Raw genomic sequence first — 57,671 nt, forward strand, 5'->3', positions numbered from 1 at the left:
GAGCAATAGGTGCCGCGCTTACTTTAGGATTACGAGGCGGAGGTGTGCTGGTTTCGTTACTGGTATTACCGTTATATATACCTGTGCTGATTTTCGGTGCGGGTGCAGTTGAAGCTAATATGGCAGGTGTAGGATATGATGCGCATTTGTCATTAATAGGTGCGTTTCTTCTTATGTCACTAGTTTTTGCGCCTTGGGCCGCGGCATCTTCCTTGCGGGTTTCATTAGAATAAAGCAGATTCCGAAAAAACTATTGGTAATAAATCCACTGCATTCATTTCATAAATTTTGTTTTCTGAAACTTTCAATACTCTGAATTTGCTAATAAGAAAGCAATTCTTGATTTTGTATTTTTAGTATAGAATTGGCGACTACAAAATTTAGGGTTCGGTTCTGGACTCAAACTTAATTTGAAGAATTATAAAATTTAATATGTCGATTAATTGGTTCAAATATTCTTCTCCTGCAAGTTTTTATTCATTAGCGGGAAAAATGACCCCAATATTTGCTTTTGCTGCGGTGATATTGCTGGTGGCAGGTCTTTATATTGGTTTTTTTGTAGCACCTACTGATTTTCAACAAGGTGAAGCCTATCGGATTATTTTTATTCATGTTCCCGCTGCATGGATGTCGATGTTTCTGTATGTCGTAATGGCTTTTTGGGCAGGTATTGGTTTGGCTTTCAATACACGACTTTCCTCCATGTTCGCTACAGCCATTGCGCCAACAGGTGCCATGTTTACCTTTATTGCATTATGGACGGGAGCGTTATGGGGAAAACCAATGTGGGGGACATGGTGGGTATGGGATGCACGATTGACTTCTGAACTGATTTTGTTGTTTCTTTATATTGGTTTCATGTCCTTACAGGCAGCTATTGATGACCCACGGCGTGCAGATAAAGCAGGTGCAATTATTGCATTGGTTGGGGTAGTCAATATTCCAATCATTTACTTTTCAGTACAATGGTGGAATACCTTGCATCAAGGTGCATCAGTGAGTGTAAATCAAGCGCCTTCGATGGCTACCACGATGTTAGTGGGTATGCTAGTCATGGTACTTGCAAGTTGGATGTATTCCATTGCAGTAATACTAAAGCGTACACGTGTCATTATTCTTGAGCGTGAAAGCCATACAGCATGGGTGGCAGAGTTACAAAAGAAAGGAACTGTATAATGAACTGGTCAGATTTATCAGAGTTTTTTTCAATGGGTGGATATGGCTTCTATGTTTGGGGCTCGTATGTCGTGACATTGGTTTGTATTGTGGGAGAAATTTTGTTGATTTCGAATCGCCACCGAACTTTAGAGAGACAACATGGTCTCATTTTTGATATAAATAGAAAAAGAGACAACAAATGAAACCACGTCATAAGAAACTTGTAATTATTGCCTCAGCAGTTACTGCGTTGGGTGTAGCTTCAATTCTGGTGCTGAATGCTTTTCAAAGTAATCTGGTTTTTTTCTTTAGTCCATCACAGGTTATAGCGAAAGAGGCACCAATAGGAAAGAGCTTCCGGATTGGCGGACTAGTTGCAGAAGGGAGTGTGCAACGTGATGATAGGAGTACAACAGTTCGCTTTGCAGTGACTGACACAGCACAAACCATTCCTGTTGTATATACAGGTATTCTTCCAGATTTGTTTAGAGAAGGTAAAGGTGTCGTTGCACAGGGAAAAATATCAGCAAATGGTATTTTTGAAGCTGATGAGGTATTGGCAAAACATGATGAAAATTACATGCCGCCTGAAGCAGCAGAAGCTTTAGAACAAGCAGCCAAAGCGCAAAAAGCCTCTTTGGTGCAATAGTAGTTTCATAGCATCATCTCAATGCATATACGCGATGTAAATCTATAATCATTAACTTATATATAAAATTATGATTCCAGAAATTGGTAACTTTTCCCTAATTCTTGCTTTACTCTTAGCCATCACACAAGGAACGCTGCCTATTATTGGCGCTGCGCGAGGTATTCCGTCATGGATCGCGTTGGCCAAGCCGGTGGTTCAAGGGCAATTTATTTTTGTTTTAATTGCGTTTTTATGTCTGGGGTATTCGTTTGTCAGTAGCGATTTCTCAGTAATGAATGTGGCAAAAAACTCTAATTCAGAATTACCTCTTCATTTTCGAGTGGCTGCTACATGGGGTTCTCATGAGGGTTCTTTATTGTTATGGGTTTTGATGCTGGCAAGCTGGTCTGTGGCTGTGAGTGTTTTTAGTAAGCAATTACCAGATGATATCGTGGCAAGAGTTTTGGGTGTTCTTGGGCTTGTAAGTGTGGGCTTCTTACTATTTATGCTATTTACTTCAAACCCATTTGATCGATTATTACCTGCAGCACTAGAGGGTAGTGATTTAAATCCATTACTGCAGGATGCCGGTATGGTGATACATCCTCCGATGCTATATATGGGTTATGTGGGTTTTTCAGTTGCTTTTGCTTTTGCCATTGCGGCTTTGCTCAGTGGAAAACTGGATGCAACTTGGGCGCGTTGGTCACGCCCTTGGACAATAGTTGCCTGGGTATTTTTGACCATTGGGATTATGCTGGGCAGCTGGTGGGCTTATTATGAACTGGGTTGGGGTGGTTGGTGGTTCTGGGATCCGGTAGAAAATGCATCATTCATGCCATGGTTAGTCGGCACGGCATTAGTCCACTCACTAGCTGTCACTGAGAAACGAGGTAGCTTCAAAAGTTGGACAGTATTACTGGCAATAAGCACATTCGCATTAAGCCTACTTGGAACATTTTTAGTTCGATCAGGTGTACTGACCTCTGTGCATGCTTTTGCAACAGATCCGGCACGTGGTGTATTTATTCTCGCATTCTTAGTTATAGTGATGAGTTGCTCTTTATTATTATTTGCCTGGCGGGCGCCTAAAGTTGGTTTGGGTGGAAAATTTGAGCTAGTGTCGAGAGAGTCATTATTACTTGCAAACAATATACTTCTATTGGTGGCGGCAGGTAGTATTTTGTTAGGCACATTATACCCATTGATTATTGACGCACTGGGTCTTGGAAAGCTGTCGGTAGGTCCCCCTTATTTCGAAGCAGTGTTTGTTCCTGTTATGACACCGGCAATCTTTCTGATTGGCATCGGACCTATTTCTCGCTGGAAGCAGATGAGCTTGCCTACACTGGTAGTTCGCTTACGTTGGGCTTTTGCTGTGAGCGTCATCTCTGCTCTCATGACTCCATATTTAATGGGAGAATGGAAACCGTTAGTGAGCTTTGGTTTATTATTGGCATTTTGGATTGTTGCATGTGCATTTGTTAATTTGAAGCATCGCTTAAGTAATAGTGGGCAAGGCAGTATATTCGCTAGATTAGCTAGGCAATCCAGAAGCTATTACGGAATGCATTGTGCACATATCGGTGTAGCTGTATTTATTATTGGTGTAACACTGGTAAATAGCTATGAAACTGAAAAAGATGTTCGTATGGACATTGGTAGCAAGGTAACCGTTGGAGGTTATACATTCCAGTTTAATGGGACAAGTGATGTCGTTGGCCCTAACTATAAAGCAGTTCGTGGTGATATTGATGTAATTCAAGATGATAAGATTATTCGTGCTATGCATCCTGAGAAACGTACTTACAATGCGTCTGGTATGGCAATGACCGAAGCAGCAATTGATACCGGTTTATTCCGAGATCTTTATGTGGCTTTGGGTGAGCCGTTAGCTAATAATGCCTGGGTAGTTCGTGCTTATCATAAACCATTCGTCGACTGGATTTGGTTGGGATGCTTTTTGATGGCGATCGGAGGTATTCTTTCTGTAACTGATCGTCGTTATCGTTTGAAAATTAGCAAGGCAAGCAATGTTGTGGTTAATAATGTAGAAACAGAGAGTTCACAATCAGAGGTTCCTCCAGTAGCAGTTACTCCTGCGATAAGTAATCCTGTGTTATCCACAGAGACCAGAAAAGTATGATGCGATATTTAATTCCATTATTTGCTTTTATGGTACTCGCAGCATTTTTGCTGGTTGGCCTTACATTGAATCCACGCCAAGTTCCATCGCCACTTATCGATAAACCCGCTCCTGTATTCCAGCTTAACCATTTACATGAGCCCGATAAGGTGATGGCATCAGGCGACAATCTTGGTAAAGTTTGGTTGTTGAATGTATGGGCATCGTGGTGTGTTGCATGTCGTGATGAACATCCATTGCTAGTTCAGTTGGCTAACTCGGGTATCGTGCCAATATATGGACTTAATTATAAAGACGAGCGTACTACTGCGATGCAATGGTTGAAACGATATGGTGATCCTTATACGATCAGTATCGTTGATTCGGATGGAAAGGTTGGAATTAATTATGGCGTTTATGGTGTTCCTGAGACATATGTTATTGATAAGAAGGGAATCATTAGGCATAAACAAATCGGACCAGTAACTGTGGAATCATTAGAAAAAACAATCATTCCTCTTATTATTGAATTGCAAAAACAAGCCTAGAGAATTTAATAAATATGTTTAAAGATCATAATCAGCATGATTTGGCTTTATGTCAATTAAAGAGAGTAAACGGGATTGTCATTTTTCTTTTTTTGATATTGATTATTCCTTCATTGGCGTGGGCTAAAGAAGCGATACCCGTTGCAGAAGATCCTGAGGTTGAGAAGAGAATGCTGGCATTAACAATGGATTTACGTTGTTTGGTTTGTCAGAACGAGTCAATCGCTGATTCCCGCGCTGAGTTTTCTAATGATATAAGACGCGAAATTCGTGAGCAAATTAAGGCGAATAAAAATGATCAGGAAATTATTCAGTTTTTAGTTGATCGGTATGGTGATTTTGTTCTTTATAATCCGCCCATGAAGCCTACGACAATATTGTTATGGTTTGGTCCTGTTGCTCTGTTTATTATCGGATTTGGATCACTGATAATTTATTTACGGCGTCGGCGCAGACAAATAGAGGATGTGCCATTATCTGAGGCACAGCTCAAAAAAGCTGAGGCATTACTGAACGAGAATAAAGGTAAGAACGTATGACGTCATTCTGGGTTATCTCTGGTGTTTTTATTGTAACAGCCTTGTTATTTGTAGTGCCTACACTATTGCGAAATAGAAATATACAACAAGAAAATTCAGAACATGATGCAGTGAATATCACTGTTTATCGTGATCAATTGGCTGAGCTCGATAATGACTTGCAAAATGATATTTTGACTCGCGAGCAATATAACAAAAGTAAACAAGAACTTCAGCAACGTATGTTACAAGACGTTCCTGAAGGAGAGAAAGTGATTATCAAGAAAAACAAGAAAATTTATAGTATTGCAACCTCAGTTGTTATTACATTAACGTTGCCACTTGCAGCAGTTTTTCTGTATTTGGTAATTGGAGATACAAGAGGCCTGTTACCGCAAGCACAACTTGCCAATGCGACACAAATGAATCGTGATGGCGGTAATAATTCTCCGGCTGGACATGATTTCTCATCTGTTTTGGACAATCTTGTCGCACGATTAAATAAAAATCCTGAAGACATCGAAGGGTGGGTAATGTTAGGTCGTACGTATGCGATCATGGAACGTTATACTGATGCGAGTAATACCTATGCTAAATTGGCAGAATTAGTTCCCAATAATCCTCAGATACTAAGCGATTATGCTGATGTACTGGCAATGAAGAATCAAGGAAATTTGGCAGGAAAACCTACTGAATTGATTTATCAAGCTTTGAGTATTGATCCACAATATCCAAAAGCGCTAGCTCTGGCGGGAACAGCTGAATTTGAACAAGAGAAATTTGAACAAGCAGCAATTCATTGGGAGAAGTTACTGGAAGTAATTCCCGCTGACTCTCAATTAGCTAAGTCAGTAAAAGATAGTATTGACGAAGCTAAATCACTGGCAGCAGGTGGTGATAAAAAAGTTTTGTTAGCACAACAAACCACTGTTTCTGAACCACAATCACAACAGAATCCCAGCGTTCAATCCCAACCTGAGAAGAGCGCAAATGTAGTTGCATCAAATTCGATTTCAATTTCTGGACAAGTGACTATTAGTAAAGAGCTAGCGTCAAAAGCTTCTCCTAATGACACATTATTCATTTACGCCCGTGCTAAAACAGGACCGAAAATGCCCTTGGCTATTTTACGTCTGAAAGCAAGTGATCTTCCCGCTACCTTTACATTAACAGATGATATGGCGATGATGCCTACTATGAAAATATCGAGCTTTCCGGAAGTGGTGATTGAAGCCAGAGTCTCGAAATCCGGGCAAGCTGTTACCGCTAGCGGGGATCTGCTAGGATTTAGCGAACCAGTCAAACTTGGCAACAATAATATATCGATCGTGATTAATAAACAGGCGCCATAAACAGAATGTTAGCGATTAATCATCCTGTTGAAGATTTTGTTTTACCCTCAACTGATAATAAAGAGTTCTCGTTGTCAGCCAATATGGGTAAGAATCTGATTATTTATTTTTATCCTAAAGACGATACGCCAGGATGTACCTTGGAAGGTCAGGATTTTCGTGATCACTGGCATGAATTTATTGAGAAAAATTGCATCGTTTGGGGCGTTTCAAGGGACAGTGTTAAATCGCACCAGGATTTTAAGGAAAAAATGCAGTTTCCTTTTGAATTATTGAGTGATGAAGATGAGAAAGTCTGTAACCTGTTTGATGTCATGAAAATGAAAAACATGTACGGTAAGCAAGTTCGTGGCATTGAACGCAGTACGTTTGTTATAGATACTAAAGGCGTATTAAAAAAAGAATGGCGTGGTGTCAAAGTAGAAGGTCATGTTCAAGAAGTTCTAGACTTTGTTTCCACTATGTAGCAGCAAAAAAGCTGATGACAAGAGAATTGTTCGTAGTGGCGAGAACAATGTTTGTTCAGTTCTCTGTTTTTGTACTTATCTGATAATTTATTTTCTTCTACAGTACTGTAATCTGTTTTCAGATATGATAATTGAGATTCCCCTCACGTATCAGACATTGATATTTTCAACATTTAACCCATATTTCCCATTAGAGGAATTTCTAATAGAAAATATGGGTTAAATTCTTCGCTATACTCAGGATGATAAAAATGAGTATCCCAATAGCCTATCGTGTCAATCCTGCATAAAGTATTGGTAGTTTTTCAGGTAGCCGTTCCACATGATCGACTACCAGATAATTGCGTTCGCCGAAAATGCGTGACACATATTGATCCGCACGCGGGTCGAGGCTCATGCAGTAGGTGAGGATACCGGATCGGCCGGCTTCTTCCACCGCTTTTTTGGTGTCGTGGCGCAGGTATTGCGGATCGCGTACGTCGACGTCGGCGGGTTCACCATCGGTGATGACGAGCAGCAGTTTTTTCGCGGATTTCTGCAGTCTCAAATAATGACTGGCGTGGCGCATTGCGGCACCCATGCGGGTGGAAAGCTGTCCGGTCATGCCGGCTAGGCGGGCTTTGGGGATTTCGTTGTAGGGTTGGTCGAAATCCTTGAAGCGATAATATTCTACGTCATGCCGTCCATCCGAGCAGAAACCGTGGATTGCAAACGGATCGCCGATTTTGTTGATGGCGTTCGCAAGCAATACGGTGGCCTGGCGGGTCAGATCCAGCACGGAGTAGTCATGTCCGGTGACTTTTTCGTTGGTGGATTCGGATAAATCCAGCAACACCAGCACCGAGATATCACGAACTTTGCGTACCGAGCGCATCATGATGCGTGGGTCGGGTTGCATGCCCATGCGGATATCAATCATCGAACGGATGGCGGCGTTGATGTCGATCTCATCGCCATCTTCCAGCTTGCGGATGCGGCGGGTACCTTGTGGTTGCATGGCATCGAGCAAAAATTTCATACGTGCGATTTCACGTTTGTATTGTTGGGCGATATCGTCAATACATTGCATGTCGCCCAGCTTGGCGCGTTTTTCCTGCACCGTTGCCCAATCAGGGCGTTCCAATTGAATCTGGTAGTCCCATTCGGAATAGTGATAGGGTGCTGAAACCGGTTCTTTGCCTTCCAGTTCATTGTAGGAAACACCGGTATCTTCATAGGGGAAGAATTCAGTACCCATGACCCAGATTTCCTGGGCATCATCTCCGGCTGATTCCACTTCGACTTCGTTGGCGAATTCCATCACATTGACGTATTTGCGCACTTGTTTCGGCGCATCATAGCCAGCTGATAATGATTTATTTAAATCAAATTCCTCGAATTCCCAGAAATAACGGTTGTCATCGCGATAAGGTGCGGTGAGGTGATCCGTCAGCATGGCGAAAGGAATGTTTTTTTCTCTAAAACTATGCGTCAGTTGAACACCGATATCCCATGAGATCTGATAGCTGTCCAGTTTGTTCTGTGCGGCTGCAAAAAGACGACGACCTTCGGTAATCCAGCGATCTGTATCCTGATGATAATCCGGGTCGAGTAAAGCGCGTGCTAGGCGATTAAGGTAATCTCCCATCGTGACGGCCATGTCCGGTGTGGCGGTATGCAACGCTGCCCAGGTTTTGCGTAAACCGGGAAAGCGGCGAATGGCCAGTTCTTCGATACGTGCATCTTCAAGCACGGAGATTACCGCCATTTGCATCGGATTTAACCCTTCCGCAGAAATGGGCTGCTTGGTTTCCACCAGATGCGCGGCGGCATGCGCGGCGGCGGCTCGATAGATTTCTGTGGCGGTGACATCGCCATGACTGTCATAGGCATCGGGTAAGTAGATGAAATAATTTTCAATATAGGGTTTGTAGCCTTCACGCGTTTCAAAATCACCGGAAGTGGGCTTCATGAAAAAGTCACGTCCCCAAAGTGCCCGGAGATACATATTGATGCGGCGCTGCACATCCACAAACAGCGTGCCTTTACGTTCTTTTTGCAGAACTGCGAGTGATTCCTTGGATTCCAATCCAAAATACTTTATTTGCTCTTCGTAATCCGTGCGATGCGCATGCGCTCCCCACATGGCCCAGCGACGCAGGCCACCCAGCGTCAATTGCCCGAACAGGATGTCCAGTTTGTTGAGCATGGGGCGCATACCGCGAGGTGCTTGTGCAATCAATGTATTCAGGAATTGCAGATAATTCTGGAATAACTGCGCATCACCCAGGCGTTTGGCGGCTGTGGGGGAGGTGGCCAATACCAATTCAATCACCGCGCCTGAAGTTCTTGAAGCGAGTGAAAGCACGGAAGTCGCCAGATCGCTGATGACATCCTCACCAATTTCTTTGGTAACCAGTGGGATTTCATCAATCCAGCAATCCACCAGGCTGCGTCCACGGCCCAGTCCACGCAGTGCTGAGACGCCTTTCAGATAATTATCCAGTCCACGCGCTGAAAAAGTTTTCACTACCTCAGGCCAGGCATGACTGAGTAATTCAATCGATTCCGGTTCCAGGTCTTCCAGTAATTCTTTGTAGTCATCCAGATTAATACTCATCGTGACACACTCTTATAAAAGATTATTGAGCAACTGTATGCAATGGACCAGCCAAGTGTTAATTAAAGAAAGTTGACACAGCGGCATCCAATGCATCGCGCATATCAGGGTCATCGGTAATGGGGCGCACCAGGGCAACGCGGCAGGCGGCATGGGCATCTACCTTTTTGACGATGAGGCTGCCGGCGTAAATCAGCATACGTGTTGAGATGCCTTCGTCCAATCCATGGCCTTTCAGATTACGTGCACGTTCGGCTATCGACACCAGTTTTTCTGCAATTTCAGTGGATACGCCCGTTTCATGCGCGATAATTTCACTTTCAATGTCATGGCTGGGATAATTAAAATCCAGCGCGCCAAAACGTTGTTTGGTCGATTGCTTGAGGTCTTTCATCAAACTTTGATACCCTGGATTGTAGGAAATGACAATCTGAAAATCCGCATGCGCATGAATGAGTTCGCCTTTTTTCTCCAGCGGCAAGACACGCCGATTATCGGTTAATGGGTGGATCACCACGGTGGTATCCTGACGTGCTTCAACGACTTCATCCAGATAGCAGATAGCGCCGTACCGTGCGGCGACAGCCAGCGGGCCATCTTGCCAGCGTGTGCCATTGGCATCCAGCAAAAAGCGCCCCACCAAGTCGGATGCAGTCATATCTTCGTTGCAGGCGACGGTAATCAGCGGTTTTTTTAATTTCCACGCCATGTGTTCGACAAAACGGGTTTTGCCGCACCCGGTAGGACCTTTCAGCATCATAGGCATGCGCACTGAATAGGCCGCTTCAAATAATTCCACTTCATCAGCTACGGGATGGTAATAGGGCTCTGCGGTCACGCGGTATTGATCAATGATTTTGCTCATGATGAACTCCTGTTATAGCGATCTGATAAGTATTTTATTTTGATCAAAAAAAACCCCCGATCCTGTTGCAGGTAAAGGGGGTTCCAGGGTACGAAACCCGTTGTGTCTTACACAGTCTTGCCGCGGTATATCACCATGGCGGTACCTTGTGACTGGTTGAAATTGTTGTAACCAATCAAACGGACGTGATTATTTGGATTGGCTTTATGACAAGCGGCGGCTTCTGCCAGCACGCGGTCTACATCAGTTTCACCAAACATAGGCAGCTTCCACATATACCAGTAGGAGTCCATGACATACTCAGGTTCCGTATGTTCAATGGCCGGATTCCAGCCTTTGCTGATTAAATACTGCACTTGCTTTTTGATATCCTTGTCAGCCATCGCAGGCAGGTAGGAAAATGTCTCAAATTTACGGCTTGCTGGATCACTGACACGTGATTTGTAATCGATTACTTCACTCATTATTTATTCCTCATTTTTAGAGAGATGAAGAAGAAAAGCAATGTTAGTCATCCGCTCTTCTTCTTTAATTATATATTGCTTACTTGTGGGCTACGTCGAGCTTATCAACAGTATCAAACTCGAACTTGATCTCTTTCCATGTTTCCATGGCGATTTTTAGTTCGGGGCTGCTTTTCGCTGCCTTGGTCAGAATCGCTTTGCCTTCCTTCTCGATTTCAACACCTTGGTTACGTGCTTCTACGCAGGCTTCCAATGCAACACGGTTAGCAGCAGCGCCGGCAGCATTACCCCATGGATGACCCAGCGTACCACCACCAAACTGCAGGCAGGCATCATCACCGAAAATTGCGACCAGCGCCGGCATATGCCAAACGTGAATACCACCCGAAGCGACCGGGAATACACCTGGCATGGAACCCCAGTCTTGATCGAAGAACAGGCCGCGGCTGCGGTCTTCTTTGATGAATTTGTCGCGCATGGTATCGATCCAGCCGAGGGTTGCTGCACGGTCACCTTCCAGTTTGCCGACCACGGTACCGGAGTGCAGGTGATCGCCACCTGATAAACGGAGCACTTTGGTTAAAACACGGAAATGAATACCATGGTGCGGGTTACGATCGAGCACGGCGTGCATAGCACGGTGGATATGCAACAAAATTCCGTTGTTGCGGCACCAGTTAGCCAGGCCCGTATTGGCAGTTAGACCACCTGTCAAGTAGTCATGCATAATGATCGGTGCGTTCAATTCTTTAGCAAACTCTGCGCGTTTATACATTTCTTCTGGAGTCGGTGCGGTTACGTTCAGGTAGTGGCCTTTACGTTCACCTGTTTCGCGTTCTGCCTTGTGTACGGCTTCCATAACGAATTCGAAACGATCGCGCCAACGCATGAAAGGCTGGCTGTTAACGTTCTCATCGTCCTTGGTCAGATCCAGACCACCGCGCAGACATTCATATACGGCACGACCATAGTTTTTGGCGGACAAACCCAGTTTAGGTTTAATGGTGCAACCTAACAGCGCGCGGCCATATTTGTTCAAACGATCGCGTTCCACTTGAATACCGGCAGGTGGCCCGCCACAGGTTTTGACGTAAGCAATCGGGAAGCGAACATCTTCCAGACGCAGTGCACGTAACGCTTTAAAACCAAACACGTTACCTACCAACGAGGTCAATACGTTAACGACAGAACCTTCTTCAAAAAGATCGATTGGGTATGCTACGAAAGCATAGAAACAGGTGTCATCCCCAGGTACGTCTTCAATCTTATACGCACGTCCTTTGTAGTAATCCAGATCGGTAAGCAGATCAGTCCACACTGTGGTCCAAGTACCGGTGGAAGATTCTGCAGCCACCGCAGCAGCGACTTCTTCACGAGGTACGCCGGGTTGTGGCGTAATTTTGAAACATGCCAAAAGATCGGTATCCAGTGGCGTGTAATCAGGGGTCCAGTAAGTTTGTCGATATTCTTTTACACCAGCGTTATATATTTTTACGGCCATAGTTTCTTCTCCAGTTAAATTCCACTCGACTCCAGCCAGCAATAACAGACAGAAAAGAGAGGATATTGCGTTACAAACATCAAACATGACTACTCAAATCTATGAAATGTACTATAGCGTTATTTATCTATAAGAACAAATCAGTAATTTTGATATTTATGATAAGGTTATACTTATGAAAATTTTACTGAGATGATACATGCTACATCTTACTTTGCGACAGTTAAAAGTGTTTGAATCGGTTGCGCGGCATTTAAGCTACTCGCGTGCCGCTGATGAGCTTCATTTAACTCAACCTGCTGTTTCCATGCAAATTAAGCAATTGGAAGACAACGTTAGTTTACCGCTATTTGAGCAATTGGGTAAACGAATTTATCTGACCGAGGCGGGGCGTGAGTTATACCAATATAGTCGTGCAATCTCCCAGCAATTGTCGGACATGGAAGTTGCCCTGGACGAATTGAAAGGCATGGAGCGCGGTAAATTAAACATTTCAGTGGTGACAACGGCCAATTATTTTGCACCGCATTTGTTGGCGAAGTTTTGTCAAAGATACAGTGGTGTCACCGTCAGTTTGAATGTTTCCAATCGTGAAGCGGTATTGAAACAATTGGCGGATAATCTGATTGATCTTGCGATCATGGGGCAGCCGCCGGAGGATCTCGATATTGATAGCGAATCGTTTATGGAGAATCCACTGGTGGTAATAGCGCCACCCGATCATCCGTTGTGTCAAGAGCATCAAATACCTGTCAAGCGACTGGAAAAAGAGATTTTCCTGGTGCGCGAATCGGGTTCCGGAACGCGCGGTGCCATGGAACGTTTTTTCACCGAGCATAACATCAAGATCAATAAAGGCATGGAAACGGATACGACTGAAGCCATTAAACAAGCCGTACAAGCCGGAATGGGGCTGGGGATTATGTCGCAACATACTGCTGAATTGGAACTGGAAATGAATCGTTTGAAAATCCTGGATGTACAGGATTTCCCTATTATTCGATATTGGCATGTAGTCAATAGGAAGAACAAACGGTTGTCGAGCGTTGCCAATGCCTTCAGGGAATTCTTGTTAAAAGAAGCTGCCACATTGATGGTTGAATCAAAAAAATAAATGTGATTGTGGTCATAGTAATTTGGTATAGTTGAGTAGGAATAGTCTTACGGGTGTTGTTTGGTAAAAGCAGCATAAATAATTCAACAAGATTAAGAAAGAAATGGCAGAGGATATGGGTGATATCGTTATCGATTATGCGCATTCTATCAACGTTGAAGGTACAATTAGCAAATAATGTATTTGTAACAATACAATATCGAGAGAGGGAGAACAATGTCAGGGCAGGGATCTGGTGGAAATGTACTTGCAGCGATTTGTAGTTTTTTTTTCCCGGGTTTGGGGCAGTTGGTGCAAGGGCGGATATTAGCGGCAATTTTATTTTTTGCCATCGCCGGGATAGGTTATTTTTTCGCGGTACTAATCATTCCTGCAGTCATTGGCGGAATTTTTCATCTGTGGTCGATCATTGACGCAGCAAGGTTTGCTGGCGCTGATTAGATGGGCCTTAATTCATACATAGTTGTCATTTATTTTGCTGACCAGCGATGTATTCCTGCCATGACTGTACTGCCGCTTTAAATGTAGCCAGTGGGATTTTCTCAAGTTTACCGCCTTCTTCCGCAAAATCCTCTTCAATTTCGACATAATCCGGGAATAGTCGCAGGCAGTATGCATTACCAATCCGCTCCCATTCAGGAAGTTGTCCGGAGTGAACAGCATGTATTTTCTGTAGCAGTTCACTCGCATCTTCCGGGCTTCTTTGTATGTCGATCGTCAAATAGGCAATGATCAGGCGATGCGTGGGTTCAGCGGGATGATGCCCTGACCAGGTAAAAGGATAATTATTCATTCGAAAATTGGAAATGCTGTATTGATTTTGCCTTGTTTGGCGGGTGCGAAGCCGATGGTGAAAAATTTTCCATCTTTGCTGCAGTATTGGAGGTTTTCGTCTTGCTCTGCTGCAGATTTGTTTTCAGGTTTGTTTTTACCGCATTGCGTCCAATCAGGAGAACCGGATGGGCACTTTGTGCCTAAACTTGCCGTTGCGTGACTGATGGAGTTTAGCACTTGTGAAAGGGTGCAATTGTCCGGAAACATGGATGAGAATTTGTTTTTATCCGGATGATCTTTATATGACCAACGACTGGTATAAACGCCAGCTGCATTGGGTTTGCTTTGGATGGTCAGGTGTGCGACGGTCGAAGGATTGTTGCCGCCCGGTCGTGAATGAAAACCTTTAGGTCGATTGTGACTCCATTCACCACAAAAAATATGCTGTTGATTAACCTGTAGTCCATTGTTCAATGTTGCCCAATGCGGCAGTGACGCGCAATCAATCTGAGCGAATACTGGCGCTGGTATGAGCATAAGCATGTATAAAAGTACTTTCGATGCATACCGGATTTGCAAATAGTCCATGTTTTTCCCTTTTTGCCAATTGCCAATGTATTAGAAGATAAAAAAATGTAACAGGCAGTTATCAGATAAAATTCAATATTTGCTCAATAGCTGCATCATATTCTTATTTAATTATTTTTACATGTCATCTAAACATACTGCACAAAAAGTTGGTTTTATTTCACTGGGTTGTCCAAAAGCGCTGGTAGATTCCGAGCAAATTCTGACACAGTTACGCGCTGAAGGTTATGAAATATCGCCTTCGTACGAAGACGCCGATCTGGTTGTTGTTAATACATGCGGATTTATCGATAGCGCGGTGGAAGAGTCGCTGGATGCTATCGGCGAAGCGTTGGCAGAAAACGGCAAAGTCATTGTCACAGGCTGTTTGGGCGCCAAAGAGGATGGCGATGTCGTTAAAAAAGCCCACCCGCAAGTGTTGGCGGTTACCGGACCGCATGCGCTGCCGGAAGTAATGTCCGCGATCCACACGCATTTGCCGCAGCCGCATGATCCCTATACCAGCCTGATACCGCCCCAGGGAATCCGTTTGACGCCCAAGCACTATGCTTATGTGAAAATTTCCGAAGGCTGCAATCATCGCTGCACATTTTGCATCATTCCTTCAATGCGCGGTGATCTGGTAAGTCGGCCGATTCATCAAGTGATGCAGGAAGCGGAACATCTCGTGAATGCCGGTGTTAAGGAGCTTTTGATTATTTCGCAAGATACCAGCGCGTATGGTGTTGACGTGAAATATCGCACCGGTTTCTGGCAAGGTAGGCCGGTTAAAACCCGGCTGACTGAACTTGCGCAGGCGCTGGGCACATTAGGGGTGTGGGTACGTTTGCATTATGTTTATCCTTATCCGCACGTGGATGAGGTGATTCCATTGATGGCGGAAGGCAAAATATTGCCTTATTTGGATGTGCCGTTTCAGCACGCTAATGCACGCATCCTGAAAGCCATGAAGCGTCCGGCAAATGCTGAGAATAATCTGGCGCGCATCCAGCAATGGCGCAAAGTTTGCCCCGATATTGCCTTGCGCAGTACCTTTATCGTGGGTTTTCCGGGTGAGACTGAGGCGGAGTTTGAGGAATTATTAGCGTTCTTGCGGGAAGCGCAATTGGATCGTGTGGGATGTTTCGCTTATTCGCCGGTAGCGGGTGCAACGGCTAATCAGTTATCCGATCCTGTGCCGGAGGATATCAAGGAAGATCGTCGTGCGCGTTTCATGCAACTGCAGGAAGAAATCAGTCGTCAACGTTTGGCAACGAAAATAGGCCGAAGGATGACCGTGATGATTGACGAATTGACTGAAGATGGCGTTGTTGCCAGAAGTAGTGCGGATGCGCCGGAAATTGATGGTCTGGTATACGTGGATCAAGTGAATCATGGTCAGCCGGGTGATTTCATTGAGGTTGAAATTACAGATTCGGATACGCACGATCTTTTCGCCACGATGATTAATACGTAGCGTAAATTCACTGTTCGCGCAATCTTTCCTATATTGCCATGCAGCGCCGTTGGGATATTTTCTGCAGAGTCGTTGATAATTTTGGTGATATTGGCGTCTGCTGGCGTCTGGCCAAACAATTAGCGCATGAGCATCACCAAAGCGTGCGGCTATGGGTTGATGATCTGGCTAGTTTTGCCTGTATAACGCCGACTGTCGATCCAAATGCCCGATACCAAGTAGTACACGGTGTTGAGATTGGTCACTGGCAAGCGGTATTTGTCGCCGTTGAGCCTGCTGAAGTGGTGATTGAAGCGTTTGCCTGTGAGCTGCCGGATGTTTATGTGGCGGCATTGTTGCAGAAAATAAAGCAGTCTGTCTGGATCAATCTGGAATATCTCAGTGCCGAGCCGTGGGTCGCTCAATACCACGCGCTGCCGTCACCGCATCCACGTCTTTCTTTAACCAAGACATTCTTTTTCCCCGGTTTTGTGCAAGGTACCGGCGGGTTACTGCGCGAAAGAGATTTGATCGCGCAAAGGGAAGCTTTTAGCACGGCAGCAGAACATGCATTTTTGCAGCGACAAGGTTTGCTCGAGCGCAAATCTGATGAAATACGTATTTCACTGTTTTGCTACGACACTGCGCCAGTCGAGAAACTGATCCAACTATTGTCAGAATCGGTAGTGCCGGTTTTATTAATTGTGCCGCAGGGAAAGGTGGCTGAGAGCATCATGGCATTATTGGGACGCAAAGCGGCATTGATAACGCATGGGCAATTAACTGTGCAGGTCATCCCGTTTATGGAACAGACTGATTATGATCGGCTACTCTGGAGTTGTGATGTTAATTTTGTGCGTGGTGAAGACTCTTTCGTGCGCGCCCAGTGGGGAGCGAATACTTTTATCTGGAATATTTACCCGCAGGCGGAAGGTGTGCATTGGAGAAAACTGGATGCATTTCTTGAGTTATATACCACCGGTATGTCGATCGAAATGGCTGCGGCTGCGTGCGAAATGTGGCATTGTTGGAATGGCAGGGGGGAAATAAATAGCGTAGTCTGGATGAACTTCTTGTTCTTCCGCAAGTCTCTTGCGTACCATAATAAAAACTGGGTTAAGCAATTACTGAAACAGAATGATTTGACATCCAGTCTGGTGCAGTTTGCTGAAAATCGGCTATAATCCGCTGCTTATAAATTTGGTGTTGGGTTTTATTCAACCACATCAGTCTTTGCTTTTAACTAAAATTCTGGAATTGAACTATGAAAACCGCAATGGAACTACGCTCAGGTAACGTCGTAATGGTTGGTAATGATCCCATGGTCGTGCAACGGGCGGAATTTACCAAATCTGGCCGTAATGCATCTGTGGTCAAAATGAAACTTAAAAGCTTATTTTCCAACACGACAACGGAAAGTGTTTATAAAGCCGATGAAAAATTCGACTTGGTTGTATTGGATCGCAAAGACTGCACGTACAGCTATTTTGCCGATCCATTGTATGTTTTTATGGATGCCGACTATAATCAAATTGAAGTAGAAGCTGATAATATGCCGGACGTCCTGAATTATTTGATTGATGGTATGGAAGATGTTTGCCAGGTGACTTTTTATGACGGCAAAGCCATTTCCGTTGAATTGCCCAACACGATTGTGCGCGAAGTTGAATACACAGAACCTGCGGTAAGAGGGGATACCACGGGAAAAATCATGAAACCGGCGCGTCTTGTCGGGACAGGATTTGAAATCCCGGTAGCTGGTTTTGTGGAAATTGGCGACAAGATTGAGATCGATCCGCATAATAATGAATTCAGAAAACGAGTTTGATGCATGTTCGGGTCTAAAAAAGCGGCGTTAGCCGCTTTTTTTATTGGATCATGAGTAAGCGCAAGCACTTCTGCGCATTATGTGGCTGTATTTAGCTTTTCCCGAATGAATCATCCAGTGCGGCTGATAATTGAGTGAATTTGAATTCAAAGCCATATGTCTGCAGCAACTGGGTGGGTACGACGTGATAGCTGTTGAGCGCCAGCGCAGCGGCTTCCCCTAATGCCAGTTTCAAAATAAAAGCCGGGGTTGGAAGAAATGCGGGCCGATGGAGTGCTTTGCCGAGTGCGGCCGCAAAGTCTCTGTATCGTACCGGATTGGGTGAAACGACATTCACCGCACCGTGATAACGCGTATCCACAGCAGCGGCTACGTATGCTGAAACCAGGTCGTCAATATGAATCCACGGCAACCATTGGCGTCCATCGCCGACAGGTCCGCCTAATCCCAGTTTGAATATGGGCGAGAGTTTTGCCAGCATGCCGCCATCGCCCAATACAATGCCGGTACGGATGCTCACTCGACGCACCCCTTTGCTTCCAATAGTCGCGGCTTCTTTTTCCCAGTCACGACAGATGGTTTGCATGAAATTTCCATGTTCAGGCACTGCATAGGATTCATCATAAATTTCATCGCCCTGGCCGGGATAAATGCCGATCGCTGAAGGGCAGATAAAACATTCCAGACTGGAAGACGCTGCTGCCACCAGTTTGCGGGTGCTTACAATGCGCGAATCATAGATCTCGCGTTTGCGTTGATTCGTCCACCGGCCATTACCCAGATTTTCACCCATCAAGTGAATGATTACCTGGATATTTTTCAGCGCCTCGGTGGGCACTTCCGCTGTGGCATAGTCCCAATCATATGCTGGTACTCCCAGCTTTTGGCTAGCATGTACAGCATTCCGGCTCAATACCTTGATCGTATGACGATCTTGTTTTAGACGCTGCACAAGGTGCCGACCAACGAACCCTGTCGCGCCAGTTATGAGTATGTTCATTTTTTCTATGATTCATTGCAAAGCTGATCGGTTAATATTCAACAACACTCCGCATTTTGTGCAGACAGGCCGTTATCAGTGTGCACTTTTCAGTCAAAATAGTAAATAAATTTAGGTTATGGCCGCATTCCAGTGGGTTTGCAGCGATGAGCGTATTTCTCACTTAAAGTGGTAAACTCTCGGCATTATTGTGGGATTGGTCAAAGCCGGATTTGCACATATTTTCGATTGTCACCTCGAGAAAGAAGATTCACAATGACTAAAACTCGTCGAGTTCATGCTCGCTGGAATTGATTACGTGTTGGAGGAATTTTTCTATGCTGATTTTAAGATTATTTATTATTCTTTTTCTTACTTTAATTCATATCAGTCCGGCACTTGCTGATGTTTCCAAAGGAACATGGGCAGCGGCTGCACCGGCGCCTGCGCCGCGCACAGAGGTAGCCGCAGCGGCTATTGACGGTAAAATTTATGTGGTGGGAGGTTTTAATAAACCCAGTTTGAACAATGCCTTGAAATTTGCCATTAGTAGCGAAGTACAAGTATACGATACTGCTGCAGATTCCTGGTCGCTCACCACGCCGCTGCCACAAGGCCGGCATCATGCGGGAATTGCTGCAATTGACGGATTGTTGTATATCGTGGGCGGGTTTACAAGATCTTATTTGTCGGTCTGGCATGCGGTTGCCACAGTGTATCAATATAATCCCGTGACTCAGGCATGGCGTGAACTTGCGCCGATGCCAACCGCACGCGGAGCACTCGGCGTCGCAGTGCATCAGAATCGCTTATATGCAATAGGTGGGTATGATGGCAAACACAATTCCGGTGCCGTGGAAATTTTTGATCCGCAAACGAATACCTGGTCATCCGGCGCCTCTATGCCGACTCCACGGGACCATCTGTCAGTCGTAATGACTGGAAACCGGATCTATGCCATCGGCGGCCGGCCTAAGCTGAATTATCACCGCAATATGGGAACTGTTGAAGAATATGATCCGGGTACTGATCAATGGCGATCCCGTGCGCATCTGCCGACGCCCCGCAGCGGCATTACTGGAGGCGTCATCAACGATTGGATTTATGTCGTCGGCGGTGAAGCGAAAGAGGGCACGTTTGCCACCAATGAAGCCTATCATCCTGCGACTGATCAGTGGCGCACCATGGCTCCGATGCCTACCGCGCGCCATGGACTGGGGTCAGCTGTTGTTGCCGGACGGTTGTATGTAATCAGCGGCGGCCCAGCGCCGGGCGGCTCTTTTAGTCAAATCAATGAAGTCTTTACACCACCCGCGATGGAGTAGTTCTAAGAAACCCTGGCTGATCGATAAGTCTGCGACAGCAACCATTCTGTTTCAGTGCTTGATCAAAGGGAGTTGATAATGAAGAAAGAAAAGCAAAAAATCACTGTCTATTATGATGGCGCGTGCCCCAGTTGCATCAAGGACCGGAAAAACTACGAGAAGCTGGCAGGGAAAAATGGAGAAGATGTGTGCTGGTTCGATATCAGCGGACAGGATGCCTATCTGCGCGACATCGGTATTGATCCTCACAAGGCCCTATCCGAATTACATGTTCGCGATGAACGCCAACAGATAGTTTCCGAACTCGATGCTTATATCTTATTGATGTCGCGGGTATACCTACTAAAACCGCTGGCCTGGTTGATCGGTCTGCCGGTGATTCGGCCATTGCTGGCGTCGCTCTACCACCGCATGGTCAATCGGCGTTTGAAAAGAAGCGGGCGCCTGTAAATCAATATTTATGACGGTTATTGCCCTGGCATTGTCAGCACCGAAGTGTATATCCAGAAACATTGTGGTATTGTGAAAGTAACGAGTGTCCCATTGATCCTTTCCCTACGCGCAAGGAGATCAACATGAAAAATCCCATAAAGCAATTCATCTTGTTGTTCTGCACACTGATTTTTGTCGGCAGTATCAATGTGGCATCCGCTGATACTGCTGGTGATGCTGAAATATTGTTTAACTGGGCTGAGAATAATTACTCACAGTATTTTCCCAGTCACCAGGTAACACAAAGTAGCGCGCCATGGTTGTTTCGGTTTTATCCGGAAACAAATACTTATGCGGGTGTTAACACAACGGATAACGGTGTTTATGTATTGGGCGGTACTTGGGGGAATGTCAATCCGACGTATATTGATAGTTTGCCTAATTTATTGCTGACAGCAATCAATGCCGCGATTGTTGTCCTTGGTCACCCCGAGCATGTCACTGCAGCAAAGCCGTTGCTCGCAGGACTGCCGGTGCAATACGGCGGTACCCCGAAGCCGGCAGACACGGTATTGTTCGTTGTTTCCGCGCAGGATGGCCCTATGCCGCAGACACGTCTCGATGCAGAAGCAGTGGCTTTACTGCCTCGCGCGATGGATGCCATCCTCGTGACGAGAACGGCTGATGTTGATGCGGAGTTACTCCAACTCGTGATCGTTGAAATACGGGAGGTGTTGGAACAAGCGGGTGATCCACGTTGGAGCGCTATGCCGTTGATCAAAGAGACGGATCCAAACATTCGCCTGACACTGCGCGGGCTTCAACCGTTACCTACCGGACGTGCGCTCGTCGTGCTCGGTCAGTCGAGCGCTGTGGACCTCACCACGCCGTTGCTGGCGGGATTGCCGTCCAGGCTCGGACCACCGTCAATTGTGGGTGATGGACTGCTATTCGTTGTCTCAGCTCAGGATGGACCGATGCCTCAGACTCGCCAACAGATCGAGGCGATTGTCGGGAGTCCGCACGCAGCTGACGCTATCTTCCTTGTCAACGCCAAGGCTCAGCCTGATCGGGAGTTGCAGGAGCTGGTGATCGTCGAAATGCGCGATCTATTGGGTGCGATGAGTGAGCCACACTGGGATTCGATGCCGGTGCTCCGGGATACCGATCCAAATGTGGGGCTGACGCTACGTGGCCTATTGCTTCCGGCACCGTAAGTTAGCAACCCAAAAATCTTAGGTGATGGCAGCTACCTTGAATAGAAACGCAAAAACATTGGTGTCAGCATCATTTTCCAGATAATTGATTAGAAGGCTTCGATTAACTGGCAATGACTTGTATATCAGGCTCGATGGTTTTCAGCATATTTTCAATACCTCTCAGGGTGCCTGATATGGAACTGGGGCAAGTGCCGCAGGCGCCTTGGTAGTGGATACGTAAGATGTTGCCTTCGAGTCCTAAAATATGTAAATCGCCGCCATCATGTTGCAAATAGGGACGAACTTCTTCATCCAGCAGGACATTGATCCTTTCCAACCGTAGCTGATCTTCCGGACTTAAGTCGGAAAGTGCATTGTTAGCGGCAGCAACTGTCTCAGCGGATTGCGCTGAGGCGGCGGGCGCTGCACGGATGGGGTCGGCAATTTCACGTGCAAGGTCTTGCCAGTTGGCATCGCCATCCTGGGTGACGGTGATCCAATGGTCAATGTAAAACACATTGGTGACATGGTCGATATCAAAGAGTGCAGACGCCAGCGGGTCATCTTTGGCGGCTTCGGCATTGTCGTACGATCGCGCAATTCCCCAGGTCAAAGGTTCCTTGAGGATGAACTTCAAAGCGTTTTTATTCGGTGTTCCTTCAATATCAGCAATTTTTGGCATTTTAGTTTTAATACTGAATTATGAAATAGTTATCAGGAAAATGGTTATTTACATATAAAACTGAATGGATAAATAGATATGCGCAAATCCACTGTTGGGTGTTACTTTTCGTAAACTAGGAATTATCTGGTACTACTGTCTGTACCGGATCATTATTGGCTTCAGTCGATGCGCTGGCGATAGAGTTGAGCGCGGCATGCAGGGTATGCCACGGCAAAATCGCACATTTAACGCGTGTTGGCAGATCACGTATGCCGGAGAAAACCGTCAAGCGCCCAAGGTGATGCGGATGATTGACATCCAATTTTCCGGTGGCCAATTCACGAAACTCATGAATCAGTGTTTCCGCATCCAAACGAGATTTACCTTTGACAGCGGCTGTCATCATGGATGCCGATGCCTTGCAGATCGCGCAGGACTCGCCCTGAAATGCGATGTTATCGATCTGATCGTTTTGAAGTTGTAATGTGATGTCCAGGCGATCGCCGCATAGCGGGTTATGACCTACTGCATGATGACTGGCGCAATCCAGTTTGCCATAATTACGCGGTTTTCGATTATGGTCGAGTATGACTTCCTGATAGAGTGAATTGGTGTGCATTATAAAAAAACCTTTTGGACAGTTTTAATGCCGGCGACCAAGGCGTCCACTTCTGTTTTTTTATTGTAAAAGGCAAATGAGGCCCGGGAAGTGGCCGGGACATTAAAACGCTGCATGACAGGTTGTGCACAATGGTGCCCGGTGCGAACTGCAATGCCATCCTGGTTCAGGATGGTGCCGATATCATGCGGATGGATGCCGTCGATGGTGAACGAGATGACAGCCGTTTTTTCTGCCGCCGTACCAATGATTCTGACACCCGGGATCGCATTCAAACATTCTGTTGCGTAATCAAGCAGGGTGGATTCATACGCAGCAATATTCTCGATACCGATCGCCGTCAAATAATCAACGGCAGCGCCAAAACCAATGGCTGCGGCGATAGGCGGCGTACCGGCCTCAAATTTGTGTGGGATGGTATTGTAGATCGTTTTTTCAAAAGTAACGGAAGCAATCATGTCGCCACCGCCTTTGAAGGGTTGCATGGCTTCAAGTAAAGCAGCTTTGCCATAGAGTATGCCTACTCCGGTTGGGCCGCAGAGTTTATGCGCAGAAAAGGTATAGAAATCGCAATCCAGTGCTTGCACATCAATCGCAATATGCGGCGCTGCCTGTGCGCCATCAATCAGAACAGGAACGCCATGTTGGTGAGCAAAATCAATCATGCGTTTGATGGGATTGATGGTACCCAACGCATTCGATACATGAATTAAACCAACAAATTTAGTACGTTCATTGAACAATTTCTCATATTCATCCACTTCCAGTTCGCCCTTGTCATTGATCGGGACAACGCGAATTTTTGCACCTTTCTCAGTAGCCAGCATTTGCCACGGTACGATATTGGAATGATGTTCCAAAGTGGTTAGAATAATTTCATCGCCAGCTTTGATAAATTTACGTCCATAACCGTGCATGACCAAATTGATGGAATCGGTTGTGCCGCTGGTAAAAATGACTTCTCTATCTTCGCGCGCATTGATGAATTGCTGCAGTGTGCAACGCGCACGGTGATACTCCAGCGTAGCAACTTCGGATAAATAATGGACAGCACGATTGATATTGGCGTGCTGCGTGGTCTGATAGCGTACCAGACGATCAATGACTTGTTGCGGCATTTGACTGGATGCAGCATTGTCAAGAAAAACAAGCGGCTTGTTGTCTATTTTGAGTTTAAGAATCGGGAAATCAGCGCGAATCTTTTCCCAATCAAAACCGGAAGATATTTCAGATTTCAGAGAAACATTAACTGGATTCATGATTAGTTACTCTGGGTTTGATTAAGAACAGTCTGTTCCAATTGTTGCCTGAGCGAAGTAACAGGGATACGGCTGATGATTTCTGCACCAAATGCGTAAGTTAATAAATTGCGCGCAGCTACTTCTGATAAGCCACGGCTTTCCAGATAGAAAATCTCTTCTTGATCCAACTGCCCGACTGTTGCGCCGTGTGCGCATTTAACGTCATCGGCAAAAATTTCCAATTGCGGTTTAGTATTCACTTGTGCTGTTTTGCTGAGTAACAGGTTGCGGCTGGATTGCGACGAGTTGGTATGTTGCGCATGTGGGCGCACCATGATTTTTCCATTAAACACAGCATGTGCTGCGTCATCGACGATGCATTTATGCTGCTGGCGGCTGGTGCCGTTAGGTTTAAGATGGTCGATGCAGGTGTGCGTGTCGGCCAGTTGACGATCCGCAATCAGCGTTAATCCGTCAATAGTACATTCTGCCGCTTCATCCGTTAATCGAACATCCAGGTTGTAGCGGGAAATCTGCGATCCCAGTGAAATGCTGACAGATTGATAATTACTGGCATGAGCCAGTGACACTGCACAGTTTGCCAAATGAAAAGCTTGCGTGCTTTCTCGTTGAATGCGAATGTGCTTGGCGTGTGCATTAGCAGCCAGATTGATTTCTGTTACTGAGTTGGTGATGTAGGTTCCTTGCTGAAGCGCTACATAATCTTCAATCAGTGTTACATTGCTTCCGGTTTCGCCAATCAATAAACAGCGTGGATAGCTGGTGACTTCATTTTGTGTGGCGATGAATAACAGGTGAACAGGTTCAGCAATGGCGGTATGCTTCGGGATCAATATCAATGCGCCATCCCGTAGAAATGCTGTGTTCAACGCGGTAAATACATTGTTGTCAAATTTGGCGTATTGTCCCAAGTGGGACTCCAGAATTGATGCATGCGTGGATAAGAATGCCGGCAAGTTACCAATTACAAGTGCTGCGGAGTCGATAATGGTTGATAATTGCGATGAATAATGACCATCAACAAACACCAGACGGTTTTTTACTTCTTTCACGCATAGATGCGCAATATCCTGCACCTGTAGGTTGCTGTCAGGTTGTGACGGCTGATAGGGCAGATCAGCTAACGATGAAATGTCCGTAAAGCGCCACTCTTCATCACGTTTAGTGGGTAGTCTCTGCGTACTGACACGATCAATGGCTCGAGCGCGTAATTGACTCAACCAGGACAGCGATTCGGTTGGTTTTGTCGACCACGATTTCAGCAAGCACTCAAGATAATTGGTATGGGTTGTTTCACTCATACGATGACCCCGGCAACGGATTGTTTATTTGCGCTGATCCAGTCATAACCCCGTGTTTCCAGCTCCAATGCCAATTCCTTGCCACCCGTCATGACGATGCGACCTGCCTGCATGACATGTACAAAATCGGGCACGATATAATCCAGCAAGCGTTGATAATGCGTCACCAGAATCATTGCGTTATTTGGGTTGGCGATCTGATTGACGCCATTGGCTACAATTTTAAGTGCGTCAATGTCCAATCCTGAATCTGTTTCATCCAGAATACTGAGTTTAGGTTCCAGTAATGCCATCTGCAAAATTTCATTACGTTTTTTCTCGCCGCCGGAAAAGCCTTCATTGACACTGCGATCCAGGAAATCAGGTTTCATGTCCAGTAATTTCATTTTTTCACGCACAAAATCATCAAATTCAAGTGGATCCAGCTCTGCTTTACCGCGCTGCCCTTGTACGGTATTGTAGGCGAGGCGAAGAAATTGCGTGTTAGCGACACCAGGAATTTCAATAGGATATTGGAAAGCTAAAAATAGCCCAGCGCGAGCGCGTTCTTCGGGGGGCAGTTCCAATAGGTTTTTACCTTCAAATTGAATCGATCCTCCGGTGACTTCATACGCTGAATGACCGGCAAGTACCTTTGCAAAAGTGCTTTTTCCAGATCCATTGAGACCCATAATGGCGTGTATTTCTCCACGCTTAACTGTGAGATCAATGCCTTTCAGAATTTCTGTACCGTTGATACTGGCGCGCAGCCCTTGAACAGAAAGAATGGTAGTACTATTTTTATTAATCATCCGACACTTCCTTCCAATTTGAAGCTCAGAAGTTTTGTGGCTTCAACAGCAAATTCCATCGGTAATTGTTGAAATACATCTTTACAAAACCCATTAATAATCATTGAAACTGCTTCCTCTGCATCAATACCGCGTTGAGAGAAATAAAAAAGCTGATCTTCACCGATCTTGGAAGTGGATGCTTCATGTTCAACTTTTGCACTGTTGTTATGCACCTGAATATATGGAAAGGTATGTGCGCCGCATTGATCGCCGATCAGCATGGAATCACATTGTGAATAGTTGCGTGCATTCTCTGCAGTCGGAGCAATGCGCACAAGACCACGATAGCTGCTGTTCGAGTGTCCCGATGAAATACCTTTGCTGACGATGGTGCTGCGCGTGTTTTTTCCAAGATGAATCATTTTGGTACCGGTATCCGCCTGTTGATAATTGTTTGTGACGGCCACAGAATAAAACTCACCGACCGAGTTATCGCCACGCAAAATACACGATGGATATTTCCAGGTGATGGCCGAACCGGTTTCCACTTGTGTCCAGGAAATTCGGGAATTAATGCCTTTTGCTAATCCCCGTTTAGTGACAAAATTGAATATGCCGCCAACACCATTTTCATCGCCAGCATACCAATTCTGAACGGTTGAGTATTTAATGTCAGCGTTATCCAATGCGATTAATTCAACCACTGCCGCATGCAATTGATTCGTGTCAAATCTAGGCGCGGTACAACCTTCGAGATAGGAAACCGATGCGCCTTCTTCGGCAATGATCAATGTGCGCTCAAACTGCCCGGATCCTTCCGTATTGATACGGAAATAAGTGGATAAATCCATTGGGCATTTAACGCCTTTGGGAATGAAACAAAAAGAACCATCGGTAAACACTGCAGAATTCAATGCTGCAAAGTAGTTATCACCGACTGGAACAACAGATCCTAAGTATTTCTGGATAAGCTCAGGGTGCGTTTGTACCGCTTCCGAAATAGAGCAGAAAATAATACCTACTTCAGCGAGTTTTTCCTTATAGGTGGTTGCTACTGAAACACTATCAAAGATGACGTCAACAGCCACACCGGCAAGTGCTGCACGTTCGTGCATAGGTACGCCAAGCTTCTCGAATGTGCGTAATAATTCAGGATCAACTTCATCCATGCTGGCCAATTTTTTCTTTGGTTTTGGCGCTGAGTAATAACTGATGGCCTGAAAATCAATTTTTGGATAATGTACATTCTGCCATTCAGGTTCAGTCATTGTCAGCCATTTCTGATAGGCTTTCAGGCGAAATGACAAAAGCCACTCGGGCTCATTTTTTTTGGTCGAGATTAATCGGATAATATCTTCATTGAGTCCTTTAGGTGCGATGTCAGACTCAATTTCAGTCACGAAGCCATGTTTATACGGTTGATTAACCAGACTTTGCAATACTGCGCTCATTTGGTTTATTCCTTTATTTTAGTATCTTTAATTTGGAACAGATATCTTATAATCTTAATTGTCCGACAATCGGATTATTTCATTTGTAAACAGAGAGTATGCCGCAAAAGAACCTGCGATTGATTAGATCTTAGCAGATTCTTTTACGCTGAAACTATCACCACAGCCGCATGTATTATCAATATTAGGATTGATAAACTTGAAAACGCTGTTGAGGCCTTCCTTGGCGAAATCAATTTGCGATCCATCCACGTAAGGCAGGCTGTTTATATCTACAACAATTTTAGTTTTATGGGACTCAAATAATTGATCATCAGGAAGAATCTCATCAGCATAATCAAATACATAAGAAAATCCTGAGCAGCCTGATTTCTTGATTCCGATCCGGAATGCACTTCCTTTACCTCGTTTTGCGAGTTGCTGTTGGATATGCTTTGCGGCATTTTCAGTTAACGTAATTGGCATGACATTAATCCACCGCGATATTTTTCATACGTATAAAATTATCAAGATCCCTGACCATTATTCTATATGAGTTTTTAATTAATCTATGCAGCAGTCGATTCGCGCATATCAAGAAGCGGCACAACTGATTCATTTTGTTGATTGATTTGATTATCAACCAATTCCTTCAGTGTTACCGCACCGAGATATTCAAAAATCAGATCATTTAATTTTGCCCACAAGTCATGTGTCATACACTTGCCGTCGTTATGGCAATTCTCTTTACCGCCACATTGTGTTGCATCGATTGGTTCGTCGACGGCGAGGATAATGTCTGCTATCGATACTTTATCCAAATCTTTCGCAAGACAATAACCACCGCCAGGACCACGCACGCTATCAACAAGTTCAGATTGGCGCAGTTTTGCAAATAATTGTTCTAAATAAGATAAAGAAATTTTTTGCCGCTGGCTGATATCCGCTAACGTTACCGGATGACTACTTTGTTGCAAAGCAAGGTCAAGTAGTGCTGTTACTGCAAATCTACCTTTTGTTGTTAATCGCATTATTGGCTCCTATTAAAAATCGAGTAGGGTTGGTTGTAAAAAAGGATTGGAATACCCGATTAATTCAGTCAACTATACAATACCCGATTGATTTGGTCAACTAATATAATAAACTGTGCTGTAAAGGCTACTGAATAAATAAGAGAAGAGTATCTGATGTGATGGTTTGTATTATAGCCAATTGATTTAACGTGAAATATATGGATATGCGTATGGTGAGATTGTACCGCACCAGCGGTTGTATCGGAGCGCTCTGCCTGATTAGCATAAGAGGCATTGATTTTATTTTTCGTATGAGGTGTAGATCTAGATGGGAAATTGGCACTGGGAGAACGCGCCAATAGGAGCACAATCTGGTTATTTCTTCCGATGGGAAAGGAATGGAATTACCAAATTAATTGATGAAAATTTAAACTAACGGAACACATGGATTGGCCACTATAACACTCGAAAAACGTAACGTATTCATACAACCGTTGGTGATATGTGGCCTATAGCAACTGCAAAAATCCTTAGCAAAATACCCGATTTGGTTTGATCACGACAATTTCACTTGGTCAACGGCCAACCGATCAACAGTACCGTAATGGTAACAATGGCCGTTACGATATTCATCGGTATTCCTACCTTCAGGAAGTCTGTAAAACGATATTCGCCGGGACCATAAACCATCATGTTGGTCTGGTAGCCCAAGGGGGTTGCGAAGCTGGCGGAAGCAGCCATCATGATGGCAAATACAAAGGGTACGTTATTTAAATCGGCTTTTTCAGTGATCTCCAATACAATGGGTAGCATTAAAAGCGCCGCTGCGTTATTAGTAATGACTTCTGTGAGTATTGAGATGGTGATATAGGTCAGAATCAGCAGAAGCCAAGGTGTGCCGCCACTCAAATCGACGATATTCTCCGCCAGGTATTTGGCAACACCGGTTTTTTCCAATGCCATACCTAAAGCAAATGATGCTGCAATGGTAATAATGACTGTCAAATCAAGGCTTTTTTCTGCCTGATTGGCCGAACAGCAGCCCGTAATGATCATTAAACCAGCCCCAACGAGTGCGCCATTCAACATAGTGATTACTTCAAAGCTGGCTGCTGTAATGATGCCCAGAAGAATAGCCCAAGCGAGATATGCCCGTTCATGACGCGGTGCTTCGGTGTTCAGGTCATTAATGAGCAAAAAATCCTTGTTATAGCGCTGGCGGGTAACAAAAGCCGGCCGTGCCTCCAACAATAACGTATCACCCGCTTGCAGTATGATGCTGCCGAGATTGCCCTTGATACGCTCGCCATTTCTCGCCACAGCGAGTACCGCTGCACCATAGCGGGCACGAAAACGTGCATCGCGAATGGCAAATCCCACTGCGGTACAATGCGGTGATACGACAGCTTCAACCAAACGCCTCTCAGGATGCCGCTCAGTGAATGTCTGTGCTTGTCCTTCCTCAGCTGACGGCACAATACCATTAATGCGCAGCAAATCCGAAATTGCATCGGTATCGCCGGCAAACACCAGCCTATCGCCTCCTTGTAGCACGTCTTCGGGAGAAACGGCCGTAAGTACGGTACCATTCCTCTCAATTTCAATCAGATAAACGCGTTGCAAATGTCTTAATCCGGCTTTTTCGATCGTTTTGCCGACCAAAGGACCATTGGGTGCGATGGAAACTTCCAGCGTAAATTCGCGTAGATTGGAAAAAACCTGGCCTTGTGTCCGATCCGGCAGCAATTTAGGGAATAATAGCCACATTAATATAAAACCGGCAATGGCAACGGGTAAACCGACAGCCGTTATCGAAAACAGAGAGAAACCGGGCTCGCCGGTAAGCACTTGATATTGACCATTGACGATCAAATTGGTGCTGGTTCCAATCAATGTCACTGTGCCGCCCAGAATAGCCGTATAACTCAGCGGGATCATCAACTTGGAAGGAGAAATTCCAATTTTGCGCGACCAACTATAAATGGCCGGAATCATTGTAGCGACAACCGGGGTATTATTAAGAAAGCTGCTTAAAAATGCCACTGGCCAGAACATTCGAGAAAGTGCAGCACGCGGCGTTTTAGGTCTGCCTAATAACGTGTTTACCAGCAAATCGATCGCGCCTGAGGCATGCATGCCCGCGGCAACGACAAACATGCCTGCAACGGTAATCAAGCCCGAGTTACTGAAACCGCTTAACGCGTCGGCGCTACTCAGAATTCCGGTGACACTGAGTATCGTCAGTGCCCCGATCATGATCAAGTGAGGGCCAATCCGTGTAAAAATGAGTGTTGCCAGTACTCCAACACATAAACTCAGCGTAAACCAGCCTTGCCATCCCATAGTTTTATATTCCGGACAAAAACTTAAATATACAGTAGTTATGCGCGTAACAGAAAATAATAAAAGCCGTTTTATGGCGCCATATCGGCGGATTATGGTTCAATGAGTATCATCAAAGAACCCTCTTAGTTCCGATTGATCAATTCATCGGTATGACTCGTATCACACGCGGGTCATCGGAAAATTCCAGCAATAATCGCCGTACGCGATCCTGCCAGGCATCGGCGAAAGCAGCTTGTTGAGAAGCGTCAGCGCAATCCTGCAGGATCGCCATCAAGCGTTCTCCCTGAGCAGGGTCGGCGGGTACCCAAGAAACATCGAGCGTCACAGCCACACGTGCGTTATTGTCGAGGCGCTTGAAAATGATCGCCTCGCCTTCGCGACGTTGTGCAAAGCTGAGCAAACCTTGGCGCTTGAAACGCCCACGCATGCCCTGGAAGCCATTGTCGGCAGCAGCGCCGGTGAGCAGCGTCAGCACCTGCGCCATGACACCAGTCACTCCCTCATTTTCCGGGGCCGGCATATGCACAGCAATATTGCCGCGCTCCGCGGGTCCGTCCGGATAAAGTGCAGTCAGTGCCGCGCGTCCGATCAGAAATGCACCGGCGACAGTAGGACAAGAATGCCCAGCCAGACGCACGGCATCCACATAATGATAGTCGAACAGGCCATCATGGACAGCACCCAGCGTAGCGGCAAATGCGTCGTAGGTATGCACGACCGGAGCTTGTTCGTAAAAATCAGGAAAATTCACACGCATTACCTCTCTGAATTAATCGGGTTAAATATGTCCGCAGATTCAATGCAAGGATGCAATTGCAGCTGTGGAAAGAGTACGCGCTCCTCATAGCGCACATGAGCAACGACGAGATCGGCAAACCGGCGTAAACGTTCGGTGGGTTCAAACATACAGGGCCCGCAGGCAAGCGTGCGCAGTTCCGCATGGTCGGCAAGAATGCGCGCGACGGACTCAGGATCAAGCATCTCTGCCGCAAGCCGAATGAGCTGCTCCTCCTGCTCAAAATGCGCAGCCATCAGCGCATGCCAATGCGCTTCGATACGTGCTATTGCCGCCGCACAAGTAGCACTGTCATTGCTGCCCGCCGCTTTCCGGGCGGCGCGTGCCATCACCAATGATGTATGGTGTTCACGCGATAGCGGGAGTAAAGCGCCAGTTCGAGGCATAATAAATAGTCGTTCCTGAAAAATCATTAAACGGCTGTTGAAAACCCACTACTTCGATCAAATTGTATAAAAGCCACGCACCTCATAAATTATGCGCGAAATTGAACACTTTCAACAACAGCTTTTTAGTTGAGTCTATCTTTGAAGAACGGATTCCTAAGACTCCTGCACAACCTCGCCTGCCAGTGCAATAACCAACTAAAATAGAGGCAGTTGGAGCAAAAGATGCAAATGAGTTTTGGAACACTTGAATTGGCAGAGCGATTGAAGCGAGAAAATGTTCTGATGAAGATATGCCCTGATTGCCTGGGAGGAATTACGTCCGAATCTTAGGGGTTTATATAGGCGCGAGTTATCGCATGGTGGAGGGCAGGAGCCATTTGAAGCGCTGATGATGTTCAAAGCGATACTGCTGGGTCAATGGCACAGTTTGTCGGACGCGATACCGGACGAAACCACTTTGTGCCGATTCCGTAACCGGCTAGTGGCCAACGACTGGCTAGATGATCTGCTGGCCTCTATCAATGAACAGCTTCAATCACACGGATTGATGATCAAGGGTGCGACGGGGGTGGTAATTGATGCCACGCTGATTGAGTCAGCGGCACGCCCAAAAAAGACTTGGCTAAAGAAGGCAAGAGCATAGTTCGGCGATGCAGTCAGTTACCTGTTAGTGGATGTGCGGGGGTTCATACCGGGGGTTCATGCGGACCAGAGCGCAAAATGATGCATTTCGAAGCAGCTATCGATGTTGCGCATATTGAGGCGAATCGGGTGTATGCCGACAAGGGATCCGGAAGCGAACGCCAATCGGCAGTTTTTAAGAAGCAAATCAAGAGTGCAATTCATGCATCGCGCGTACAAGAACAAACCACTCTCGTTTGGCCATGCCAGCTGGCGAATCAATTGATCAGCAAAAAACGCTATATTGTCAAACAGTGTTTCGGCACAATCAAACGCCTATTCAGAATGGGACGCGCCAGTTACTTCGGTACGGTAAAAGCCAACGCCCAAGTCATACTGAAAAGTATCTGCATGAATCTGAAAAAAGCAGCCAACAAAATTTTCGTAGATCAACCATTAAGGGGAGCAATCCGTCCAAATGTTGCATAAGGGGGAGAATTTCCCCTAAAAAAGGAAAAAACTTCACTTTCTACCAAAATGACGTGCAACAACTGTCATTTGGAAGTTTTTCTCTGTCACTACAGCTAAATTCTCGCGGTTGTGCAGAGGTCTTTTCCTGTTAATCATCCACTGCGATCTTTGAATATATGGATGGATAGGCCATTTATGATCCGATCCGAGTGACAACTGGTCGAGCATATCGAGCTTGCGATTCCCCGTACTCTTGCCACGGATTTGTTGGTTCAATCAGACATTGGCGGACGTGTAGCGGCTGTAGTGGCATCTCTGTTCTTGTTGATCGGCTGCTATGTTGGAGTCTGTTACCTTACTTCAACCTTAATGGCGATAACGTTTTCCGGCATCGAATTTTAGCTGCTTGACAGGATTTAATCCAATCGCGGCAATGATCATTCCAAGCACCGCCAACCCCGCGACGATTGGAAAGGTATTCAAATAGCTGCCGGTGATGTCTTTGATACTGCCGGATAGCAGTGTTCCCAGGATGGCACCGGCGCCGTAAGCGGTAAACACCAGTCCGTAATTCTGCGCATAATGTTGTTTTCCAAAGAATATACCGGTGGATGTCGGCGCAATGGCTAGCCATCCGCCCAGACACATCCACAGCACACAGAATGCAAATAAGTACAGCAGTGCGTTGTCTTGCCCGAAAAACGACATCAATAGCGATACGCCAAGAATCATGGCAAATGAGACCATTGCGGTATGCTTAGGCCCCAGCTTATCGGTAACGGCGCCAAATAGTGGTCGCCCCAGACCATTGAATACTGCAAATAATGAAACGGCAAACGCAGTGGTTGTTGCATCCAGCTTCGCTATTTCGGTTCCGACCGGAGATGCGATACCGATCGCCATCAATCCAGCCAAACAGCCGATCGTGTACGTTGCCCACAGCGCATAGAAACTACCGCTCTTGAGCATATCTCGTCTGCTGAGGTTTAAGGATGGCATTGCAGTCATTGCAGTGGATGCTGTCGCTACTTCCGCTGGCGCCCATTCGGTGGGTGGAAAACGTAATAGCTGCGCCAACAACGTGATGACCACCACAAACGCGATCCCTAAGTACAGAAACGTATGCAGTATGCCAATTTCCGGATTGTTGATCATTGCCTTCATCAGCGGTGCGATTAACAGTGCCGATATGCCAAAGCCCATCACAGTTGAGCCAATCGCCAGACCGCTTTGTTGCGGAAACCATTTGGCGACCACGGCAATCGGGCAACCGTAAACGATGCCGACCCCGGCACCGCCGATGACGCCATATAAAATAGTTAAGGTCGTAATATCCGCAGAAAAGCTTGCCGCGATCCATCCGGTTCCCGCCAACAAACCGCCCAGCATGGCTGTGTTTTTCGGACCCCATCGAGCAATCAGATTGCCTGCCAGCGGCATCGCAATCGCAAATACCGCCAGAAAAACCATGAATGGATAACCGCTCTGACTCGACGTGATTTCCCATAAGATTTCCAACGGTTTTCTGAAAACACTGAAGGCATAAATGGATCCAAGGCAAACATTGATCAACAGTCCAATCACCACAAATATCCACCGGCCTTTTGCTGCTTCCATGCCGAATAATTTCAAATCGTGTTGGGTCATTTTAGTTTTTTATCTATCTTTTTGTTTTTCAGTCGGTATTTCTCGTTGGCGTAAAACCGCCTTTAATAATCTTACCGTTTCTTGTGTCTTGCGGGGAGTTAATCTGGACGATAGTTTCGATAACAGCGGTGGAAAACTACCCTGTTTATTGTGGAGCGGTGAGTTGAGCAGAGTGATGCATTGTTGCTGATGGTCGAATCTGTTTTGCTATGATGAAATCTAAAATGGAGTTAATCGATTGAAAATAAGGAGATAAAATGAGTTCTGCAAACTTGGATTACACTCGCAACGTAGTATATTGTGTGCCATTTCGGGTGTCCAATTGTAGCCAGCAGGTGTTGAATGTGGCCTACTAGTAGCCTGCTGCGATTGCCTGTGGCAGAAAATCGGCTGTCGTGCCGACCAGAATGATATCCCCTGTGCCACCATCATAAAAATAAATATGATCGTTTTGTTCGCCGAGCGCATTACCATTTGAATAGATGCGGGCATGATAACCAAATACGTCCTGCGATTCCGGATGGTCTGAAAATAAATCCGGATATTGACGCTCTCCCCAGTCAAAAATTCTGTCGGCGTTCGTGTCGGGCGTTTGCGCTGTGGTGATGAAACTATAGGATGTCACTTCAGCGTTGCCGTGACCGGTCAAGTCTTTAATGGATCCGGAATCCAGCGTGACAAAGTATTGCGTGTTGTTGGATAGATTGTTGGTTGGATTGATGGTCAGTGTTTTGTCCGAGAGCGATAGATTACTACTGGATGCTGCGTCAAAAGATTCTATCAATACATTGCCAGCGGTTACTAACGCAATCGATCCCGAACCTCTTTGGATCGCTTCACTAAATGTTAGAACAATGTTGCTGTCAACGGCCACATCTGTTGCAGAATTTGTGGGACTAAATACAGAAACTGACGGGGATGAGCTTGGGAAAGTTGGCGGTATGGTATCCAGATCTTCGTAGACAGAAATGGCAGCATACTTATCAATATCTGCAAAACCTTGGCGCCATGACGCATCAAGATAATAAATGCCGTCGTAGGACGCCGTAAAGCGGATGTGGTCAGTGCCAGCAGCACCGCTGGCGTCGTCTGTCGCAACCACTCTTCCTTGCTCATCGAAAAGCTGCAAAACGAAAGGATCAAAGAAACTTTGGCTGAATAGATCGTAGGTTGCGCCTGCGGTGCCTTCAAAGGCAAACATATTGCGTGCACCGGTATTGTTGACCGAGGTAGAAAAGAGGGCTCTAAAATCCCAATCCAGCATGTCGCCAAAACCGTTAATAGGCGGTACGTACTGTGTAAAAGTAAGTGGCGTGGCAGAATTTATTTGATCAATCGTAAGATCATTCAAATAGTTAATGGGTGGATAAGCGATCATTTCATCATTCCGTTTTTAATGCTTCATTTTTGCATTTTTCTGATGCATTTTACCGGAAAACACGATGACCGCGTTTCATCATGTGTACTGATCAGCGTTCATTTTGCTGGCAGTTGTGATAAAAGAAACTGAGTATCTTTTGAGGCAGCCAACTTAATTTTCCAGGGAACGGGCCTTGCATGAATCCGGCGTGACCGCCTTCTTGTGGAAATTCCAGCGTGACAGCGGAGGATACTTCGTGCTGAGACGGTAATGCCGATGCCGGCATGAAAGGATCGTTGCGTGCATTAATCACCAGCGTGGGAACTTTGATATGTTCCAGCCATTGCTTGCTGCTCGATTGTTGCCAATAATCATCGGTACTGCGGAAACCGTGCAGCGGTGCCGTGACCAGATTATCAAAATCATAAATCGAGGCGCACTTTTTGAGCGCTTGGGCATCAAACAAGCCGGGAAATTGCGCCAGCTTATCGAATGCTTTGTCCTTAAGGGTGTCCAGAAAATGGCGCGTATACACTTGATTGAAGCCAACGTCCAACGCTGAGCCGGCAGCAGCCAGATCAAGCGGCACCGACACAGTGGCCACACCGGCCACCATTTCTTTGGCGTGTTCTCCTTTTTCACCCAGCCATTTCAGCAGTGCGTTGCCACCGAGCGATACACCGATGACATAGACTGATTGGGTGGCGCTTACTGCTTGTGTCTGGTTTATGATTCGCTGCAACATCCAGTCAATTTCAATGGAATCGCCCGCATGATAAGCTCGCGACAGTCGATTGGGTATGCCGGAACAACCGCGGAAATGAATCACGGCACTGCGCCAGTTGTAATTTCTCAGGTCATTGATGATGCTCAGAATATAGTGACTGGATGATCCGCCTTCGAGGCCATGAAAGAATATCACCAGCGGTGCATCAGTCGATCCATCCGCCCAATCCACATCGATAAAATCGCCGTCATCGAGTTCCCAGCGCTCACGTCGATACGTGAAAAGCTGCGCAGGTTTATTAAAATAAGGATAAAGCGTTTGGGCATTTCCTCCAGGTAACCAGGATGGCGCTGTATATGGCTCTGTGCAAAGCGGAACTGTAATGGCTGGCATATTTTTTCTGTTTTAAATCATTTAGACGATATGTAAATATTTCGGGATCAATTGACACGGGATTATGCCTGGAAAGGCGTTAATTTTCTAATAGCCGTGTTCGTTTGGCATGAGGAGTGATCAGGCTTTTTGTATCGGAATTTCAACAATTGCTAGGGTCTGTTGACATTTCACATAGGTAACCATAGATACCCACATGCCATAGCGACCATGCTTTCGTAATTTCTCTTCAGCTTATCGTATCTTGTTGCCACCGCGCGATACTGTTTTAGTCTTGCAAAGGCATTTTCCACCAAATGCCGATATCTATACAAACCCCAATCCATATCCGCATTACCCTTCACCGAGTTGCGCTTTCTTGGTATTACAGCCCTGGCTCCCTGCTTCGTTATTTGCTCTCGTATGCACTCGCTATCATAGCCCTTGTCTGCAACAATCACCTCCGCATCAGGTAACTTGGCAATCAAACCGGGTGCTGCAGAGCAGTCATTGACTCCTCCACCGGTAATCTCAAACTCAATCGGTAAGCCATAACTATCAACCACCAAGTGAATCTTCGTGGTATTCCCGGCACGGCTTTTACCAATGGCTTGAGGTTTCTTATTAGCTGCTCCCGCACTATGCTGATGCGCTTTCACGTAGCTACCATCAATAAATTCCCACTCACAATCCGCGTCAATGATCAGTGCCTTGAAAATCCTACCCCACTTGCTACTCGATGACCACGCATTGAATCTTTTGTAAATCGAATTCCAACTTCCAAATGCCTTCGGCAAATCTCGCCACGGACAACCTACTCGCATTCGATACAGCATTCCTTCTACCGTCATACGCAAATTGCGCTTGTTATAAATGGCTTCTTGAAGCAGAATCTTCTCCAGCTTCGACCAAAACTCATCACTGAGCATCAAGCGGGGCATCGCAAACTCGTTTTATTGGTGGTATAGGAACCTCAATATTACGAGTTTGCCTCTTTCTATTAAATACTTATCTTCAATTGTCAACAGACCCTAACGATAGGCGCAAGGTGAGGTACTTAATAGTTTAAAATTGCTTATTTGGTTTTATTAGATGATGGTTTTTATTGTGAACATAATTCCCGGATTGACACGCCTATGAAAGTTAAGAGGCCAACCAGGCCGGTAAAGAAGAAAATACCTGTTTCACAACCCAAACCGATAGTTCAAACACCCGAATCTCCCAGCGTATTAGCAACTGCTACCACGGTTAAGTTGCAAAAGTTCTTGGCACAGAAAGGATTGGGTTCGCGGCGGGAAATGGAAGCATTGATTGCCACCGGAGAAGTCAGCGTGAACGGTAAAGTCGCCATCGTGGGCGATCGGGTTGGCGCGAGCGACGTCGTGCGTATCGGTAAGCGCGTGATCCGGCTAAATCCGCAAGAAAGCTTGCCCAAGGTTCTGCTGTATCATAAACCGGAAGGCGAAATCGTCAGCCGCCATGATCCGGAAGGCCGGCCTTCGGTGTTTGACAAACTGCCGCATTTGCGGTCTTCAAAATGGATTGCCATTGGACGGTTGGATTTTAATACCAGCGGTTTGCTCATTTTTACCACCGACGGCGCATTGGCGAACCGGTTGATGCATCCGCGTTTTGAAATGGAACGTGAATATGCGGTGAGGATATTGGGAAAACTGACTCCCGAACAGATGACGCAACTGACTACGGGTGTTGAGTTGGTTGATGGTCGGGCGGCTTTTTCTTACTTGGCCGAGCAAGGCGGCGAGGGGATCAACCACTGGTATCGCGTCATCCTGAAAGAAGGTAAGAATCGTGAAGTACGGCGCATGTTTGAAGCAATTGGATTGTCAGTCAGCCGCCTAATGCGCGTGCGCTTTGGCCCGATCAATCTGCCGCCACGCATTAAACGCGGACAGTGGTTGGAATTGGATGAGAAAGAGACTCAGCGATTGTTGAGTTTGATTGCGTAATTTGTTTCTTTGTCGCTTTGAGTAGGCATAAAAACCACCATGTGAGAGCGATATCATGAACATGAGAGAATTGATTAATGCGGTGAGGCGGTGGCTTTGTGAGCGCCTCATTAAATCAGGTGTTCTGTTTCTTAAGGAAACTCTGAATAATTCATGTTTGTCATTCCGAACAAAGTGAGGAATCTTTGTGAATCAATGTCATAGATTTCTCGCTGCGCTCGAAATGACAGTTATTCAGAGTTTCCTTAACAGTCACTTAACTGGCGTTTAAAAACTATCTACGTTGCCGCTGCGGTGTTAAAAACAAGCTCAAAACGCTCATTTATTATGCAACAACTGCGCCTTCTCGCCTGTTTTTTCCTGATATCGGCTGCCTCGAAAACGTTTTTCAACGGCCTGTTAATTCAGATCACCACAAAATCCGCATTGGTCATACTTAATCCGCTGCTCACTACGGCAAACTGAACAGCAGTACCCGCTCCACTACCATCTGCATCGTAAAGCAATGCACCGGTTAAGTTGTTGTAAATAATGTAATCGTCAGCATCCGTTGCTTGGGTACCGATCTTGAATCGACTGACTCCAAGAGTGCCCGTCGTCGTTAGTTTCTTAAATACAGCATTTTCGAGCCTGATCGTGTCATCGACTGTAACAAAGTCGGTGATTGTGTCAGTATTACCCGCCGTAGTGAATTTAAAGATATCTTTACCCATGCCGCCGGTTAATGCATCATCACCTAGTCCGCCGTCTAGTGTATCTGTGCCTGCGCCACCATCCAGCGTATCATTACCGGCATTACCGCTGAGCTGGTTAGCGGCAGTGTTGCCAATAATGGTGTTTACCAGATCATTACCGATACCATTGATAGCCGATGTGCCTGATAGAATAAGATTGTCTACATTGTTCGGTAATGTATAGGTTAAATTAATATTGACCGTATCCGTACCTTCATTAAGGTTCTCAGTAACGGTATCAGCAGTGCTATCCACGTAATATGTATCGTTACCAGTACCACCATATAGATAGTCCTGTCCTGTACCGCCGTCTAAAATATCATTACCCTCTAAACCATACAGATAGTCATTGCCGCCCAGACCATTCATGGTGTCATCGGTAGCAAATCCGGTGATGCTGTCGGCAGCTGCGGTACCTTGCAGTACTTTTTGAGCAAGCGTGACGCTATTCCAGCTGGTACCGTCTGCAAACTCAACAGCGTTGAGCATATATTGGTTGCCGCTGATAAAGTGATTCTGGATGGTGATGATTTCGCCGGTGCCTTGTATGGTCAACCGCAGATCATTACCTGAGCGCGCTGCCAGAACACCGGTTGGATTAATGCCGGCGGCAAAACGCAGCACATCATTGTGATTGGCGCTGGTGTCATAATTGCTGATGGTGGTATTGCCATCTCCGGCTGCGAATAGGTAGACGTCATTGCCAACATCGCCTATCAAGGTATCACCGGCGCCTAATCCACCGTCTAAAATATCATTGCCTGCGTTGCCATACAGGACATCCTGACCATCTCCACCCAACAGCATGTCATTGCCGTCGCTACCGTACAAATAATCATTACCACCCAAGCCATTCATGGTGTCATCGGTAGCAAACCCAGTGATATTGTCAGCGCTCGCAGTGCCAGTCAGTATCATCAAAGCCAATGCCGTGCTGTTCCAGTTGGTACCGTCTGCAAACTCAACGGCGTTGAGCATATATTGGTTGCCACTGATAAAGTGATTCTGGATGGTGATGATTTCACCGGTGCCTTGTATGGTCAATCGCAGATCATTACCTGAGCGCGCTGCCAGAACACCGGTTGGATTAATGCCGGCGGCAAAACGCAGCACATCATTGTGATTGGCGCTGGTGTCATAATTGCTGATGGTGGTATTGCCATCTCCGGCTGCGAATAGGTAGACGTCATTGCCAACATCGCCTATCAAGGTATCACCGGCGCCTATAATCCACCGTCTAAAATATCATTGCCTGCGTTGCCATACAGGACATCCTGACCATCTCCACCCAGCAAGGTATCATTACCGTCACCACCATACAAATAATCATTACCGCTCAGGCCATTCACAGTGTCATCGGCGGCAAACCCAGTGATATTGTCAGCGCTCGCAGTGCCAGTCAGTATCATCAAAGCCAATGCCGTGCTGTTCCAGTTGGTACCGTCTGCAAACTCAACGGCGTTGAGCATATATTGGTTGCCACTGATAAAGTGATTCTGGATGGTGATGATTTCACCGGTGCCTTGTATGGTCAATCGCAGATCATTACCTGAGCGCGCTGCCAGAACACCGGTTGGATTAATGCCGGCGGCAAAACGCAGCACATCATTGTGATTGGCGCTGGTGTCATAATTGCTGATGGTGGTATTGCCATCTCCGGCTGCGAATAAATAGACGTCATTGCCCGCATCACCCATCAAGGTATCGCCGGCGCCTAATCCGCCATCCAATACGTCATTGCCTGCGTTGCCATACAGGACGTCCTGACCATCTCCACCCAACAGCGTGTCATTGCCGTCGCCACCATACAAATAATCATTACCACCCAAGCCATTCACAGTGTCATCGGTGGCAAACCCAGTGATATTGTCAGCGCCCGCAGTGCCAGTCAGTACCATCAAAGCCAGGTCTGCACTAGTCCAGCTAGTGCCGTCTGCAAACTCAACGGCGTTGAGCATATATTGGTTGCCACTGATAAAGTGATTCTGGATGGTGATGATTTCGCCGGTGCCTTGTATGGTCAACCGCAGATCATTACCTGAGCGCGCTGCCAGAACACCGGTTGGATTAATGCCGGCGGCAAAACGCAGCACATCATTGTGATTGGCGCTGGTGTCATAATTGCTGATGGTGGTATTGCCATCTCCGGCTGCGAATAAATAGACGTCATTGCCCGCATCACCCATCAAGGTATCGCCGGCGCCTAATCCGCCATCCAATACGTCATTGCCTGCGTTGCCATACAGGACGTCCTGACCATCTCCACCCAGCAAGGTATCATTACCGTCACCACCAAAAAGTGTGTCACTATCATTTCCACCATCCAGAGTATCGTTCCCACCCGTACCTTGTAAGTAGTCGTTCCCCAAGCCACCCAACAAAGTGTCATTACCTTCACTGCCATTTAAAGTGTCATTTCCGTCCAGACCACTCATCGTATCGTCTGATGCGAAACCATACAGCGTGTCATTGCCTGCGGTGCCGGTGAGTATCATGGTTTTAAGCGTCGTTGCGTTCCAGCTGGTGCCATCGCTGAATTCGATGGCGTCAAGCACATACGGAGTCGTAGCATCTTGATAAAAATAGCTGATTACTGTGATCTTTTCACCGGTATTTTTTAGCGTGAGAAATAGATTGCCGGTATCGCGGGTAACTGCGATGTCCGCAGGATTGATTCCCGCCATAAACCGTAATACATCAGGAGATGCACTGCTGGTTTCATTGTTATTGATGCTGGTATTCCCATCTCCGGCCGCAAAAAGATAAGTATCGCTGCCATCATCGCCCGCTAGGTAGTTTACTCCAGCACCTCCACGTAACGTATCATCACCGGCGCCGCCAAAGAGCATGTCATTACCGTCTCCACCATCCAATGTATCGTTTCCACCTGTGCCATATAAGGAATCATTGCCGGCGCCACCCAGTAAGGTATCGTTACCTTCTCCACCATTTAACGCATCATCGCCACCCAATCCGCTCATCGTGTCGTCTGATGCGAAACCATACAGGGTGTCATTGCCTGCAGTTCCAGTGAGTATCATAGTTTTAAGCGTCGTTGCATTCCAGCTGGTGCCATCGCTGAATTCAATGGTGTCAAGCACATACGGAGTCGTAGCGTCTTGATAAAAATAGCTGACTACTGTGATCTTTTCACCGGTATTTTTTAGCGTGAGAAATAAATTGCTGGTATCGCGGGTAACTGTGATATCCGCAGGATTGATTCCTGCCATAAACCGTAATACATCAGGAGATGCACCGCTGGTCTCATTGTTATTGATGCTGGTATTCCCATCACCGGCCGCAAAAAGGTAAGTATCGCTGCCATCATCGCCCGCTAGGTAGTTTACTCCAGCACCTCCGCGCAACGTATCATCACCGATACCGCCAAAGAGCGTGTCGTTGCCATTACCACCTTCCAATGTATCATTTCCACCAGTACCATTTAACGTGTCGTTACCATCATTGCCGCTTAGCGTATCGTTTCCGCCAGCACCGGATAGGGTATCATCACCGCTTAAGCCGTCAATATTGTCATCCGATTCAAAACCAGTAAGAATGTCGTTACCTGCTGTGGCTTGTATGACCATTTGTTTGATTATTGCATCATTCCAAAGGGTGCCATCGCTAAATTCAATACTATCCAATGCATAAATACTGCCGCCACTTTCATAAAAATAATTGCCAACGTTGATTATTTTGCCGGTACTTTTTATCGTCAAAAGCAGATTGTTGGAATCGCGCCGTGCGGCTACATCAACAGGGTTTATACCTGCCATAAAGCTTAGTACATCGTGGCTACTTGGGAGGGTGTCGCTATTATTGATGGAAATATTTCCATCGTTAACAGCATACATATAAGTGTCGCTACCATTATCGCCTCTCAGATGGTCATTTTCGCCTCCGCCTCCACGCAGCACATCGTCGCCATCACCCCCCATCAACAATTCCCGACCTTTTCCGCCATAAAGGAAATCATTTCCGCTACTACCGTACAACGTATCATTACCCGCGCCACCATTGAGAATATCGTTGCCGGTGTAGCCATTTAATGTAGTATTTCCAGATACACTAAAAACAATCTCATCGGCCGTGCCTCGCTCAATAACGCTGACACCGAGATCTCGAAGAATCTCAGCAGCTTGTGTGCCGGCAACGCCTTCATCTATCCAGTTTCGCAATGTATTTAGGCCGGTCCAACCGTTTTCTTGCAATAAATGTCCGACGTATTTGTTTAATTCGATTAAGTCAGCCACGGCAGCTGCAGGATCGGTAACCTTCAGATCATCCAATAATGAATTCAATACAGAGAAATTCATGAAAACTTGCGATGCTGCGTCTGCATCCAGTGTTATTTCATTCAGATAATGTGCAAGGCGTGTTTGTAAAACCAGACTACCATAGACGGATTCTTTGAGCGTTTCATGGCTCTGCTGCATAAATTCAATTTGCTGGGTTGATAGCGAGACGAATACCCTTTTTGAATTGGCAACATTCGGCACGGGAACCACCATATTCTGAAAACCATTGCCCAGCGTTACCCGGTCTGTACCGACTGCTACCAACGGTGAACCGTTAAAGCGCTCAAGCACACTGATCAGCCCGGTTATTTCCTGCTGTTGCTGTTGCAACATTTCATATGACGCGCGTTTCTCAGGGGTTAAGGCATTCAGGATACTCATGTCTGAAGTATTCCAGTACCCCATATGCTGGTCATAATTCGACCATGATTCATTGGGTGATAGGTATAGTAAAAAATATCCTTTCCCAGTTGCTTGCTCAACACTGGTTTTCATCGTCGAAGTTTGTGCCCAGGCAGTTAGCAGGTCATCCAATTGTGCTTTCTGGTCTGCATAAGTGGTTTGATTAACAAAGTTTGTCAAAGCACTGGCTACCGCAGGCGATAAACTTGCGGCCTCGCGTAGGTCACGTACAAACCCGGAACCTTGGGTATCGGGCAGACTAAGTGCCTGTTCCGTAAGCGGTAGGGTGTCGGTAAATTCGCGGAAGAATGGATTATTGGCCAGATCGAGATTGCCGGTTTGCCCTGTACCGTCGACTGTCAAATGTGCCGCTGCTGCGGTCTGTACGTTGCCATTGCCGAGATTGACGTTCTGGTTGGTGGCATTCAGTTTAATACTGATTATTCCCAACTGCGGTAATGAAAACAACTCGTTGGAGGTAGACACACCATTCTGATTTAAATCGCGCCACACTCGCACATGCGCAAATTCGCTATCATTTTGATCAAACAGCCGATCTGCATTGGAGTCCAGATCCGATAATGCATCAAAACCATTGCTTGCGCGGCTGCCATCGGATTTGATGGTATCAACACCAAACAACTCACGACCTGAGTCGATTGTGCCATTGTTATTACGATCCAGCACTAAAAAACCGTCATCGCTTTTGACCCAGCCCGTACCCGTTTTAATGCCGTCGCTGTCGTGATCAAACAGAATGACCGGGTTGTTGATGCCGATGGTTTCGATACCGTCATTATCCAAATCCAGCACTAACGGATCTGTGCGTGGCGGTGTCCAATTTTTGAATTGCAGGAAGAAATTGTTAACAGTGTTCGATATCTCAGCAAGTTCGCCGATATTTTGCAGCAACAAATCACCAAGGCGATTGATTGCCCAGGCATAATCATCCCTCAGATCCTGCAAAAAAAGCGCCATATCGAAACTTGAAATGTTCATATACAAATCTTCGAAAAGCTTCTCCTCGGTCAATCCACCGAAATAACCGCCTGCAAGCCCGGCTGCCCCGGTGATTAACATACCGGTTCCTATGCCGACATTCAGGCCGGGCACAAGCAAAAGCCCAGCCGTAAGCGCAGCGCCATACCCCACCGCAATGCCGCCCGCCAAACTACCGGCGTGGACTGCCAAAATGGCGCCGGCCTCAGTTGATTTGCCACTGTTATACGCTTGTTGTGCTTGCGCGATAGCGAGCGCTGTTCCCAGAATGTCTCCGATCCATCCCGCTTTATTCAGTAAACCTTCGTACTTAACATACTGCGTCATATCGTTATAACTGAAACGCATGCTTTCCAATGATGCCAGGCGAGTTATCTCAGTTCCTGCCGGAATATCCTTGGCGGGCAGCCCCAACGTTTTCCCCAAATAACTATTGGTGTCAACATATAATTTGCCTGCCGCATCCTTGCCGATGCGCATATCGGCCAAATCCGCTTTGGATGTCGAACCAATCAATTTGATGAGTTCGGCTTTTGCCATGCTTTCGCCACTTAGCAGCTTGTCCGCACGGTACCGATCTTGCCAGTCTTTAAGATCGACGCCATTAACTTTCTGTCCGGATAGCAACGCTTTGCTCAATAGCGCTGGAATCTCGGTCTCTGCAGCCACGCTACCGATAGGGGCAGAAGGCATAATCAAACGAAAATCCCCGGTATGACCATCTACCAATCGCGCTGACGCAGTGTCCCAGAAGCTGGTGTTGTTGATGCGTGCATCATTTACATCAGTGCCTGCATATAGAGCTTTAAAATTCAATCCTTCACGGTTGGCGGCAGCTCGAAGTTCAGCCCTAAAATTATCAGAATTAAGAAATTTACCTACTTGTGTATCTGCAATCGTTTTAACAGCAGAATCATTGGACAGTGATTCTGCAATATCTTTTGCTTTAAATTCTTTTTCGCCGTTTGAGTTAGTGTCTTTTCCTACACCTCCACTCCATAGTAGCAAGGTTGAATTCCCTGTATTGACATCAACAGAATCTGCTAGTGCTCTAAGCTCATTGATCGACATCGGATTGCCTGCAGTACTCCGGGCAGCTATTTCATTGAGTGCTGATTGTGTGTCCATTTTTTACAAGTCCTATATATTAGGAGAGAAAGTAACAATCAAATTTTTGACAAATTCGCGAGAGGAAGCAAAACCATAAGCATCCAGGGCTTCTGTGATCAATTCATGCAATCTTGATTTGTCTTGCTTAATATGTGGTGGCGCATAAATTTCTAAAACTTGCCACTCAATTTCATCTCCATCTTTTAACTGTTTCATTTTCTGATAAGCTGAAAAATTGACGCTCTCACCTTCAAAAATAAGATTAAATTTAAAATAAGAATCTGAGCCCGGTCCGCCTACCTTTTTTAAAACAATATTCCGCTCTCGATCAATAGTTTGCCACTCATGGTTTTCCAATCTTTCATTCACAAATCCCATTGCAAGCGCTCCTATAAGTCATTGTTTAAAAATAAAACTTGTTTCTGTGCCTCTACTCTAGCAACAAGATCGAATTTCTAGTGCTAGATTTAGTGCATCGGATGCATTCATTCCTTAAAACTCCTATGCAGTGGGGGAAAAAGTAACTGTCAAATTTTTGACATTTCTTCGTGAAGCTGCAAAACCAAATGCATCGAGAGCTTCTGCAATCAGACTGTGTAATCTTAATTTGTCTTGTTTAATATGCGATGGCGCATAAATTGCTAAAACTTGCCACTCGATGTCGTAGCCCTTTTCTTTTTCTAAATTAATCATTTTATAATTAGCTGAAAAATTGACGCTTTCTCCTGCGATATTTAAATTAAAATCAAAAGGTTCTTGCGGCGTTCCACCTCCTGTACGCTTGAGAACAATATTTCTTTTCCGATCAATAGTTTGCCACTCATGGTTTTCTAATCGCTCATTCACAAACCCCATTGCAAGTGCTCCTATCAGTAATTGTTTGCAAATAAAACTTGTTTCTGTGCCTCTACTCTAGGGAAGCGCTGGTTTATTCGATTTTCAAGAATTTTTAACGCTCAAGTCATTGATTATAATGATGGCATAGTCTAAGAAAGCGAATTAATCAGCACTTCCCTAGAAACAAGATCGAATTTCCAGTGCTAGCATCGACAGAGTTCGCTAGTACCCGCAGTTCGCTGACTGACATCGGGTTGCCCATAGTATTTCGGGTAGTAATTTCATTCAGTGCATCGGATGCATTCATTATTTAGGCTTCTATACACTAGGGGGAAAAGTAACGGTTAAACTTTTGACATTTTCTCGTGAAGACGCAAAACCATATGCATCCAGGGCTTCTGCGATCAATCCATGCAGTTTTGATTTGTCTTGTTTCACATGAGGTGGCGCATAAATTTCTAAAACTTGCCACTCAATGTCGTAACCTTTTTCGCGTCCTAATGAAATTACTTTTCTATGAGATGAGAAATTGATACTTTCTCCTGCAAAGGCTAAATTGAATTTATGAGGGTGATTTTCTGGCCCTGGTCCACTTACCTTCTTTAAAACTATACCTCGTTCTCGATCTATAGTCTGACAGTCATAATTTTCCATTCTCTCATTCACAAACCCCATTGCAAGTGCTCCTATAAGTAATTGTTTACAAATAAAGCCTATTTCAGACAAATCTGCTGTGAAATACTGTGTTATCCCAGAATTTGGATTTTTTTCTGATATTTAATATCTTCGATGTGTGCTAGGAAGGTGATATTCTAGTTACTTTGATAGTTGTGACAATTGTACTTTGGTATTAGTACGTTAGTACTGGGTGTGCAATAGCCCATCGAGGCTGAAATCAAGATTTGAGAGCATATGGGTGGGGTAATCAGATGAAAACCACAAGCAATTTTTATCGATTTTAAAGGCTTGATGGTTTGTAACCGGGTTGCTTATTTTTTCATTTCAGAAAGAAATATAGCGAGTACGAATTGCTTGTGCAATCGAGTTTTGGCTTGTATCGAGCTACATAACAGACTAAACTTGATCCTAATATTCAGCGTGTCAATTGAATTTTGGCAACAATATTTTCTACTTTAAAATCTCCCGCATGGAAGCGAAATTACACCATAAACGCCCCAAGCATCTGAATTTGTTCAAGATCAGGCAGCCTTTGCCGGCTGTGGTTTCAATTCTGCACCGCATCAGCGGTGTGTTGCTGTTTTTTCCGGGCATTCCTTTATTGCTGTGTAGTTTACAAATGCTGTTGCAATCACAACACAGCTTTGAAGTGCTGCAGGACTATCTGCGCCATCCAATGATTAAGCTGATGTTGTTGCTCCCGCTATGGTTTTTCTTGCACCACCTGTGCGCGGGCATCCGTCATCTGTTGCTGGATTTGCATATCGGTGTTGCGCTGACGCAAGCGCGTGCCAGCAGTAAACTGGTATTCGTTGCCGGGCTCATGTTAACTGCGTTGGCAGGATTGATGCTATGGTAAGGCAATCCAGACGTGTGGTAACGGGGGCGCACTACGGCTTGAAGGATTGGCTGGCACAGCGGGTGACAGCCGTTTTGATGACGCTTTATCTCATCGTGCTGGTGGGTGTTTTATGCGTTGCTGCACCGCAGGATTACGCGGCATGGAAGGAAATATTCGACCACCAGTGGATGCGCATAGCGACTTTTGTATTTTTCATGTGCATGTTTTGGCATGCATGGGTCGGAGTGCGTAATGTGTTGATGGATTATGTGCATGCCACGGCGCTGCGCCTGACCATGCAAATTGCGGTGATTACTGCCTTGCTGTTTTATTGGGTGTGGACTGCGGAAATACTGTGGAGTTGATGTGGCGCTAACCAAAAGAAAATTCGATGTGGTCATTGTCGGTGCGGGCGGTGCGGGAATGCGCGCGGCGTTGCAATTATCCGAGGCGGGATTGAAAGTGGCGGTATTGTCCAAGGTATTCCCCACGCGCTCGCATACCGTCTCGGCACAAGGAGGCATCGCCGCAGCATTGGGTAATGTGACCGAAGACAATTGGCACTGGCACATGTATGACACGGTGAAAGGCTCCGATTATCTGGGTGACCAGGATGCGATTGAATTCATGTGCCGCCATGCCAACGAAGTGGTGTATGAGCTGGAGCATTTCGGCATGCCGTTCGATCGTCTGGACAATGGCAAAATATATCAACGCCCGTTTGGCGGGCAGTCGCAAAATTTTGGCGGTGCGCAGGCGACACGTTCTTGTGCGGCGGCCGATCGTACCGGCCATGCATTATTACATACGCTGTATCAGCGCAATGTCAGTGCCAATACGCAGTTTTTTGTTGAATGGATGGCGTTGGATCTGATTCGTGATGAGCAAGGCGATGTCTTGGGTGTTACCGCATTGGAAATGGAGACCGGTGAGGTTTCGATTTTACAGGCACGGGCCACGCTATTTGCTACCGGTGGCGGCGGGCGGATTTTTCAGGCCAGCACCAATGCGCTAATCAATACCGGCGATGGTTTGGGGATTGCTGCGCGTGCAGGGATTCCGTTGGAAGACATGGAATTTTGGCAATTTCATCCGACCGGTGTGTACGGTGTCGGCGTTCTGATCAGTGAGGCCGTACGCGGTGAGGGCGGTTATTTGCTGAACAAGGACGGCGAGCGCTTCATGGAACGTTACGCACCCAACGCCAAAGATCTGGCCAGCCGCGACGTGGTTTCACGTGCGATGACGACCGAGATTAAGGACGGGCGTGGTTGCGGCGAGGAAAGTGATCATTTGATGCTGAAATTGGATCATCTGGGCGCTGAAATCATCAAAACCCGTTTGCCGGGAATTCGTGAACTGGCGATCAAATTTGCGCATGTCGATCCTATTAGTGGACCGATTCCGGTGGTGCCCACTGCACATTACATGATGGGTGGCATTCCCACCAATTACTTCGGTCAAGTGGTGGCACCGTACAAAACCGGTCCGGAAGAAATCGTGTCCGGTTTTTATGCGGTAGGGGAGTGTGCTTGTGTATCCGTACATGGTGCCAATCGTTTGGGCACCAATTCATTGCTCGATCTGGTGGTGTTTGGGCGCGCCGCAGCCATGCAGATCATCGAGGATTTGAAAACCCACCCGCATCATAAACCATTGCCGGAAAGCGCAGCCGACAAAACATTGGCACGTTTGACTCGCTTGGAAAACCAGAAGGATGGTGAAAATGTCGCGCAGGTGAATGCGGCTTTGGCCAAAACCATGCAGACCTACTGTGGCGTTTTTCGTTTTGAAGACATGCTGCAGCAGGGCGTGAAAAAAATTCTTGAAGTGGGCGAACGAATTGGCCAGACAGAAATTAACGATAAAAGCCAAGTATTCAATACCGCACGGATTGAAGCGCTGGAATTGGATAACTTGAAAGAAGTCGCTACCGCCACCATGATTTCCGCCGAAGCCCGGCGTGAAAGCCGCGGTGCGCATGCGCGCAATGATTACCCCGAACGGGATGATGTCAAATGGTTGAAACATACCTTATATTTTAGTGAAAACAACCGGTTGGATTACAAGCCGGTACGGTTAAAGCCGATCACAGTGGAATCTTTTCCACCCAAAGCTAGAACCTACTAGGATCAACGGCTCGTTGTCAGTTTGAACCTGGTTGGATGCTATGGGTTATTTAATTCTTGAATCTAAAACCTGAAACTATGAAAACGTATAAACATATCACCTTGTTGGTCCTGCTCATCTACTGCGCTTTGTATTCTGTGTTGGTTGCTGCGGAGACACGCTATGTATCCGATCAATTGGAAGTCACTTTGCGCCGAGGCCCGACCCTCAGCCATGCCGTGCTTAGGATGCTGAAAAGTGGCACCGCCCTGGAAGTTCTGGAAAATGATGCAGAGAGTGGGCATACACGGGTCAAGACGCATGGCGGTGTCGAAGGCTGGGTGCTGAGCCGCTATCTGAGTGTCGAGCCAACTGCAAGGATGCAATTGGAAAAAATGATCAAGGAATTCAATCATATCGATAACACCGATAGTTCTGTGCTGGCGCAGTTAAAGACCATAAAAAGTGAATATGAAAGCGCTCATCGACGTGTCGCACAACTTGAAAGTGAAAATAAGCAACTCGAAGAACAACTGGCTTCAATCAAACATACCGCAGCGAATGTATTGTCCATCGACAAGGAAAATAAAAAATTTCGCCAGAAGCTGGCTGCATCTGAAGAGCATTTGAACTCATTACAAATTGAAAACAGTGAATTGCACAGTAGCAAAAATAGAGATTGGTTTTTCGCTGGTGCTGCTGTTTTAGTGGGCGGATTATTGTTGGGCTTGATTCTTCCCCGACTGGCCCAGAGGAAAACTTCCCGGTATGGTAGTTTTTGATCTTTTCGGATTTAATTTCCCTATTCGATTGGAGAGAACGGGTTTAAAACCGGCAGACTGGAAAGCATAGCGCAAATAACCTGCGATTCTCTAATTGAACCTCCATCGAGATACCACTAGCAGCTTTGGATGACTCCATTTGTTATCCCGAGTGAAGTGAGGAATTTCTGAAAATCAGCAGCATTGATAGGGCATGCGGTTCTCTAAGGAAATGCTTAGATCGAAGTAAGTGTTTGCTTATATACTTATTAGAGCATAACAGCCTAGCATGCAAGCTTTGAGCTGCTGAACCTTTGTAGCAGAGAATGACAGTGTACAGCTGAACATTCAATTTCTGTATTGATCATGGAGTAATGATATGGCTGATCCTGTTTTTAATTATGTTGCCACCAATCCGTTTGGCTTGAATGACGTAGGCTTTGGTGCCTCTCCCGATCTGGTTGATATTGATGGCGATGGCGATTTGGACGCTTTCGTGGGTAATCTGTATGGTGATACGTCATTTTTTAAGAATACGGGAACAGCCAACAATCCAATTTTTGCCGCTGCGATTATAAATCCGTTTGGCTTAAATAACACCGGGGGTGATAATCCAATTTTTGTTGATATTGATGGTGATAGCGATCTGGATGCTTTGATAGGCAGAGGCGATGGCGTCATATTATTTTATAAAAATACCGGTACAGCGGCTAATCCGGCTTTTGCTGCCGCTGTTATCAATCCATTCGGCTTGAGTGATGTCGGGTATGGTGCTGATCCCACATTTGTCGATATCGACGGTGATGGCGACTTGGATGCCTTTGTGGGTGATTATTATGGCAATACCCAATTTTTCAGGAATACCGGAACAGTTAACAGTCCAATCTTTGCTGCTGCCGTTACCAACCCGTTTGGATTGAGTGATGCGGGCGGGTATGCCAGTCCTACCTTTGCCGATATCGACGACGATGGCGATTTAGATGTTTTCGTGGGTAATGGTCATTATGATGGTAGTAGCGGCATGGTATTCTTTAGAAACATCGGGACAACTAACAATCCGACATTTTACCGCGATAGCAATAATCCATTTGGTCTGAGTAATGCAGGCAACTACACGAATCCTATCTTTGCCGATATCGATGACGATAGCGATTTAGACGTATTTGTAGGTAATAGTAGTGGCAACACGCTGTTTTTTCAAAACACCGGCATAGGCAACAGTTCGCATTTCTCCTGGGATGGTGCGTTCGGTTTGAATAATGCAGTTGAATATACCGACTTTACGTTTGTTGATATCGACGGTGATGGTGATTTAGATGCTTTTGCAGGTAATCGTAACTATTATTACTATGCAGGTTATGATGCAGGCGGTGATACGCTGTTTTTTGAAAATACTGGAACAGTCAGTAACCCGGTGTTTGCCGCTGCTAGTACGAATCCGTTTGGTTTGGATAATGTGGGTAGTTTTTCCAGCCCCACCTTTGTCGATATCGATGGCGATGACGATATGGATGTCTTTCTGGGCGATGAAGCCGGCAATATGCGCTTTTTTGAAAATACTGGGACAATCAGCAACCCGGTATTTGCCGCTGCCGCCACTAACCCGTTTGGCTTGAGTACTGCGGGTAATTTTGCCAATCCTACATTTGCCGATATCGACAATGATGGCGATCAGGATGCTTTTGTAAATAATATATTCTTTCAAAACACGGGAACAGCGAGCAATCCGGTGTTTGCCGCATCTCAAGCCAATCCATTCGGCTTAACGGGTTCTGATTTCGCCTTTGTAGATTTCGACCGTGATGGCGATTTGGATGCCTTTGCTAATCATACTCAATTTTTTAGGAACACCGGCACCGCCAGTAATCCGGCGTTTTCTTATGCGGGCGGCAGTCCTTCTGGCTTGCCGGGAAATATTTATCGTGGCAGCATCACCAGTCAAGCCTTCGCGGATATTGACGGCGATGGCGATTTGGATGCCTACGTGAGTGGTACTTATTCGTATGGCGGTATCTCGGCCTGGGAGGGATTCCTCACTAACAACAATGCACTGAATGTCGCGAATCTCACTGTTCCTGAAACCTATACTAAAAACACGCCACTCAATCTGACCGATATTGTCATCAGCGATCCGGACAGTGCGAATGTAACTGCGACGTTGAAGTTGTCAAATGTGGCGGCGGGCAGTTTAAGCACGGGAACATCAGGTGCTGTGACATCCACTTTTAGCGCCGGTACCGGCACATGGACAGCCAGCGGTGCGTTGGCCAACGTGAATGCGTTGTTAGCGGGTGTGGTTTTCACGCCTGCTGCGAATTTCGCGGGTGCTTTCACGATCAACACCAGCATTTCAGATGATGTGGCAGCACCGCTTCTCGGTAGCAAAAATTTTAGCGTATTGCTGGTCAGTACACCAGGAAACACTGTGTTGACGGGCACAACGTTTGACAGTGATACCCTGACCTATGCTTCCGCCACTGGCCCGATAACCGTTTCATTGAATATCAATACGCAGCAAAACACAGTCGGTGTGGGATTGGACACCATCACCAAGGTTGAGAATCTGATCGGCAGCCCTTTCGCTGACAACTTAACCGGTAACTCAGCCAATAATATCCTGGAAGGCAAGGGCGGTAACGATACGTTGATCGGCTGGTCCGGCGCGGATACCATGATCGGTGGGCCAGGCAATGACACTTATTTCGTTGAAAATCCCAAAGATGTTGTGCTTGAAAAACTCGGCGAAGGCACGGATACCGTTAGCAGCCGGTTGACTTACACACTACCCGCCAATGTGGAAAATCTGATACTGACCGGTACAGCGGGGGTCAATGGCACAGGCAATGACCTGAACAACGTCATCACCGGCAACAATGCCGCCAATCAACTCAATGGCGATGCCGGCAATGATACGCTCAATGGCGGAGCCGGAAATGACACCCTGATCGGCTGGTCCGGCGCGGATACGATGGCGGGAGGATCGGGGAATGACACTTATTTGGTTGAGAATGCGGGCGATATCGTTACTGAAAAACTTAACGAGGGCACGGATACGGTCAGCAGTCGATTGACTTACACGCTACCTGTCAATGTGGAAAATCTTACGTTGACCGGCACATCCGCGGTGAATGGCACAGGTAATGGTCAAGCGAATGTGATCACTGGCAATTTAGCTGCCAATCAGTTAAATGGATTGGCGGGTAACGATACGCTCAACGGTGGCGGCGGCAATGATATGTTGAATGGCGGTGCAGGCACCAACACGTTAACCGGCGGAACAGGCAGCGATATTTTTCGGTTTGCCACGGTCGTCCACATTGATGCGATCACTGACTATAGCGTAGCCAATGACACCATTCAGCTTGAGAATGCGGTATTTACTGCGTTAACGGCAACCGGCACATTGGCTGCCGGGCAGTTCAGAATCGGTACCAAAGCGTTGGATGCGAATGATCACGTTATCTATAACAATGCGGCGGGTGCGCTGTTATATGATGCGGATGGCAATGGCGCGGGTGCTGCGGTGCAAATTGCTACCGTTGGCACGGGACTAGCCATGACCAATGCGGAGTTTGTGGTGATTTAGATGGTTAGCGGGTCAGAAAGCATGAGAGGGCGTTTGGTGGATGCGAGTTAAATCTTTTTTAAATATCAGTGTCATGCCTGCATATCGGTGATTATGGGTTTGCTTGAGTTATATCAACAAACTGATAGTCGTTAGTCGTTAGAATGGTTAGCGGTCCGAGAAAAACTCAGTATAAACGTCAAACTGGTGAATATTACGAATTAGAATGATGGGTAATGTCATGCTGAATTTTTATCATCAAGTGTGTCCTCGTTTATTGCCATCAATGCATTGGTGAAATAGTTTCATCGACACGTACAACTGGCAGTGAATGACGAGAATCCTGTATGAAATCCTCATTTATGTGGAGTAATCAATCGCATGTCAAATCCTGAATTTACCTTAACCGCTACCAATCCGTTTGGTTTGAGTGATGTGGGCATTCTAGCTACACCTACTTTTGTGGATATCGATGACGATGGCGATTTAGACGCTTTCGTGGGTGAAGTATATGGCAATACGTTGTTTTATAGAAATACGGGAACAGCCAATAATCCGGTGTTTGTAGCTGCCATCACCAATCCGATGGGTTTGAGTAATGCCGGTTTCTATACTGATCCCGAATTTGTGGATATTGATGGCGATGGAGATTTGGACGCTTTTATCGGTAATTCTGATGGTAATACTCTGTTTTATAGGAATACGGGAACAGTCGCCAATCCGGCGTTTGCCGTCGCCGTCACTAATCCGTTTGGTTTGAGCGATGTGGGTTCCCAAGCCAGCTCCGCTTTTGCCGATGGTGATGGTGATGGTGATTTAGACGCTTTCGTGGGTAATTTGAATGGCAACATCTTGTTTTTTAGGAACACGGGGACAGTCAACAATCCGGTATTTGCTGCTGCCGTCACCAATCCGTTTGGTCTGAGTGATGTAGGTTTTCAGGCGAGTCCCAGCTTCATTGATGGTGATGGTGATGGTGATGGTGATGCTTTTGTGGGTAATTTGGACGGCAATATCTTGTTTTTTAGGAACACGGGAACCATCAACAATCCGGTGTTCGCTGCAGCCAGCATCAATCCGTTAGGTTTAACGGATGTGGGTGCCAATGCGAATCCGACTTTCGCTGACCTGGATGGTGATGGCGATCTGGATGTTTTTGTCGGCGAGAAGCTGGGTAATGCCGTATTCTTTTTGAACGACCCCTCGGCTGTGTTCCTGTTGAGTACAGCAGGAAACGATGCTTTGACCGGCACAGTCTCTCTCCATGATACTACCAGCTATATTTCTGCCGCAGCTTCGGTCAATGTTTCTCTCGCAATCACTACGCAACAAAATACCGGTGGCGCTGGATTGGATACCTTGATCAACATCGAAAATTTAAGTGGTAGCAATTTCAACGATAGTTTCATCGGTAATTTTAAGAGTAATGTCCTGAACGGTAGAAGCGGTAACGATGCGCTCGATGGCAAAGATGCCGCGGATACGATGATTGGTGGATTGGGTAATGATACGTTTGTAGTTAACAATGCGGGCGATGTCGTTATCGAATACAGCAATGAGGGTATCGACAAGATCAGCAGCAGCATGACTTATACGCTTCCATTGAATGTGGAAGATCTGACACTAACAGGCGCAGCGGCTATTAACGGCATAGGTAATGATCTGAGCAATAGG

At 46.2% G+C, this 57,671-nt stretch carries 53 protein-coding genes (1 of these 53 running past the window's edge); 26 read left to right on the top strand and 27 right to left on the bottom strand.

Annotated elements, in window-relative coordinates; translation table 11 throughout:
- From Q0K92_RS01505 to Q0K92_RS01545, 9 genes are all read left to right on the top strand, one after another.
- The coding region (locus Q0K92_RS01505; protein WP_297324039.1) for a heme exporter protein CcmB at positions 1-233 on the top strand (233 nt) is incomplete at its 5' end.
- A gap of 199 nt (positions 234-432) precedes the next feature.
- On the top strand, positions 433-1,176 hold the full coding sequence (locus Q0K92_RS01510) for a heme ABC transporter permease (RefSeq protein WP_297324040.1): 744 nt from the start codon (positions 433-435) through the stop codon (positions 1,174-1,176).
- Between the two features lie 32 nt (positions 1,177-1,208).
- Positions 1,209-1,361 (top strand): heme exporter protein CcmD, encoded by a 153-nt coding sequence (ccmD, locus tag Q0K92_RS01515; protein WP_297324143.1) that lies wholly within the window; start codon positions 1,209-1,211, stop codon positions 1,359-1,361.
- The gene (gene ccmE / locus Q0K92_RS01520; RefSeq protein ID WP_297324041.1) at positions 1,358-1,807 is read left to right on the top strand and encodes a cytochrome c maturation protein CcmE; all 450 of its coding nucleotides are present in this window, start codon (positions 1,358-1,360) and stop codon (positions 1,805-1,807) included. The genes ccmD and ccmE overlap by 4 nt, the downstream gene beginning before the upstream one ends.
- Before the next feature lie 70 nt (positions 1,808-1,877).
- Entirely contained in the window at positions 1,878-3,935 is a 2,058-nt protein-coding gene (locus Q0K92_RS01525; RefSeq protein WP_297324042.1) for a heme lyase CcmF/NrfE family subunit, read from the top strand.
- Positions 3,932-4,462, top strand: coding sequence for a DsbE family thiol:disulfide interchange protein (locus Q0K92_RS01530; RefSeq protein WP_297324043.1), 531 nt, complete (start codon positions 3,932-3,934; stop codon positions 4,460-4,462). Before Q0K92_RS01525 ends, Q0K92_RS01530 begins: the two co-directional genes overlap by 4 nt.
- 14 nt (positions 4,463-4,476) lie before the next feature.
- Positions 4,477-5,001 (top strand): cytochrome c-type biogenesis protein, encoded by a 525-nt coding sequence (locus Q0K92_RS01535; protein ID WP_297324044.1) that lies wholly within the window; start codon positions 4,477-4,479, stop codon positions 4,999-5,001.
- Entirely contained in the window at positions 4,998-6,332 is a 1,335-nt protein-coding gene (ccmI, locus tag Q0K92_RS01540) for a c-type cytochrome biogenesis protein CcmI (protein WP_297324045.1), read from the top strand. The genes Q0K92_RS01535 and ccmI overlap by 4 nt, the downstream gene beginning before the upstream one ends.
- Positions 6,333-6,337: 5 nt before the next feature.
- A complete protein-coding gene (locus tag Q0K92_RS01545) occupies positions 6,338-6,799 on the top strand; it encodes a peroxiredoxin (RefSeq protein ID WP_297324046.1) in 462 nt (153 codons plus the stop codon).
- Between the two features lie 268 nt (positions 6,800-7,067).
- Here the strand turns inward: Q0K92_RS01545 and Q0K92_RS01550 are convergent, their stop codons facing one another.
- The 4 genes from Q0K92_RS01550 to Q0K92_RS01565 all read right to left on the bottom strand — a co-directional run bounded on the left by Q0K92_RS01550 (position 7,068) and on the right by Q0K92_RS01565 (position 12,228).
- Positions 7,068-9,398, bottom strand: a complete 2,331-nt coding sequence (locus tag Q0K92_RS01550) for a nitric oxide reductase activation protein NorD (protein ID WP_297324047.1) — start codon at positions 9,396-9,398, stop codon at positions 7,068-7,070.
- Positions 9,399-9,456: 58 nt separating this feature from the next.
- A complete protein-coding gene (locus Q0K92_RS01555) occupies positions 9,457-10,263 on the bottom strand; it encodes a CbbQ/NirQ/NorQ/GpvN family protein (protein ID WP_297324048.1) in 807 nt (268 codons plus the stop codon).
- A 107-nt stretch (positions 10,264-10,370) separates the two neighbouring features.
- Positions 10,371-10,727, bottom strand: a complete 357-nt coding sequence (locus Q0K92_RS01560) for a ribulose bisphosphate carboxylase small subunit (protein ID WP_292916245.1) — start codon at positions 10,725-10,727, stop codon at positions 10,371-10,373.
- A 79-nt stretch (positions 10,728-10,806) separates the two neighbouring features.
- Positions 10,807-12,228, bottom strand: coding sequence for a form I ribulose bisphosphate carboxylase large subunit (locus tag Q0K92_RS01565; protein WP_297324049.1), 1,422 nt, complete (start codon positions 12,226-12,228; stop codon positions 10,807-10,809).
- A gap of 199 nt (positions 12,229-12,427) precedes the next feature.
- Here Q0K92_RS01565 and Q0K92_RS01570 point away from each other — a divergent pair, with 199 nt between their 5' ends.
- Together Q0K92_RS01570 and Q0K92_RS01575 are read left to right on the top strand one after the other, a co-directional pair.
- Positions 12,428-13,342, top strand: coding sequence for a LysR family transcriptional regulator (locus tag Q0K92_RS01570; RefSeq protein WP_297324050.1), 915 nt, complete (start codon positions 12,428-12,430; stop codon positions 13,340-13,342).
- A gap of 216 nt (positions 13,343-13,558) precedes the next feature.
- Positions 13,559-13,783: a hypothetical protein gene (locus Q0K92_RS01575; protein WP_297324051.1), complete on the top strand. Its 225-nt coding sequence runs from the start codon at positions 13,559-13,561 to the stop codon at positions 13,781-13,783.
- 25 nt (positions 13,784-13,808) lie between these two features.
- On the opposite strand, the gene Q0K92_RS01580 is transcribed toward Q0K92_RS01575, so the two are convergent.
- Both Q0K92_RS01580 and Q0K92_RS01585 read right to left on the bottom strand, forming a co-directional pair.
- Positions 13,809-14,135: a hypothetical protein gene (locus Q0K92_RS01580; protein ID WP_297324052.1), complete on the bottom strand. Its 327-nt coding sequence runs from the start codon at positions 14,133-14,135 to the stop codon at positions 13,809-13,811.
- The gene (locus Q0K92_RS01585) at positions 14,132-14,704 is read right to left on the bottom strand and encodes an EndoU domain-containing protein (RefSeq protein WP_297324053.1); all 573 of its coding nucleotides are present in this window, start codon (positions 14,702-14,704) and stop codon (positions 14,132-14,134) included. Before Q0K92_RS01585 ends, Q0K92_RS01580 begins: the two co-directional genes overlap by 4 nt.
- Positions 14,705-14,825: 121 nt before the next feature.
- Here Q0K92_RS01585 and rimO point away from each other — a divergent pair, with 121 nt between their 5' ends.
- The 3 genes from rimO to Q0K92_RS01600 all read left to right on the top strand — a co-directional run bounded on the left by rimO (position 14,826) and on the right by Q0K92_RS01600 (position 17,967).
- Complete coding sequence (gene rimO, locus Q0K92_RS01590) at positions 14,826-16,160, top strand: 30S ribosomal protein S12 methylthiotransferase RimO (protein WP_297324054.1); 1,335 nt, start codon at positions 14,826-14,828, stop codon at positions 16,158-16,160.
- A 38-nt stretch (positions 16,161-16,198) separates the two neighbouring features.
- On the top strand, positions 16,199-17,323 hold the full coding sequence (gene earP, locus Q0K92_RS01595) for an elongation factor P maturation arginine rhamnosyltransferase EarP (RefSeq protein ID WP_297324055.1): 1,125 nt from the start codon (positions 16,199-16,201) through the stop codon (positions 17,321-17,323).
- A gap of 80 nt (positions 17,324-17,403) precedes the next feature.
- Complete coding sequence (locus Q0K92_RS01600; protein WP_297324056.1) at positions 17,404-17,967, top strand: elongation factor P; 564 nt, start codon at positions 17,404-17,406, stop codon at positions 17,965-17,967.
- 91 nt (positions 17,968-18,058) lie between these two features.
- Here the strand turns inward: Q0K92_RS01600 and Q0K92_RS01605 are convergent, their stop codons facing one another.
- Positions 18,059-18,967 (bottom strand): TIGR01777 family oxidoreductase, encoded by a 909-nt coding sequence (locus tag Q0K92_RS01605; protein WP_297324057.1) that lies wholly within the window; start codon positions 18,965-18,967, stop codon positions 18,059-18,061.
- A 317-nt stretch (positions 18,968-19,284) separates the two neighbouring features.
- Here Q0K92_RS01605 and Q0K92_RS01610 point away from each other — a divergent pair, with 317 nt between their 5' ends.
- From Q0K92_RS01610 to Q0K92_RS01620, 3 genes are all read left to right on the top strand, one after another.
- Positions 19,285-20,271: a kelch repeat-containing protein gene (locus Q0K92_RS01610; protein ID WP_297324058.1), complete on the top strand. Its 987-nt coding sequence runs from the start codon at positions 19,285-19,287 to the stop codon at positions 20,269-20,271.
- A gap of 78 nt (positions 20,272-20,349) precedes the next feature.
- A complete protein-coding gene (locus Q0K92_RS01615; protein ID WP_297324059.1) occupies positions 20,350-20,721 on the top strand; it encodes a DUF393 domain-containing protein in 372 nt (123 codons plus the stop codon).
- A 125-nt stretch (positions 20,722-20,846) separates the two neighbouring features.
- Positions 20,847-21,920: a hypothetical protein gene (locus Q0K92_RS01620; RefSeq protein ID WP_297324060.1), complete on the top strand. Its 1,074-nt coding sequence runs from the start codon at positions 20,847-20,849 to the stop codon at positions 21,918-21,920.
- A 103-nt stretch (positions 21,921-22,023) separates the two neighbouring features.
- On the opposite strand, the gene Q0K92_RS01625 is transcribed toward Q0K92_RS01620, so the two are convergent.
- The 11 genes from Q0K92_RS01625 to Q0K92_RS01675 all read right to left on the bottom strand — a co-directional run bounded on the left by Q0K92_RS01625 (position 22,024) and on the right by Q0K92_RS01675 (position 32,492).
- A complete protein-coding gene (locus Q0K92_RS01625; RefSeq protein ID WP_297324061.1) occupies positions 22,024-22,584 on the bottom strand; it encodes a NifU family protein in 561 nt (186 codons plus the stop codon).
- 115 nt (positions 22,585-22,699) lie between these two features.
- Positions 22,700-23,185, bottom strand: coding sequence for a Fe-S cluster assembly sulfur transfer protein SufU (gene sufU, locus Q0K92_RS01630; RefSeq protein WP_297324062.1), 486 nt, complete (start codon positions 23,183-23,185; stop codon positions 22,700-22,702).
- Entirely contained in the window at positions 23,185-24,444 is a 1,260-nt protein-coding gene (locus Q0K92_RS01635; protein WP_297324063.1) for a cysteine desulfurase, read from the bottom strand. The genes sufU and Q0K92_RS01635 overlap by 1 nt, the downstream gene beginning before the upstream one ends.
- 2 nt (positions 24,445-24,446) lie before the next feature.
- The gene (gene sufD, locus Q0K92_RS01640) at positions 24,447-25,748 is read right to left on the bottom strand and encodes a Fe-S cluster assembly protein SufD (RefSeq protein ID WP_297324064.1); all 1,302 of its coding nucleotides are present in this window, start codon (positions 25,746-25,748) and stop codon (positions 24,447-24,449) included.
- The gene (sufC, locus tag Q0K92_RS01645; protein ID WP_297324065.1) at positions 25,745-26,539 is read right to left on the bottom strand and encodes a Fe-S cluster assembly ATPase SufC; all 795 of its coding nucleotides are present in this window, start codon (positions 26,537-26,539) and stop codon (positions 25,745-25,747) included. Before sufC ends, sufD begins: the two co-directional genes overlap by 4 nt.
- Positions 26,536-27,972 (bottom strand): Fe-S cluster assembly protein SufB, encoded by a 1,437-nt coding sequence (gene sufB / locus Q0K92_RS01650; protein WP_297324066.1) that lies wholly within the window; start codon positions 27,970-27,972, stop codon positions 26,536-26,538. Before sufB ends, sufC begins: the two co-directional genes overlap by 4 nt.
- A gap of 123 nt (positions 27,973-28,095) precedes the next feature.
- Positions 28,096-28,437: an iron-sulfur cluster assembly accessory protein gene (locus Q0K92_RS01655; protein ID WP_297324067.1), complete on the bottom strand. Its 342-nt coding sequence runs from the start codon at positions 28,435-28,437 to the stop codon at positions 28,096-28,098.
- Positions 28,438-28,520: 83 nt separating this feature from the next.
- On the bottom strand, positions 28,521-28,982 hold the full coding sequence (gene iscR, locus Q0K92_RS01660) for a Fe-S cluster assembly transcriptional regulator IscR (protein WP_297324068.1): 462 nt from the start codon (positions 28,980-28,982) through the stop codon (positions 28,521-28,523).
- Positions 28,983-29,531: 549 nt separating this feature from the next.
- The gene (locus tag Q0K92_RS01665; protein ID WP_297324069.1) at positions 29,532-31,307 is read right to left on the bottom strand and encodes an SLC13 family permease; all 1,776 of its coding nucleotides are present in this window, start codon (positions 31,305-31,307) and stop codon (positions 29,532-29,534) included.
- 139 nt (positions 31,308-31,446) lie between these two features.
- Entirely contained in the window at positions 31,447-32,061 is a 615-nt protein-coding gene (locus Q0K92_RS01670; RefSeq protein WP_297324070.1) for a hypothetical protein, read from the bottom strand.
- Positions 32,062-32,066: 5 nt separating this feature from the next.
- Positions 32,067-32,492, bottom strand: coding sequence for a hemerythrin domain-containing protein (locus tag Q0K92_RS01675; protein ID WP_297324071.1), 426 nt, complete (start codon positions 32,490-32,492; stop codon positions 32,067-32,069).
- Positions 32,493-32,883: 391 nt separating this feature from the next.
- Here Q0K92_RS01675 and Q0K92_RS01680 point away from each other — a divergent pair, with 391 nt between their 5' ends.
- Positions 32,884-33,138: a hypothetical protein gene (locus tag Q0K92_RS01680; RefSeq protein ID WP_297324072.1), complete on the top strand. Its 255-nt coding sequence runs from the start codon at positions 32,884-32,886 to the stop codon at positions 33,136-33,138.
- A gap of 77 nt (positions 33,139-33,215) precedes the next feature.
- Positions 33,216-33,605: a transposase gene (locus tag Q0K92_RS01685; RefSeq protein WP_297324073.1), complete on the top strand. Its 390-nt coding sequence runs from the start codon at positions 33,216-33,218 to the stop codon at positions 33,603-33,605.
- 348 nt (positions 33,606-33,953) lie between these two features.
- Here Q0K92_RS01685 and Q0K92_RS01690 read toward each other — a convergent pair whose 3' ends face one another.
- The 4 genes from Q0K92_RS01690 to Q0K92_RS01705 all read right to left on the bottom strand — a co-directional run bounded on the left by Q0K92_RS01690 (position 33,954) and on the right by Q0K92_RS01705 (position 38,634).
- Positions 33,954-35,234 (bottom strand): OFA family MFS transporter, encoded by a 1,281-nt coding sequence (locus Q0K92_RS01690; protein WP_297324074.1) that lies wholly within the window; start codon positions 35,232-35,234, stop codon positions 33,954-33,956.
- 352 nt (positions 35,235-35,586) lie between these two features.
- A complete protein-coding gene (locus Q0K92_RS01695) occupies positions 35,587-36,612 on the bottom strand; it encodes an Ig-like domain-containing protein (protein WP_297324075.1) in 1,026 nt (341 codons plus the stop codon).
- Between the two features lie 91 nt (positions 36,613-36,703).
- Positions 36,704-37,714, bottom strand: coding sequence for an alpha/beta fold hydrolase (locus tag Q0K92_RS01700; RefSeq protein WP_297324076.1), 1,011 nt, complete (start codon positions 37,712-37,714; stop codon positions 36,704-36,706).
- 170 nt (positions 37,715-37,884) lie between these two features.
- Positions 37,885-38,634 carry an IS5 family transposase gene (locus Q0K92_RS01705; RefSeq protein ID WP_297324077.1) on the bottom strand — a complete coding sequence of 250 codons (750 nt, stop codon included), beginning with the start codon at positions 38,632-38,634 and terminating at the stop codon, positions 37,885-37,887.
- 195 nt (positions 38,635-38,829) lie between these two features.
- On the opposite strand from Q0K92_RS01705, the gene rluB reads away from it, so the two are divergent.
- The gene (gene rluB / locus Q0K92_RS01710) at positions 38,830-39,663 is read left to right on the top strand and encodes a 23S rRNA pseudouridine(2605) synthase RluB (protein ID WP_297324078.1); all 834 of its coding nucleotides are present in this window, start codon (positions 38,830-38,832) and stop codon (positions 39,661-39,663) included.
- Between the two features lie 404 nt (positions 39,664-40,067).
- On the opposite strand, the gene Q0K92_RS01715 is transcribed toward rluB, so the two are convergent.
- From Q0K92_RS01715 to Q0K92_RS01735, 5 genes are all read right to left on the bottom strand, one after another.
- Complete coding sequence (locus Q0K92_RS01715; protein ID WP_297324079.1) at positions 40,068-41,606, bottom strand: calcium-binding protein; 1,539 nt, start codon at positions 41,604-41,606, stop codon at positions 40,068-40,070.
- Between the two features lie 14 nt (positions 41,607-41,620).
- Positions 41,621-47,224 (bottom strand): calcium-binding protein, encoded by a 5,604-nt coding sequence (locus Q0K92_RS01720; protein WP_297324080.1) that lies wholly within the window; start codon positions 47,222-47,224, stop codon positions 41,621-41,623.
- Positions 47,225-47,236: 12 nt separating this feature from the next.
- A complete protein-coding gene (locus tag Q0K92_RS01725; protein ID WP_297324081.1) occupies positions 47,237-47,584 on the bottom strand; it encodes a hypothetical protein in 348 nt (115 codons plus the stop codon).
- Positions 47,585-47,707: 123 nt separating this feature from the next.
- On the bottom strand, positions 47,708-48,061 hold the full coding sequence (locus tag Q0K92_RS01730; protein ID WP_297324082.1) for a hypothetical protein: 354 nt from the start codon (positions 48,059-48,061) through the stop codon (positions 47,708-47,710).
- A gap of 300 nt (positions 48,062-48,361) precedes the next feature.
- A complete protein-coding gene (locus tag Q0K92_RS01735; RefSeq protein ID WP_297324083.1) occupies positions 48,362-48,769 on the bottom strand; it encodes a hypothetical protein in 408 nt (135 codons plus the stop codon).
- Between the two features lie 421 nt (positions 48,770-49,190).
- Here Q0K92_RS01735 and sdhC point away from each other — a divergent pair, with 421 nt between their 5' ends.
- The 6 genes from sdhC to Q0K92_RS01765 form a co-directional block, all read left to right on the top strand.
- Positions 49,191-49,580: a succinate dehydrogenase, cytochrome b556 subunit gene (gene sdhC, locus Q0K92_RS01740; protein ID WP_297324084.1), complete on the top strand. Its 390-nt coding sequence runs from the start codon at positions 49,191-49,193 to the stop codon at positions 49,578-49,580.
- Positions 49,574-49,927 carry a succinate dehydrogenase, hydrophobic membrane anchor protein gene (sdhD, locus tag Q0K92_RS01745; RefSeq protein ID WP_297324085.1) on the top strand — a complete coding sequence of 118 codons (354 nt, stop codon included), beginning with the start codon at positions 49,574-49,576 and terminating at the stop codon, positions 49,925-49,927. The genes sdhC and sdhD overlap by 7 nt, the downstream gene beginning before the upstream one ends.
- A gap of 1 nt (position 49,928) precedes the next feature.
- Complete coding sequence (sdhA, locus tag Q0K92_RS01750) at positions 49,929-51,692, top strand: succinate dehydrogenase flavoprotein subunit (protein ID WP_297324086.1); 1,764 nt, start codon at positions 49,929-49,931, stop codon at positions 51,690-51,692.
- A gap of 77 nt (positions 51,693-51,769) precedes the next feature.
- Positions 51,770-52,453 (top strand): TIGR04211 family SH3 domain-containing protein, encoded by a 684-nt coding sequence (locus Q0K92_RS01755; RefSeq protein ID WP_297324087.1) that lies wholly within the window; start codon positions 51,770-51,772, stop codon positions 52,451-52,453.
- Positions 52,454-52,811: 358 nt separating this feature from the next.
- Positions 52,812-56,018: an FG-GAP-like repeat-containing protein gene (locus tag Q0K92_RS01760; RefSeq protein ID WP_297324088.1), complete on the top strand. Its 3,207-nt coding sequence runs from the start codon at positions 52,812-52,814 to the stop codon at positions 56,016-56,018.
- 360 nt (positions 56,019-56,378) lie between these two features.
- Positions 56,379-57,671 carry the 5' portion of a calcium-binding protein gene (locus Q0K92_RS01765; protein ID WP_297324089.1) on the top strand. It continues 672 nt past the right edge of the window, so only the first 1,293 of its 1,965 coding nucleotides appear in the window; its start codon is at positions 56,379-56,381; its stop codon lies off the right edge, out of view.

This window comes from Nitrosomonas sp. (genome assembly GCF_024282095.1).
GTDB lineage: Bacteria > Pseudomonadota > Gammaproteobacteria > Burkholderiales > Nitrosomonadaceae > Nitrosomonas.

Coding starts and splice junctions, on each gene's coding strand:
- Q0K92_RS01510 (WP_297324040.1), top strand. CDS start 433: ATGTCGATTAATTGGTTCAAATATTCTTCTCCTGCAAGTTTTTATTCA.
- ccmD (WP_297324143.1), top strand. CDS start 1,209: ATGGGTGGATATGGCTTCTATGTTTGGGGCTCGTATGTCGTGACATTG.
- ccmE (WP_297324041.1), top strand. CDS start 1,358: ATGAAACCACGTCATAAGAAACTTGTAATTATTGCCTCAGCAGTTACT.
- Q0K92_RS01525 (WP_297324042.1), top strand. CDS start 1,878: ATGATTCCAGAAATTGGTAACTTTTCCCTAATTCTTGCTTTACTCTTA.
- Q0K92_RS01530 (WP_297324043.1), top strand. CDS start 3,932: ATGATGCGATATTTAATTCCATTATTTGCTTTTATGGTACTCGCAGCA.
- Q0K92_RS01535 (WP_297324044.1), top strand. CDS start 4,477: ATGTTTAAAGATCATAATCAGCATGATTTGGCTTTATGTCAATTAAAG.
- ccmI (WP_297324045.1), top strand. CDS start 4,998: ATGACGTCATTCTGGGTTATCTCTGGTGTTTTTATTGTAACAGCCTTG.
- Q0K92_RS01545 (WP_297324046.1), top strand. CDS start 6,338: ATGTTAGCGATTAATCATCCTGTTGAAGATTTTGTTTTACCCTCAACT.
- Q0K92_RS01550 (WP_297324047.1), bottom strand. CDS start 9,398: ATGAGTATTAATCTGGATGACTACAAAGAATTACTGGAAGACCTGGAA.
- Q0K92_RS01555 (WP_297324048.1), bottom strand. CDS start 10,263: ATGAGCAAAATCATTGATCAATACCGCGTGACCGCAGAGCCCTATTAC.
- Q0K92_RS01560 (WP_292916245.1), bottom strand. CDS start 10,727: ATGAGTGAAGTAATCGATTACAAATCACGTGTCAGTGATCCAGCAAGC.
- Q0K92_RS01565 (WP_297324049.1), bottom strand. CDS start 12,228: ATGGCCGTAAAAATATATAACGCTGGTGTAAAAGAATATCGACAAACT.
- Q0K92_RS01570 (WP_297324050.1), top strand. CDS start 12,428: ATGCTACATCTTACTTTGCGACAGTTAAAAGTGTTTGAATCGGTTGCG.
- Q0K92_RS01575 (WP_297324051.1), top strand. CDS start 13,559: ATGTCAGGGCAGGGATCTGGTGGAAATGTACTTGCAGCGATTTGTAGT.
- Q0K92_RS01580 (WP_297324052.1), bottom strand. CDS start 14,135: ATGAATAATTATCCTTTTACCTGGTCAGGGCATCATCCCGCTGAACCC.
- Q0K92_RS01585 (WP_297324053.1), bottom strand. CDS start 14,704: ATGGACTATTTGCAAATCCGGTATGCATCGAAAGTACTTTTATACATG.
- rimO (WP_297324054.1), top strand. CDS start 14,826: ATGTCATCTAAACATACTGCACAAAAAGTTGGTTTTATTTCACTGGGT.
- earP (WP_297324055.1), top strand. CDS start 16,199: ATGCAGCGCCGTTGGGATATTTTCTGCAGAGTCGTTGATAATTTTGGT.
- Q0K92_RS01600 (WP_297324056.1), top strand. CDS start 17,404: ATGAAAACCGCAATGGAACTACGCTCAGGTAACGTCGTAATGGTTGGT.
- Q0K92_RS01605 (WP_297324057.1), bottom strand. CDS start 18,967: ATGAACATACTCATAACTGGCGCGACAGGGTTCGTTGGTCGGCACCTT.
- Q0K92_RS01610 (WP_297324058.1), top strand. CDS start 19,285: ATGCTGATTTTAAGATTATTTATTATTCTTTTTCTTACTTTAATTCAT.
- Q0K92_RS01615 (WP_297324059.1), top strand. CDS start 20,350: ATGAAGAAAGAAAAGCAAAAAATCACTGTCTATTATGATGGCGCGTGC.
- Q0K92_RS01620 (WP_297324060.1), top strand. CDS start 20,847: ATGAAAAATCCCATAAAGCAATTCATCTTGTTGTTCTGCACACTGATT.
- Q0K92_RS01625 (WP_297324061.1), bottom strand. CDS start 22,584: ATGCCAAAAATTGCTGATATTGAAGGAACACCGAATAAAAACGCTTTG.
- sufU (WP_297324062.1), bottom strand. CDS start 23,185: ATGCACACCAATTCACTCTATCAGGAAGTCATACTCGACCATAATCGA.
- Q0K92_RS01635 (WP_297324063.1), bottom strand. CDS start 24,444: ATGAATCCAGTTAATGTTTCTCTGAAATCTGAAATATCTTCCGGTTTT.
- sufD (WP_297324064.1), bottom strand. CDS start 25,748: ATGAGTGAAACAACCCATACCAATTATCTTGAGTGCTTGCTGAAATCG.
- sufC (WP_297324065.1), bottom strand. CDS start 26,539: ATGATTAATAAAAATAGTACTACCATTCTTTCTGTTCAAGGGCTGCGC.
- sufB (WP_297324066.1), bottom strand. CDS start 27,972: ATGAGCGCAGTATTGCAAAGTCTGGTTAATCAACCGTATAAACATGGC.
- Q0K92_RS01655 (WP_297324067.1), bottom strand. CDS start 28,437: ATGCCAATTACGTTAACTGAAAATGCCGCAAAGCATATCCAACAGCAA.
- iscR (WP_297324068.1), bottom strand. CDS start 28,982: ATGCGATTAACAACAAAAGGTAGATTTGCAGTAACAGCACTACTTGAC.
- Q0K92_RS01665 (WP_297324069.1), bottom strand. CDS start 31,307: ATGGGATGGCAAGGCTGGTTTACGCTGAGTTTATGTGTTGGAGTACTG.
- Q0K92_RS01675 (WP_297324071.1), bottom strand. CDS start 32,492: ATGCCTCGAACTGGCGCTTTACTCCCGCTATCGCGTGAACACCATACA.
- Q0K92_RS01680 (WP_297324072.1), top strand. CDS start 32,884: ATGATGTTCAAAGCGATACTGCTGGGTCAATGGCACAGTTTGTCGGAC.
- Q0K92_RS01685 (WP_297324073.1), top strand. CDS start 33,216: ATGATGCATTTCGAAGCAGCTATCGATGTTGCGCATATTGAGGCGAAT.
- Q0K92_RS01690 (WP_297324074.1), bottom strand. CDS start 35,234: ATGACCCAACACGATTTGAAATTATTCGGCATGGAAGCAGCAAAAGGC.
- Q0K92_RS01695 (WP_297324075.1), bottom strand. CDS start 36,612: ATGATCGCTTATCCACCCATTAACTATTTGAATGATCTTACGATTGAT.
- Q0K92_RS01700 (WP_297324076.1), bottom strand. CDS start 37,714: ATGCCAGCCATTACAGTTCCGCTTTGCACAGAGCCATATACAGCGCCA.
- Q0K92_RS01705 (WP_297324077.1), bottom strand. CDS start 38,634: ATGCCCCGCTTGATGCTCAGTGATGAGTTTTGGTCGAAGCTGGAGAAG.
- rluB (WP_297324078.1), top strand. CDS start 38,830: ATGAAAGTTAAGAGGCCAACCAGGCCGGTAAAGAAGAAAATACCTGTT.
- Q0K92_RS01720 (WP_297324080.1), bottom strand. CDS start 47,224: ATGGACACACAATCAGCACTCAATGAAATAGCTGCCCGGAGTACTGCA.
- Q0K92_RS01725 (WP_297324081.1), bottom strand. CDS start 47,584: ATGGGATTTGTGAATGAAAGATTGGAAAACCATGAGTGGCAAACTATT.
- Q0K92_RS01730 (WP_297324082.1), bottom strand. CDS start 48,061: ATGGGGTTTGTGAATGAGCGATTAGAAAACCATGAGTGGCAAACTATT.
- sdhC (WP_297324084.1), top strand. CDS start 49,191: ATGGAAGCGAAATTACACCATAAACGCCCCAAGCATCTGAATTTGTTC.
- sdhD (WP_297324085.1), top strand. CDS start 49,574: ATGGTAAGGCAATCCAGACGTGTGGTAACGGGGGCGCACTACGGCTTG.
- Q0K92_RS01755 (WP_297324087.1), top strand. CDS start 51,770: ATGAAAACGTATAAACATATCACCTTGTTGGTCCTGCTCATCTACTGC.
- Q0K92_RS01760 (WP_297324088.1), top strand. CDS start 52,812: ATGGCTGATCCTGTTTTTAATTATGTTGCCACCAATCCGTTTGGCTTG.